Origin of the sequence: Streptomyces sp. NPDC053069 (assembly GCF_044546895.1) — a bacterium.
Lineage (GTDB): Bacteria > Actinomycetota > Actinomycetes > Streptomycetales > Streptomycetaceae > Streptomyces.
Genome location: NZ_JBITZN010000013.1, coordinates 112,978 through 170,059, shown reverse-complemented (window position 1 = coordinate 170,059; position 57,082 = coordinate 112,978). Strand labels below are relative to the sequence as shown.

At 72.2% G+C, this 57,082-nt stretch carries 48 protein-coding genes and 3 pseudogenes (2 of these 51 running past the window's edge); 31 read left to right on the top strand and 20 right to left on the bottom strand.

The features are described 5' to 3' along the window. Positions 1-275, top strand: the end of a protein-coding gene (locus ACIGXP_RS28180; RefSeq protein ID WP_399772876.1) for a TetR/AcrR family transcriptional regulator. Its footprint begins 340 nt before the window's first position; the window shows 275 of its 615 coding nt (coding positions 341-615); the start codon falls outside the window, past its left edge; it ends in the stop codon at positions 273-275. On the opposite strand, the gene ACIGXP_RS28175 is transcribed toward ACIGXP_RS28180, so the two are convergent. The 10 genes from ACIGXP_RS28175 to ACIGXP_RS28130 form a co-directional block, all read right to left on the bottom strand. Then, entirely contained in the window at positions 272-772 is a 501-nt protein-coding gene (locus ACIGXP_RS28175; protein WP_399772873.1) for a methylated-DNA--[protein]-cysteine S-methyltransferase, read from the bottom strand. The two genes, ACIGXP_RS28180 and ACIGXP_RS28175, sit on opposite strands and share 4 nt — an antisense overlap. Beyond that, positions 769-2,181, bottom strand: a complete 1,413-nt coding sequence (locus ACIGXP_RS28170; protein ID WP_399773074.1) for a bifunctional transcriptional activator/DNA repair enzyme AdaA — start codon at positions 2,179-2,181, stop codon at positions 769-771. The genes ACIGXP_RS28175 and ACIGXP_RS28170 overlap by 4 nt, the downstream gene beginning before the upstream one ends. 126 nt (positions 2,182-2,307) lie before the next feature. After that, positions 2,308-2,688, bottom strand: a complete 381-nt coding sequence (locus ACIGXP_RS28165) for a VOC family protein (RefSeq protein WP_363217640.1) — start codon at positions 2,686-2,688, stop codon at positions 2,308-2,310. Positions 2,689-2,844: 156 nt separating this feature from the next. Further along, complete coding sequence (gene rsgA / locus ACIGXP_RS28160) at positions 2,845-3,957, bottom strand: ribosome small subunit-dependent GTPase A (RefSeq protein ID WP_399772869.1); 1,113 nt, start codon at positions 3,955-3,957, stop codon at positions 2,845-2,847. A gap of 310 nt (positions 3,958-4,267) precedes the next feature. Further along, positions 4,268-6,358 carry a PQQ-binding-like beta-propeller repeat protein gene (locus ACIGXP_RS28155; protein ID WP_399772866.1) on the bottom strand — a complete coding sequence of 697 codons (2,091 nt, stop codon included), beginning with the start codon at positions 6,356-6,358 and terminating at the stop codon, positions 4,268-4,270. A gap of 35 nt (positions 6,359-6,393) precedes the next feature. Beyond that, on the bottom strand, positions 6,394-8,565 hold the full coding sequence (locus ACIGXP_RS28150; protein ID WP_399772863.1) for a protein kinase: 2,172 nt from the start codon (positions 8,563-8,565) through the stop codon (positions 6,394-6,396). A 4-nt stretch (positions 8,566-8,569) separates the two neighbouring features. Then, the gene (locus ACIGXP_RS28145; protein ID WP_399772860.1) at positions 8,570-9,442 is read right to left on the bottom strand and encodes a serine/threonine protein kinase; all 873 of its coding nucleotides are present in this window, start codon (positions 9,440-9,442) and stop codon (positions 8,570-8,572) included. A gap of 273 nt (positions 9,443-9,715) precedes the next feature. Then, on the bottom strand, positions 9,716-11,212 hold the full coding sequence (locus tag ACIGXP_RS28140; RefSeq protein WP_399772857.1) for a cellulose binding domain-containing protein: 1,497 nt from the start codon (positions 11,210-11,212) through the stop codon (positions 9,716-9,718). Between the two features lie 238 nt (positions 11,213-11,450). Beyond that, positions 11,451-12,794: a radical SAM protein gene (locus ACIGXP_RS28135; RefSeq protein WP_363217646.1), complete on the bottom strand. Its 1,344-nt coding sequence runs from the start codon at positions 12,792-12,794 to the stop codon at positions 11,451-11,453. A 58-nt stretch (positions 12,795-12,852) separates the two neighbouring features. Then, entirely contained in the window at positions 12,853-13,527 is a 675-nt protein-coding gene (locus tag ACIGXP_RS28130) for a pyridoxamine 5'-phosphate oxidase family protein (protein ID WP_399772854.1), read from the bottom strand. A 341-nt stretch (positions 13,528-13,868) separates the two neighbouring features. On the opposite strand from ACIGXP_RS28130, the gene ACIGXP_RS28125 reads away from it, so the two are divergent. From ACIGXP_RS28125 to ACIGXP_RS28115, 3 genes and pseudogenes are all read left to right on the top strand, one after another. Further along, positions 13,869-15,131, top strand: a complete 1,263-nt coding sequence (locus tag ACIGXP_RS28125) for an ROK family transcriptional regulator (RefSeq protein ID WP_399772851.1) — start codon at positions 13,869-13,871, stop codon at positions 15,129-15,131. A 303-nt stretch (positions 15,132-15,434) separates the two neighbouring features. Beyond that, positions 15,435-15,772 (top strand): annotated as a pseudogene (locus ACIGXP_RS28120) (ABC transporter permease subunit); the annotation flags it as partial. Between the two features lie 21 nt (positions 15,773-15,793). After that, on the top strand, positions 15,794-18,676 hold the full coding sequence (locus ACIGXP_RS28115) for a glycoside hydrolase family 2 TIM barrel-domain containing protein (RefSeq protein WP_399773072.1): 2,883 nt from the start codon (positions 15,794-15,796) through the stop codon (positions 18,674-18,676). A 185-nt stretch (positions 18,677-18,861) separates the two neighbouring features. Here ACIGXP_RS28115 and ACIGXP_RS28110 read toward each other — a convergent pair whose 3' ends face one another. Beyond that, positions 18,862-20,118 carry an MFS transporter gene (locus tag ACIGXP_RS28110; protein WP_399772848.1) on the bottom strand — a complete coding sequence of 419 codons (1,257 nt, stop codon included), beginning with the start codon at positions 20,116-20,118 and terminating at the stop codon, positions 18,862-18,864. A 144-nt stretch (positions 20,119-20,262) separates the two neighbouring features. On the opposite strand from ACIGXP_RS28110, the gene ACIGXP_RS28105 reads away from it, so the two are divergent. Further along, entirely contained in the window at positions 20,263-20,856 is a 594-nt protein-coding gene (locus ACIGXP_RS28105; RefSeq protein ID WP_399772845.1) for a TetR/AcrR family transcriptional regulator, read from the top strand. Then, complete coding sequence (locus ACIGXP_RS28100; protein ID WP_399772841.1) at positions 20,853-21,674, top strand: alpha/beta fold hydrolase; 822 nt, start codon at positions 20,853-20,855, stop codon at positions 21,672-21,674. Before ACIGXP_RS28105 ends, ACIGXP_RS28100 begins: the two co-directional genes overlap by 4 nt. 66 nt (positions 21,675-21,740) lie before the next feature. Here ACIGXP_RS28100 and ACIGXP_RS28095 read toward each other — a convergent pair whose 3' ends face one another. Then, complete coding sequence (locus ACIGXP_RS28095; RefSeq protein WP_399773070.1) at positions 21,741-23,504, bottom strand: DUF2264 domain-containing protein; 1,764 nt, start codon at positions 23,502-23,504, stop codon at positions 21,741-21,743. A gap of 437 nt (positions 23,505-23,941) precedes the next feature. Here ACIGXP_RS28095 and ACIGXP_RS28090 point away from each other — a divergent pair, with 437 nt between their 5' ends. The 7 genes and pseudogenes from ACIGXP_RS28090 (at position 23,942) to mmuM (ending at position 30,587) form a co-directional block, all read left to right on the top strand. Beyond that, positions 23,942-24,898, top strand: coding sequence for a hypothetical protein (locus ACIGXP_RS28090; protein WP_399772839.1), 957 nt, complete (start codon positions 23,942-23,944; stop codon positions 24,896-24,898). Next, positions 24,895-25,941: an NAD(P)/FAD-dependent oxidoreductase gene (locus tag ACIGXP_RS28085; RefSeq protein WP_399772836.1), complete on the top strand. Its 1,047-nt coding sequence runs from the start codon at positions 24,895-24,897 to the stop codon at positions 25,939-25,941. Before ACIGXP_RS28090 ends, ACIGXP_RS28085 begins: the two co-directional genes overlap by 4 nt. Positions 25,942-25,965: 24 nt before the next feature. Further along, positions 25,966-27,765, top strand: coding sequence for a carbamoyltransferase (locus ACIGXP_RS28080; protein ID WP_399772833.1), 1,800 nt, complete (start codon positions 25,966-25,968; stop codon positions 27,763-27,765). A 148-nt stretch (positions 27,766-27,913) separates the two neighbouring features. Beyond that, a complete protein-coding gene (locus ACIGXP_RS28075) occupies positions 27,914-28,417 on the top strand; it encodes a nucleoside deaminase (protein WP_363217656.1) in 504 nt (167 codons plus the stop codon). A 21-nt stretch (positions 28,418-28,438) separates the two neighbouring features. Next, positions 28,439-28,909 (top strand): SRPBCC family protein, encoded by a 471-nt coding sequence (locus ACIGXP_RS28070; protein ID WP_363217657.1) that lies wholly within the window; start codon positions 28,439-28,441, stop codon positions 28,907-28,909. A 49-nt stretch (positions 28,910-28,958) separates the two neighbouring features. Beyond that, positions 28,959-29,597, top strand: a pseudogene (locus ACIGXP_RS28065) (histidine phosphatase family protein); the annotation flags it as partial. Between the two features lie 63 nt (positions 29,598-29,660). Beyond that, on the top strand, positions 29,661-30,587 hold the full coding sequence (gene mmuM, locus ACIGXP_RS28060) for a homocysteine S-methyltransferase (protein WP_399772831.1): 927 nt from the start codon (positions 29,661-29,663) through the stop codon (positions 30,585-30,587). A gap of 131 nt (positions 30,588-30,718) precedes the next feature. Here the strand turns inward: mmuM and ACIGXP_RS28055 are convergent, their stop codons facing one another. Beyond that, positions 30,719-32,314, bottom strand: a complete 1,596-nt coding sequence (locus tag ACIGXP_RS28055; RefSeq protein ID WP_399773068.1) for a carboxylesterase/lipase family protein — start codon at positions 32,312-32,314, stop codon at positions 30,719-30,721. Between the two features lie 368 nt (positions 32,315-32,682). Between ACIGXP_RS28055 and ACIGXP_RS28050 the strand changes: the two genes are divergently transcribed. Continuing rightward, positions 32,683-33,696, top strand: coding sequence for a hydroxyacid dehydrogenase (locus tag ACIGXP_RS28050; RefSeq protein ID WP_399772828.1), 1,014 nt, complete (start codon positions 32,683-32,685; stop codon positions 33,694-33,696). A gap of 211 nt (positions 33,697-33,907) precedes the next feature. On the opposite strand, the gene ACIGXP_RS28045 is transcribed toward ACIGXP_RS28050, so the two are convergent. Together ACIGXP_RS28045 and ACIGXP_RS28040 are read right to left on the bottom strand one after the other, a co-directional pair. Next, complete coding sequence (locus ACIGXP_RS28045; protein WP_363218541.1) at positions 33,908-34,171, bottom strand: hypothetical protein; 264 nt, start codon at positions 34,169-34,171, stop codon at positions 33,908-33,910. After that, positions 34,168-35,031, bottom strand: coding sequence for an isocitrate lyase/PEP mutase family protein (locus ACIGXP_RS28040; protein ID WP_363218540.1), 864 nt, complete (start codon positions 35,029-35,031; stop codon positions 34,168-34,170). Before ACIGXP_RS28040 ends, ACIGXP_RS28045 begins: the two co-directional genes overlap by 4 nt. Positions 35,032-35,291: 260 nt before the next feature. On the opposite strand from ACIGXP_RS28040, the pseudogene ACIGXP_RS28035 reads away from it, so the two are divergent. Continuing rightward, a pseudogene (locus ACIGXP_RS28035) lies at positions 35,292-35,856 on the top strand (VOC family protein). A gap of 63 nt (positions 35,857-35,919) precedes the next feature. Here ACIGXP_RS28035 and ACIGXP_RS28030 read toward each other — a convergent pair. Continuing rightward, positions 35,920-37,029 carry a hypothetical protein gene (locus tag ACIGXP_RS28030; protein ID WP_399772824.1) on the bottom strand — a complete coding sequence of 370 codons (1,110 nt, stop codon included), beginning with the start codon at positions 37,027-37,029 and terminating at the stop codon, positions 35,920-35,922. Positions 37,030-37,125: 96 nt separating this feature from the next. On the opposite strand from ACIGXP_RS28030, the gene ACIGXP_RS28025 reads away from it, so the two are divergent. Beyond that, complete coding sequence (locus ACIGXP_RS28025; RefSeq protein WP_399772821.1) at positions 37,126-37,527, top strand: VOC family protein; 402 nt, start codon at positions 37,126-37,128, stop codon at positions 37,525-37,527. Here the strand turns inward: ACIGXP_RS28025 and ACIGXP_RS28020 are convergent. From ACIGXP_RS28020 to ACIGXP_RS28010, 3 genes are all read right to left on the bottom strand, one after another. Beyond that, complete coding sequence (locus ACIGXP_RS28020; protein ID WP_399772819.1) at positions 37,510-38,196, bottom strand: helix-turn-helix domain-containing protein; 687 nt, start codon at positions 38,194-38,196, stop codon at positions 37,510-37,512. The genes ACIGXP_RS28025 and ACIGXP_RS28020 overlap by 18 nt on opposite strands. 58 nt (positions 38,197-38,254) lie before the next feature. After that, positions 38,255-39,106, bottom strand: coding sequence for a VC0807 family protein (locus tag ACIGXP_RS28015; protein WP_399772816.1), 852 nt, complete (start codon positions 39,104-39,106; stop codon positions 38,255-38,257). A 187-nt stretch (positions 39,107-39,293) separates the two neighbouring features. After that, a complete protein-coding gene (locus ACIGXP_RS28010; RefSeq protein WP_399772813.1) occupies positions 39,294-40,244 on the bottom strand; it encodes a cupin domain-containing protein in 951 nt (316 codons plus the stop codon). Between the two features lie 81 nt (positions 40,245-40,325). On the opposite strand from ACIGXP_RS28010, the gene ACIGXP_RS28005 reads away from it, so the two are divergent. After that, a complete protein-coding gene (locus ACIGXP_RS28005; RefSeq protein ID WP_399772811.1) occupies positions 40,326-41,291 on the top strand; it encodes an SDR family oxidoreductase in 966 nt (321 codons plus the stop codon). A gap of 159 nt (positions 41,292-41,450) precedes the next feature. Here the strand turns inward: ACIGXP_RS28005 and ACIGXP_RS28000 are convergent, their stop codons facing one another. Next, on the bottom strand, positions 41,451-42,650 hold the full coding sequence (locus ACIGXP_RS28000; RefSeq protein WP_399772809.1) for a YihY/virulence factor BrkB family protein: 1,200 nt from the start codon (positions 42,648-42,650) through the stop codon (positions 41,451-41,453). 131 nt (positions 42,651-42,781) lie between these two features. Between ACIGXP_RS28000 and ACIGXP_RS27995 the strand changes: the two genes are divergently transcribed. The 14 genes from ACIGXP_RS27995 to ACIGXP_RS27930 all read left to right on the top strand — a co-directional run. After that, positions 42,782-44,419: an acyl-CoA dehydrogenase family protein gene (locus ACIGXP_RS27995; protein WP_399772806.1), complete on the top strand. Its 1,638-nt coding sequence runs from the start codon at positions 42,782-42,784 to the stop codon at positions 44,417-44,419. A 340-nt stretch (positions 44,420-44,759) separates the two neighbouring features. Next, positions 44,760-46,046, top strand: coding sequence for a GAF domain-containing protein (locus tag ACIGXP_RS27990; RefSeq protein ID WP_399773066.1), 1,287 nt, complete (start codon positions 44,760-44,762; stop codon positions 46,044-46,046). Positions 46,047-46,221: 175 nt separating this feature from the next. After that, the gene (locus tag ACIGXP_RS27985) at positions 46,222-47,556 is read left to right on the top strand and encodes a hypothetical protein (RefSeq protein WP_399772803.1); all 1,335 of its coding nucleotides are present in this window, start codon (positions 46,222-46,224) and stop codon (positions 47,554-47,556) included. A 161-nt stretch (positions 47,557-47,717) separates the two neighbouring features. Beyond that, positions 47,718-48,290, top strand: a complete 573-nt coding sequence (locus tag ACIGXP_RS27980; RefSeq protein WP_363218530.1) for a GNAT family N-acetyltransferase — start codon at positions 47,718-47,720, stop codon at positions 48,288-48,290. Between the two features lie 139 nt (positions 48,291-48,429). Then, positions 48,430-48,513, top strand: a complete 84-nt coding sequence (locus ACIGXP_RS27975) for a putative leader peptide (protein ID WP_309486338.1) — start codon at positions 48,430-48,432, stop codon at positions 48,511-48,513. A 125-nt stretch (positions 48,514-48,638) separates the two neighbouring features. Next, the gene (locus tag ACIGXP_RS27970; RefSeq protein WP_363218529.1) at positions 48,639-50,339 is read left to right on the top strand and encodes a nitrite/sulfite reductase; all 1,701 of its coding nucleotides are present in this window, start codon (positions 48,639-48,641) and stop codon (positions 50,337-50,339) included. Beyond that, positions 50,336-50,527: a hypothetical protein gene (locus ACIGXP_RS27965; RefSeq protein ID WP_363218528.1), complete on the top strand. Its 192-nt coding sequence runs from the start codon at positions 50,336-50,338 to the stop codon at positions 50,525-50,527. Before ACIGXP_RS27970 ends, ACIGXP_RS27965 begins: the two co-directional genes overlap by 4 nt. Then, positions 50,524-51,237: a phosphoadenylyl-sulfate reductase gene (locus ACIGXP_RS27960; protein WP_363218527.1), complete on the top strand. Its 714-nt coding sequence runs from the start codon at positions 50,524-50,526 to the stop codon at positions 51,235-51,237. Before ACIGXP_RS27965 ends, ACIGXP_RS27960 begins: the two co-directional genes overlap by 4 nt. Before the next feature lie 26 nt (positions 51,238-51,263). Next, positions 51,264-51,800, top strand: coding sequence for an adenylyl-sulfate kinase (gene cysC, locus ACIGXP_RS27955; protein ID WP_363218526.1), 537 nt, complete (start codon positions 51,264-51,266; stop codon positions 51,798-51,800). Continuing rightward, a complete protein-coding gene (cysD, locus tag ACIGXP_RS27950) occupies positions 51,797-52,741 on the top strand; it encodes a sulfate adenylyltransferase subunit CysD (protein ID WP_363218525.1) in 945 nt (314 codons plus the stop codon). Before cysC ends, cysD begins: the two co-directional genes overlap by 4 nt. 2 nt (positions 52,742-52,743) lie before the next feature. Next, positions 52,744-54,078 carry a GTP-binding protein gene (locus ACIGXP_RS27945; protein WP_363218524.1) on the top strand — a complete coding sequence of 445 codons (1,335 nt, stop codon included), beginning with the start codon at positions 52,744-52,746 and terminating at the stop codon, positions 54,076-54,078. Between the two features lie 238 nt (positions 54,079-54,316). Next, positions 54,317-55,426: an aliphatic sulfonate ABC transporter substrate-binding protein gene (locus ACIGXP_RS27940; RefSeq protein ID WP_399772796.1), complete on the top strand. Its 1,110-nt coding sequence runs from the start codon at positions 54,317-54,319 to the stop codon at positions 55,424-55,426. A gap of 12 nt (positions 55,427-55,438) precedes the next feature. After that, complete coding sequence (locus tag ACIGXP_RS27935; RefSeq protein ID WP_363218522.1) at positions 55,439-56,242, top strand: ABC transporter ATP-binding protein; 804 nt, start codon at positions 55,439-55,441, stop codon at positions 56,240-56,242. Then, positions 56,229-57,082 carry the 5' portion of an ABC transporter permease gene (locus ACIGXP_RS27930; protein WP_399772795.1) on the top strand. 37 nt of this gene lie beyond the right edge of the window, so only the first 854 of its 891 coding nucleotides appear in the window; its start codon is at positions 56,229-56,231; its stop codon lies beyond the right edge, outside the window. The genes ACIGXP_RS27935 and ACIGXP_RS27930 overlap by 14 nt, the downstream gene beginning before the upstream one ends.

Genomic DNA, 57,082 nt, shown 5'->3' with positions numbered 1-57,082 from the left:
CCGTCCTCTCCGTGACCGACGAGGCCCTCGCCGCCCAGCCGTTCATCAAGGAGCCGGACGCCGCCGAGGCCACCGTGACCGGGCTGCTGCAGCAGGCGGCGGACGCCGGGCTGCTGCGGCCCGGGGTGGACCCCCGCACCGAGGCGGCCGGGCTGCTGGCCATGTCCGCGGGGCTCGGCACCGGCGTCCTGGTCGGCCAGCGGGACGCGGACTCCGCCACCGCCGTCCTCACCTACCACCTGGACCGGATCTTCCGCGCCACGGAGGGGAGTTAGGGCGTACCGGCGGCGAGCGCCCCCTCCAGGGTCAGCAGCCACACCTTGCGTTCGACGCCGCCCGCGTACCCGGTCATCGCCCCGTTCGCACCGATGACCCGGTGGCAGGGGCGAACGATCAGCAGGGGGTTGGCGCCGATCGCTCCGCCGACGGCGCGAACCGCCGCGCGCGGTGCGCCGATCCGCGCGGCGATCTCGCCGTAGGTGACCGTGGCGCCGTACGGCACCTCGTCCAGCGCGGCCCACACCCGCTGCCGGAACTCGCTGCCGTGGGCGCTCAACGGCAGCCCGAACTCCGTCGGTTCACCGGCGAAGTAGGCGGCGAGCTGGTCCGCGGCGGCGCGGAACGGACCGGTGTCGTGCCGCCAGCCGTCCCGCACCGTCCGCCCGCCCTTCTGCCCGGGCACGGACAGCGAAGTGAGCGCCCCGTCCGCGTCCGCGGTGAGCAGCAACGGGCCCACGGGAGCGTCCAGTCGGTCCCAGTACACGGTCGTCATCGGCGCCACTCCCCTGCCACGCGCAGATGCTGCACGGCGTACGAGCGCCACGGCCGCCAGTCGTCGGGCACCCGCGCGCCGGGCGGGGCGACGTCCGGATCGCCGAGGGCGCGCACGCGGAGGGCGGCGACGGTCGCCGGATCCATGCCGGGCAGGGCGAGCAGGGCCTGCTGCGCATCGTCCCGGTCGGCTCCCGGATCCAGCCGTACGGTGCCGTCGGCGACGGCGGCGGCCAGCGCGCCGAGCGGGCCGCCGGGTTCGGCCCCGGCGAGGGCGGCGGGCTCGGGGAAGAGATGGGTGAGGCTGCCGCAGGGCGCGTCGAGCACCTTGCCGTACCGGCGCACCAGCTCCTCGGCGCCCTCCCGCCCGGCCAGGGCGCGGACCGCCGGCTCCAGCGGGTCCACGGTGCCGGGCGAACGCAGTCCGGGCCGGGCGGCGACCAGCGGGCCCAGCCGCGGGTCGGCGCCGAGCCGCTCGTCGACGGCGTACGGGTCGGCGTCGAGGTCGAACAGGCGCCGCAGCCGCTGTACGGCGGTGGTGAGGTCCCTGGGGTCGGTGAGATGCAGCCGCGCGTCGAGCCAGCCGCCCGGACGGGTGCCGGTCCCGGTCCTCGGCGCCCCGGTGCGCTCCTCGACGGCGACGATCGCGGTGCCGTACGGCAGCCGCAGCGTGCGCCGGTAGGTCCGGTCGCCCGGCGCGCCGGAAACCTCCTCGACACCGGTTACCGCCTCGTCGGCGAGCTGGTCGAAGACGGCGCCCGCCTGGTACGGCCCGCGGTGGGCGAGCCGCAGCGGTATCCCGGCGCCCGGCGTGGGCCTGCGCACGCCCCGGCCCCGCGCACCGCCCCGGCCGCGGTGGGCGGCGGCCCGCAGCTCGGTCGGTGTCGAGGCGTACACCTCCCGGACGGTGTCGTTGAACTGCCGCACGCTGGCGAACCCGGACGCGAACGCGATCTCGGTGACCGGCAGGCCGGTGGTCTGCAGCAGCACCCGCGCCGTGTGCGCCCGCTGCGCCCGCGCGAGCGCGACGGGCCCGGCGCCGAGCTCTGCGGTGAGCTGCCGCTGGACCTGCCGGGCGCTGTACCCGAGCCGTGCGGCGAGCCCGGCGACGCCCTCGCGGTCCACGACACCGTCGGCGATCAGCCGCACGGCCCGTCCCACGACGTCCGCCCGGACATCCCACTCCGCCGACCCCGGCACCGCGTCCGGCCGGCACCGCCGGCAGGCCCGGAACCCCGAGCCCTGCGCGGCGGCGGCCGTCGGGAAGAACCGCACGTTGCGGCGCTTCGGCGTCACCGCCGGACAGCTGGGCCGGCAGTAGATCCCGGTGGTCTCGACGGCGAAGAAGAAGACCCCGTCAAACCGCCCGTCCCGGCTCCGCACCGCCTCGTACCTGGTGTCTTCGTCCATCACGTGTCCCAGTGTGGGTCGGGGAGGAAGACGGGGCCAGCGGGATTCGGACGTCGCGATGGGGGCTTCGGGGGCGCGCCGCCGGACCATGCACCGTCGCCGGCCCCTACGGCGCGCTCCACACCGTCAGAGCGGGTTGAGGCGGGCCTTGAGCAGGCAGAACTCATTGCCCTCGGGGTCGGCGAGAACATGCCACTGCTCCTCGCCGGTCTGGCCGATGTCGGCCGGGCGCGCCCCGAGCTTCAGGAGGCGTTCGAGCTCGGCGTCCTGATCGCGGTCGGTGGCGTTGACGTCGATGTGCAGCCGGGACTTGCCCGGCTCCGGCTCGTCCCTGCGGCTGAGGAAGATCGTCGGCTGCGCGCCGCCGAAGCCTTCGCGCGGCCCGATCTCGATACTGCCGTCGTCTTCGCGACCGAGCACGACGAAGTCCAGGACCTCGCACCAGAACCGCGCCAGCACCTCGGGGTCGTGGCAACCGAGCACGAGTTCACTGATACGACATGCCATGGACGAACCTGCTCTCAGCGTCGGGATTCCCGGGCGTCCGTGCGCGAAGCCGTCGAGCTCTTCGCCGCCGGAACACGCACCGTACCGGGCGGGGCGAGCGGGTGCGAAGGGTTTTCGGGGTCCCCGCCTCGCCCGCCCGGGCCGCCGGGCGGGAACCTAACGGAGACGGCCTCGCTTGATCTCCATCGCGGCCCTGCCTGCGGCCCCCTTCCGCTTCCAGTCCCGCCGAAGCTCCGCCCGCACCCGCGCATCCGTCTTCGCCACGATCCACTGGTTCTCCCGCACCAGCTTCCGGTAGCTCTCCAGCCGCCGCACCGCGAGCTCCCCGCGCTCCACCGCGGAGCGCACCGCGCAGTCCGGCTCGCTGTCGTGCGCGCAGTCGTGGAAACGGCACCGCTCGGCCAGTTTCTCGATCTCGGCGAACACCTGGCCGACGCCGCTCTCGGCGTCGTACAGGCCGACGCCCCGCAGTCCGGGCGTGTCGATGAGGACCCCGCCGGAGGGCAGGACGAGCAGGTTGCGGGTGGTCGTGGTGTGCCGGCCCTTGCCGTCGACGTCCCGTGCCGCCCGCACGTCCATGACGTCCGCACCGACGAGCACGTTGGCCAGCGTCGACTTGCCCGCGCCGGACTGGCCGAGCAGCACGGACGTACCGGAACCGGCCAGCGCGACGAGGACATCGAGCCCCTCGCCGTGCAGGGCGCTGACGGTGACCACCGGCACACCGGGCGCGCTCGTCTCGACGTCCTGCACCAGGTGGGCCAGGGTGACCGGGTCGGGCACCAGATCGGCCTTGGTGAGCACCACGACGGGCTGGGCACCGGACTCCCAGGCGAGGGCGAGGAAGCGTTCGATGCGGCCGAGGTCGAGGTCGACGGCGAGCGACACGGCGACGACGGCGTGGTCGACGTTGGCGGCGAGGATCTGCCCGTCGGACCGCTTGGAGGAGGTGGAGCGCACGAAGGCGGTGCGGCGTGGCAGATACGCCCGCACGTACCGCGGGTCGCCGTCCGGGTCGACGGCGACCCAGTCGCCCGTGCACACGACCTTCATCGGGTCGCGGGGCACGACGAACTCGGTGTCGGCGCGGACGACCCCGCCGGCGGTGACGATGTCGCACTGGCCGCGGTCGACCCGTACGACACGGCCGGGCAGGAGGCCCTGCTCGGCATGGGGAGCGAACTCGGCTTCCCAGCCCTCGTCCCAGCCGTACGGGGCGAGAGGATGCGAGGAAGGCGAGGACGAGCCCGCGAGAGAGGAGAAAGACAAGGGAGGACCCTTCACAAGGGTGGCCTCGGCGCCGCGCTCACGGGCGCGGGAGAAGAGTGAGGTCAGCCGGAGGCCACGGAGGTGGAGTGGATGAACTTCTGGTTGCGGGCAGCGCCCGTCACAGAGACAGCCATCGGTCACACCTCCTGTTCCTCACTCGGTCGACAGCAGCGGCCGTCAGCCGCTGCCCGAAGCGATCCCCACCCTAGATGCGCGCACACTCGGACGCCACCGAATTTCCGGCAGGGTCACCGGCCGTGCTGGTCGCGGTCCTCAACGAGCGGCTGTGACCGGCACGTTCCGATCAGACCTAGTACACCGGCAGCGCCAGCAGCGTCGCGTGATTGAGGACGAAGACGCGGTTGCCGTCGGCGGCGAGGGAGCGGGGCAGGCCACCGGCGAGGGCGTACGTCTGGGGGTCACCCTCTCCGGAGCGCGGCAGGCCGCTCACCCCGGTCTCCTCGCTCTCCACGATCCAGACGCTGTTGCCCTGGACGGCCGGCGGCTGCCACGGCGGGGCCACGCCGGCGACGATCACCGGGTCGGCGGCCTGGCTGCCGTCGGCGCGCAGCGGGCGCAGTGCTGCGCAGTCCAGCGCGTAGACCACGCCGCCGGCCACCACGGGCGGGCCCCACCCGTCGACGCCGTTCCTGGGCGGCCGCAGCGGGTTCCGGGACCACAACTGGCGGCCCGTGCCGACCTCCACCGCCGCCAGGGTGCGGCCGCCGAGATAGACGGTTCCGCCGTCGATGGCGGGCCGTAGCGGTCCGGCGGCCTGCCCCTTGCGGATCCAGGCGCGGGTGCCGTCCTCGGCGCGGACCGCGGCCACGTCGCCCGTCTGTGTGCAGAACACCAGGTGGCCGGCGCCGAGGGCCGCGGCGGGGCGGCCGCCCGAGAGCGGCACCGGCGGCCGCTTCGTCCACCGCACCTTTCCGTCGGTCCCCACGCAGCGCAGTCGGCCGTCGGTGGTCTGCAGGTAGACGGCGTGGGCGTCCGCGGCCAGCAGGACACCCACCTGCGCGTCCACCGTCCAGCGGGGTGATCCGGTGGCGGCGACCCAGGTGCGCAGGGTTCCCTCGCCGTCGGCGGTGGCCACCAGGCGGTCCCCGATCGAGAGGTAGCCGGCGCTCGTCTTCGCGGCGTCGATCCGCCACCGTTCCCGGCCGTCGGTGACCTGGCGCGCCGCGACGCCGCCGCCGGCGGCCGCGAACACCACCACGTCGCGCACCGGCAGCGGTGGCGGCGACCCGGCGTCGGCCACGTCCTGCAAGGGGCCCCACAGCGGCTTCGGGGAGCCGTCGGCGGAGCCGAGCGGCGCGGCCTGCACCTTTGCCGGCGGCGGGATGTCGAAGGGGTCGGACGGGGCGTCAGCACGGCTGAGCCACCAGGCGGTGCCGCCGCCCGCCGCGGCCAGCAGTACGCCGCCGCCGGCGGCGCTCAGCAGCCGGCGCCGGGTGAGGCGGGGAGCACCGCCGGCCGTACCGTCCTGCGGGGTGGGCGAGGAGCCGGCCGTACGGGCCGTCAGGCGGCGGGCCGCCTCCTCCCGTTGCCGGATCTCCGCCCCCAACGGCCCGGACTTCCACAGCCGTCCGGGCCGAGGGGGCGGTGCCGCCGCGGCCTCGGCGACCTGGGCGGGCAGCGGCCGTGCCGCCGGGTCCTTGGCGAAGCAGGGCGCGACCAGGTACCGCAGGCCTTCGGGAACGGCCCCCAGATCGGGATTGCCGTGCACGACCTCGTACAGGACGGCCGTGATCTCCGCACCGGTGTAGGCCGGCCGGCCGCCCGCGGCGAAGGCGAGGACGGCGCCGAGGGAGAAGACGTCGGCTGCGGGTCCGACGCGCTGTCCCAGCACCTGTTCCGGCGCGCCGTAGCCGGGGGTGACCGGGATCTGTCCGGTGCGGGTGAGGGTCAGGCCGTGTTCGGGTCGGGCGATGCCGAAGTCGATCAGGCGGGGGCCGCGCGAGGTGAGGACGACGTTGGGGGGTTTCACGTCCCGGTGGACGAGTCCTGTGGCGTGCACGTCCTGGAGTGTGCGGGCCAGTGACCGGGCCAGCTCCCGCACGGCCGTGTCGTCGAGCGGCCCGAAGCACGCGACGGCGTCGTCCAGCGTCGGTCCTGCCAGGAACTCAGTGGCGATCCACGGCCTGCCGCCCTCCAGTTCGGCGGCGAGTACACGCGCCACGCCCTCGCTGGTGACGGCCTGCGCGGTGCGCGCCTCCCGGAGGAACCGCTCGGTCAGGTGTCCGTCGTGGGCGAGTTCCGGCAGCAGGACCTTGACCGCGGCGGGACGTCCGGAGAAGTCCGCTCCGAAGTACACCTTGCCCATGCCGCCTTCGCCGAGGACGCCGTGGAGGCGGTAGGGGCCCAGGCGCAGCGGGTCTCCCTGGCCGAGGGGTTTCACGGGTGGTCGTCTCCTGGATCGTGACGGGCGGGTGCTCAGGCGAGTGGGAGGGCGATGGTCCGCTTCTGCTGGCGGACGTAGAGACGGCCGCCCTTGGGGTCGGCGGTCAGGACGACGGGCTCGGCCTCGTACGTCCAGACGGCCTGGCGGGCCCGCAGGTCGACGGCGCGTACGCCCTTGTCGTCGGCGCAGTAGGCGTACCGCTTGCCGATCGCCGGGGCCACGTCCCGCAGGCTCTTCCGGCCGGACAGTCCCTTCTCCTGCCAGTTCATGGTGCCGGAGAGCGCGTCGACGGCGATCAGTCCCCGGTCGCCGTCGGTGCAGTAGACGACGCCGTCCTGGACGACGGGCGCGCCGTACCGTCGCTCCCCGCTCCCGCTGTCGCCGCCGGCCTGCCCCATGCCCACGACCCACTCCAGCTCGCCGTCGGACAGCCTGCGGGCGGTGAGGGCGTCCGCGCCCAGGTAGAGGTTCCGGTCGTCGGTGACCAGACGGGACGGCGGGGTGCCCGCGTACGTCTCGGAGAACTCCCACAGTCGACGGCCGCTGCCCTTGTCGTGCACGGAGAGGCCGATGAACTTGGAGTCCGTCGCCGGGCTCCCGCACAGCACCACCCGCGACCCCACCACGGTGCCGCACAGCGCGGGTGGGGCTCCCTGGGCCTGCGGCCCGTCCACCGGGCTGCGCCAGCGTTCCCTGCCGGTGCCCAGGTCGGCCGCGACCAGGTACCAGCGCCCGCCGGAAGCGGCCTTGGCCACCAGGTAGGCGACGCCGCCGTCCACGCACAGCAGCTGGTTGTACTGCTCCTTGCCGGCGAACGCGGAGAGCTCCACCAGGGGCTTGCCCAGTTGGCCGTCGGTCTGCGCCACCTCGCACACCGCCAGCGCCGCCGCGTCCTGGTAACGCCGCAGGGCGTAGACGCGGGTTCCGTCGGTGGCCGACCGCCAGATGTCCTCGATGCTCGCCTGCCAGGTCCCCTTGCCCGACTCGGCGTTGACGCCGCACAGCACGATCCCCGCGCGCATCGCCAGGTTCCGGCCGACCGCCATCACCTCGCCGCCGGAGTCCGGGCACCACAGCGCGGTACTCCAGAGCGCCGCCGGAGGCTTGGGCCGGTCGACGGCGTCCTTCTTCTTGCCGCTGTCGTCCCCGAAGCCCCCGAGCAGGGCCCAGCCTCCGCCGCCGAGAATGCCGCCGCCCAGGAGAGCGCCCCCGGCCACGGCCAGCAGCCGGCGTCGCGAGACGCCCGGTGCAGGGGCCGGCTCGGCCCCCGGCGCCTCGGCGGGCACCGGTGGCGGCAGGCGGTGCGGCGGCTCGCGCCACACCTCGTCGCTGCGCCGGGCGATCTCCCGCAGCACCGCGTCGGGCAGCAGGTCCGCGAAGCCGCGGTGGTCGCCCGGGACGCCGTCGGCAGCAAGCGCGGTTCGCAGCTCGGTGGTGGACGGGCGCTGGGAGGGATCCTTGGCCAGACAGCGGGCGAGCAGCGGGCGCAGCGGTTGGGGGACCCTGCCGAGGTCCGGCTCGCCGAACCGGACGCGGTACAGCAGGTCGGTGGGGGCCCCGCCGCCGAACGGGCCGATGCCGGTGGCGGCGAAGACCAGCACCCCTGCCAGGGCGAACACATCCCCCGCCGCCGTGTGTTCGAGGCCTGCCGCCTGTTCCGGCGACATGAACGCCGGCGTTCCCATGGCGCTGCCGACGTTCGTCAGGTGCTCGTCGCCGAAGGCCCGGGCGATGCCGAAGTCGATGATCCGCGGTCCTTGCGCCGTCACCAGGACGTTGGAGGGCTTCAGGTCGCGGTGCACCACCTCCGACCGGTGCAGCTGCTCCAGCCCGGCGGCGAGGGCCGCGCCGAGGGCGCGCACGGCCGGCTCCGGCAGTGGTCCGCTCCCCTCCACGGCTGCGTCCAGCGGCGGACCGAGGACGTACTCCGTCGCCAGCCAGGGGGTCGGTGCCTGGGGGTCGGCATCGACGACCGCCGCGCCGTGCTCGGAGCCGATGACGCGTGCCGCGTCCGTCTCCAGCCGGAAACGCGTCCGGAGCGTGGTGTCCGCGGCGAGGCGGGTGTGCAGGGTCTTCACCGCGACCGTGCGGCCGCCCGTCGAACGGGCCAGGTAGACGGTGCCCATGCCGCCTCCGCCGAGGCGGGCGAGGATCCGGAACGGGCCGACGGTGTGCGGGTCGTCGTGCAGAAGAGGGGAGATCATGCCTTCAGTGCCCTTGGGTGGGAAGTGCGGCGGCGAGGACCGCCGCCGACTGACGGGACAACGCCTCGACGACGCGGCCGGGCAGGGACACCGGCTCGGTGCCGCCGGCCAGCCCGCCGTACGCCGCGCCCGGCAGCAACTCCGCCAGTACCCTCGCCGGTTCGGGTCGGCTCTGCGGGTCGCGTGAGCGGCAGGCCATCACGATGTCCCGCAGGCCGACGGGGACCTCCTGCCGCTCGGGCACGGTGTACCCGGTCGCCGCGTAGGCCAGCACGGCGCCCAGGGCGTAGACGTCCCCGGTCCGGTCCACGGGACCGCCCGCCGCCACCTCGGGGGCCAGGCAGCCGGTCTCCAGGGTGGCTGCCTGCGCGGCGGGGCTTTCCGCCGGTGAATTCGCGCGGGTCGCGCCGAAGCAGCTCAGGAGCGGTCCGCAGGCGGTCAGCAGCACGCCCGCCGGACACACCCCGCCGTGCACGATGCCCAGGACATGGGCCGAGGCCAGGGCCTCGGCCAGGGTGCCGCCGAGCGTGCGGACCAACGGCTCCGGCAGCGGGCCGCCGTACGCGGCCAGGACGGCCGGCAGCGGCAGTGCCGGCCGGTAGGGGGACGCGTACCAGGGGAAAGCCGGCGTCCCCCCGAGCCGGCCGACCGGCCAGAACCCGGGCTGGGTCAGCCGGGCCGCCTGCTGCGCCTCGGCCGCCCACCGCGCCGGGTCACCGCCGGGCGGCGGCAGGCACGCCAGGACCGTGTGGCCGCCGTCTGCGCTGCGGGCCAGATAGCGGCGTTCGGGCACGCCCCGGCTGCCGTCGCCGTCGAGACGCGCCAACGTCACAAAGTCGCCGATCCGCCCCGGATCGTCCTGTCGCAGCTTCTCCACTCGGCCTCTTCTCCCCCGTCCCTTGCCGTCAGGACCCGTTCTCCGCCCGCCAGGCTCGTTTGCGGGCGTGAGCTTATATTCGGCCTGGACAGGGAGGGAAAGCGGGGCCCTGTCCGGGGGGGAGGACGGATGCCGCCCGGCATCCGCACCGCGGACGCCCAGCGGTGAGGGGCGGACACCCAGGGGAGCGCACCGCCTCCGTTGTGCCGGGGTTTCCCGCCAGGCCCGAGGCGTTGCGGCACGAGACGTTGCGACATGATCCGCTCCGCTTGCTCAGCCGCCCGCGCAGGCCGCCCCGTTGAGCGTGAAACCGTAGGGAGGCCGATTTCTGTCGTGCCAGGTGCCGAGGAACCCGAAGGACAGCGTGCCGTGCGCGGCGACGGTCCTGTTGTAGTCGGCGGCGGTGGCGGTGACACGGGAGCCGCTCTGGCGGGCGGTGGCGTCCCACATCTGGCCGACCTGCTGGCCGTCACGGAAGGCCCAGGACACGCTCCAGCCGTCGAGGGACCGGCCGGTGGTGACGGTGACGGTGGCCTGGAAACCGTCGGGCCACTGGTCGACCAGGTTGTAGGCGACCCGGCAGGTCGTCGCTGGTGCGGTGGTCCGGGGGCTGGGGGCGGGCCGGTGCGTGGCGGAGGAGGCGCCCTGCGGTTCGGGGTCGGGCTGCGTGCGGTGGGAACCGGCGGTCGTACGCGGCGCGGAGGGGGTGGTGGCGGGTGCCGGCGTCGCCGTGGCCGGGGTGGTGCTGCGGGAGACGCCGGGGTCGGCGACCGGCTGCCGGTCGTCGCGGGCGGCCGCGGTGTCGTCGCGGGCTACGGCGGTGTCGTCGCCGGAGCCGCCGAACGGCATCATCGACACGCCGAGCGCCAGCGCCGACAGCAGCACGGCCGCGGCGAGCAGGCTGCCGCGCAGGATGCGGCTGCGCCCGGTGCCCTCCTCCGGATCGCCGCCCGTGGGGTCGGCGCCGGGGTGGCCCGCGCCAAGGCGGACCTCGGCGGCACGGCGGCGGCGTTCCAGGTAGGCGAGGCCGCCCCAGCCGATGACCCCGCCGGCCAGCGCGGCGGGCAGTCCGCCGCCGTGCAGCCGCAGACAGGCGGCGGCCTCGGCGCACCGCATGCAGGTCGCGAGGTGCCGGGAGAGATCGTCGGGGGTGTCGGCGGACGGCGAGCGGGTGACCGCGTCCAGCAGGCGGGCGTAGGAGCGGCACAGCGCGTCCATCGGGGTGTCCAGGTGGGCGCGGTGGCAGCGGTCCCGGAACAGGGTGCGGACCTGGTCGAGTTCGTCGGCGACGGTGGTCTGGTCGAGGCCGAGCCGGCGCGCGACGGCGGGCAGGGGCAGCGCCTCCACCTCGGCCAGCCACAGCAGCGAGGCGTCGGCCTCCTGCATGTCCCTGAGGCCGCGCAGCGCGACCGGGCGTTCCAGCGGCGGGCCCGAGAAGCGGACGGCCTTGTCGGAGTTGAGCCACAGCCGCAGGTCGGGGTCGAGCTTGTGCCCCTGGCCGCCCGCCTCCCAGGCGGCCGCCGTGTCGCGTACGGCGGTGAGCAGGGCCGGGATCGTGGGCAGCCGCGCGGTACGGCGGCCCGCGCCGCGCACATGGGTGCGCGCGGCGGCGCGGACCTCGCGCATGCCGAGCGTGAACGCCTCCGTTGCCAGCTGATGGGCCGTCAGAGAACCGGAGGTGCACAGGTCCGCGTAACTGAGCACCGCGTCCCAGCCCTCCGAGAACAGCGCGGACTCGGTGGCGTCCTGGGGGGTCGGCAGGTCGGGCATGGGACTCCTGCATCCACGAGCGAGGTCAACTCACCACAGGCAAAAGGGAGTTGCAGGAAACCTCGCGGCAGGCACAGAGCCTTTCACGTCCTCGACACAACTGACAAGCGGCCTGTTCACATGCGGTTACCGATGGTGGCGGGGCGGACGCGCGACGCGACGAGCCCGCAACTCCGGCCTCTTGTACGGATGCGGGCGCCGCCGTGCTCACTGCCGGGCTGCCGGGCTGCCGGGCTGATCACACCCCGGTCCGCTCCTCCATGGGTTCGGCGGCGGGTTCGTCCGCCGGCAGGCTGTCCATGAACGAGCTGACGGAGAAGACCGCGCGGCCGGGTCCGGGCGGGCCGTAGCCGGGCGGGGAGGAGAGCCCGAAGTCCTCCATCGTCTGGCGGTATGCCTGCAGCAGCCGGATGTGGTACTCCAGCGGCGCGCCCTGCGGGTTGGCCTTGCCGAGCGGGGTGGTGGGCTCCGGGCACCAGGTGGTGAAGCGGGGCGTGATGCCGTGCGACATGAAGAAGCGCAGGCCCTCGGTCGTGGAGGCGATCGCCTCGTCGACGGTGGTGAAGCCGAACGGCTCGGCCATCTCCACGCCCGCCACGAAGTTGGGGATCACGTTGCGTGCACCGAAGACCTCGGCGGAGTCCAGGATGCGCCGGTGCCACTCGTCACGGCCGACGTACCGCTCCTTGCCGGGGCAGTACAGCTCGAACAGCCGGCGGTCCCACACCTCGAAGTTGGGGTGGTAGATCTGCACGCCGTAGTCCTTGAACCGCTGGACGTCCGCCTTGGGCAGCGCCTGGGCGACGACCTTGCCGATCCAGCGGCCCGGGAAGCGTTCCTCGATGGCCTTGGCGTAGTGGCCGTAGAAGTCGGCCTCGTCCCGCCCGGCAACCGTTTTCGTGATGGCTCCGCCGGTCAGCGTGTAGGCGGTGGAGGCCTTCTGGGTGTCGTACCGGTCGATGATCTCCAGGGCCTCCAGCACCTCCTCGACGTCCTTCACGCCGGTGTACGGCCGCCCGGCCGCCTTGTGCTGGCGCCAGTTGTGGTTGATGTCGCAGTACTGGCACTCCTCCTTGGCGCCGAAGTACTGGCAGACCCGGAAAACCGTGAGATAGATCAGGTAACCCCACTGGATGGTCGGGGCCACCTCCATCACGGACTTCCCGTTGGAGAGGGTGTGCCGGTAGTACTCCGGCATGGGCGGCACGCCGACGTCGGCGATGCGCTTTCCGTCGAGGTAGAGCCCGAGCAGCCCCTCGTCGTCGGCGGCCACCCGGTACGGCGAGGCCGGGTTCACCCGTACGGAGACCACCGTACGCCTCAGGTCGTACGGACCACCGGTGAGGATGATCTCCTCCGGCGGGCGCCGGAGCGCCGCCTCGCCGAGCTCGGGCAGGGTGCCGTGGTCGAAGGAGAAGATGAAGTACGACTTCGGCTTGACCTCGCCGCTCTCGTTGTCGCTGAGGGCGGACGGATCGAAGGCGACGCCCCCGCGGAGCAGGTCCTCCTTGAAGACGGCTTCCCGTGGCACGTGCGGGAACCGCTCCATCAGATCCTCGACCAGCGCGGTACGACTGCCCATCCGTCTGTCTCCTCCCGGTTCAGGCGTACGTCTGACACCGTATGCCCCCGCCTGCGGCTCAGCCGTGCCGGGTCCCCGCACGGCGGGCGATGTGCTGCGGCACGGCGGTCCCGGGCGGCAGCACCGGGTCGGGCTGCGGGGTGCCCCAGACCGCGGTCAGCGGCAGGACCCCGGCCCACAGGCCGAGGGCCGCGTCGGGTCCGTCGCCGTCGTCCGGGGCGCCGGTGCGGATCTTGACGGAGGCCTCCTGGAGCGAGAGGGCGAGAAGGGTGGTGGCGGCCAGCTCCTTGCGGCTGGGGCTGCGGGCGTACGACCACTGGCCCGGCGCCGAGTGCTCGGTGAGCCGGCGCAGGCCGTCGAGCTTCTCCTCGGGGTCGGTGACCCTGCGCGCCGTGCCGTGGATCATCGCGCTGCGGTAGTTGACGCCGTGCTCGAAGACGGACCGGGCGAGCACGAGCCCGTCCACGTGCGTGACGGTCACGCACACGGGCGTGTCCGCGGCGAGACTGCGGCCGGCCACGGACCCGTGCAGATACAGCCACCGCTCGTCCCGCCCGTACACGGTGGGCACGACGACCGGCCGCCCGTCGATCAGCACGCCGAGATGACAGACGAACCCGGCGTCGAGGATGGCGTCGAGCTCCGCGCGCTCCAGACTGCCCTGCTCGCGCAGGCGCCGGTGTCGGGTGCGGTCGGTGACGGGCAGCCGGGCGGGAAGGGGTTGCTGAGTCATGGAGGGGAAGGTACCGATTTCGCATGTGAACAGCCAGCTTAATTCTGCATACATCCGTCCAGAGTCCCCATGACGACGAAATCCGTAGACCACTTCCCTGACCCCCTTCCCGGGCGTGACGGATGAGAGGGTCGGCCCACACGGACTCTCCGGGAGGAACGCCACCGTGACAGGGACGGCCGAGAGCGCCGGGACGGTCACCAACCGGGCGCACGCCGCCTCCGCCGGACTTCCTACAGCCCCTTTCCAAAGCCCTTGTCGAAAGGAACTCGCAGCCCATAGCCTGCGCTCGTGCCGGTGCCGCTGCGGCCCGGCCCGGACTGGACGGAGGGGCACCCCGCGTGAAGCGCACATCACGTGACATCCGCACCGCGAACCGCTACGAGGTGTTGCGCCAGATCATCGCCGAGTCTCCCACCTCCCGGCAGGAGCTGGCCGCCGCCACCGGCCTGAGCCTGGCCACGGTGGCCACCCTGGTCGGCGAGTTGCTGGACCTGCGCATGATCACCGAGGTCGGCTTCGAGGACTCGGCCGGCGGCCGGCCCCGGGGCCTGGTGGCCGTCAACGCGTCGGGGGGCGCGTTGATCGGCGTCGACATCGCGGAGACGTACGTCCATGTCGAGCTGTTCGACCTGGCACTGAACGTACTGGCCCGCGCCGACGAGGACATGCGGCCCGGCGAGAGCCGCCCGGAGCAGGTGGTCGGCCAGGTGGCCGCCGCCGTCGGCTCGGTGGTGGCGCAGGCCGGGGTCGAGGCGGCCCGGGTCCTCGGGGTCGGGGTGAGCGTGCCGGGCCAGGTGGACCGGGACACCGGCGTCGCCGAGTACGCGCCCAACTGGGACTGGCACGACGTGCCGTTGCTCGACCTGCTCGCCGAACACATCGCGTATCCGCTGCACCTGGACAATCCGCTGCGCGCGTGCACGGTGGCCGAGCTGTGGTTCGGTGCCGCGCGGGGCCGCGGCGACGCCGTCGTCGTCAACCTGGGCACGGGAGTCGGTGCCGGTCTGGCGCTCGGCGGCGGGCTGCACCGGGGCGTGAGCAACAGCGCCGGTGAGTGGGGCCACACCACACTCGTGCTGGACGGGCGGCTGTGCCACTGCGGCAACCACGGCTGCGTGGAAACGTACGTCGGCGCGCCCGGCATCATGCAGAACCTGCGTGAACTCAGCCCGGGGTCCGCCCTGTTGCACCCGGAGGACCAGACGGCCACCATCGACGCGCTGGCCCACGCGGTCGCCGCGCAGGACCCGGTGGCGCTCAAGGTCGTCCGGGACACCGCCCGCTACCTGGGCGCGGGCATCTCCGACCTGATCAATCTGCTCAACCCCGAAGTGGTCGTGCTCAGCAGCTGGGTCGCCGCCCGGCTGGGCGAGCCGCTGCTCGGCGAGGTCCGCCAGGCCGTCGCCCGGCATGCGCTGCGCCGGCCGCTGGCCGCCACCGAGATCGTCCTCTCCCCGATCCCCACCGACCCGGTTTCCCTCGGCGCGGCCACGTTCGCCCTGGAAGGGGCGCTGCAGTCCGCCGGACAGAGGACCGGCACCACCAAAACCGCCACCAAGCGCACCGCCTACGCAAGGAGCCGTACCGCACCGCATTCATGACGACGGAAGGGATGCACGTGTCTCACCCCGCAAGAGATCCCTGCTGCTGACAGCCTCCGCGACGGAACCGTTTCCGCAACTCTCGCCGCCCGCTCGATCAGCCCGGCGATGGCTGCTGAACCCGAACGGCCGGATCGTGAACGAGGCGTCGGGCATGCGCCTCGATGCCGACGGTAACGCCGTCCGCCCACCGGCCGAGGGCCGTCGGCCACTGCCCTGACCCCATGGCCACAGACTTCATCCAACCCCTTGCCGAATCATTAGCCGAAGGGACGTCAGCATGTCGGCACTGAGCCACAGCAACTGGGAGCGCCGTTCGGCTGGGTGGACAGCTACCGGGGTCTGATCATCCCGGGCCTCTTCAGCGGTTTCACCTGCTTCCTGTTCCGGCAGTACTTCCTGGGGTTCCCCAAGGAACTGGAGGAGGCGGCACGCGTGGACGGGCTCGGCCACTGGGGCGCGTACTGGCGGATCGTCGTACCGAACTCGCTCAACTTCTTCGCGGCGATGGCCACCTGGTCATCGGCCAGGACCCAGCGCCTGGACGGTCCAGGTCGCGCTGTCGTCGTATGACCAACCAGACCGTCAACCACCACCTGATCTTCATGACCACCGCCGTTTCCATCCTGCCGCTGCTGTTCAAGGGCCGAGCGAGGAGACCGATGTCCTTCCGCAACCACACCGTCACCGATTACGTCGAGGACGTCTCGCCGGGCTCCGGGGCGCTGCCACCTCGTACCTGGTATGCCTCCTCGGACGCCAAGGCTCTGTCATTGAACGGCAGTTGGCGGTTCCGGCTGTCGCCGACGGCCGACGCCGAGGACGACTCCTTCGCCGAGGAGGGGTACGACGCCGGTGCCTGGGCGGAGATCCGGGTCCCCGGCCACTGGGTCCTCCAGGGCCACGGATCCCCGATCTACACCAACCACCTCTACCCTTTCCCCGTCGACCCGCCGCGCGTGCCGACCGAGAACCCGACCGGCGACCATCTGCGGGTCTTCGACCTGCCGGAGGACTGGCCGGACCTCGCCGAGGGCGGAGCGGTGCTGCGCTTCGACGGCGTGGAGTCCTGTGGCCGGGTATGGCTGAACGGCACGGACCTCGGCGCATTCAAGGGATCGCGGCTGCCGCACGAGTTCGCGGTCGGCCATCTGCTGAAGACTGTGGACAATGTACTGGCGGTCCGGGTCCACCAGTGGTCGGCCGGCTCCTATCTGGAGGACCAGGACCAGTGGTGGCTGCCGGGCATCTTCCGTGACGTCACCCTGCTGCACCGACCGGCGGGTGCGGCCCTCGACTTCTTCGTGCATGCCTCCTACGACCATCGCGCCGGCACCGGCACCCTGCGCGTCGACTCCGACGTGGACGGCCGGGTAACCGTTTCCGAACTCGGCATCGACATCGCGACCGGCGACAGCGTGACCGTGCCGGTCGAGCCGTGGTCGGCGGAGACGCCGCGGCGGTACGCGGGTGAGCTGGCCACCGAAGGCGAGCGGATCCCGCTGCGCATCGGTTTCCGCACGGTGGAGCTGTCGGACGGTCTGATCAAGGTCAACGGCAGGCCGGTGCTCTTCAAGGGCGTCAACCGGCACGAGTGGCACCCGGAGCAGGGACGCGCGCTGGACCGGGCGACCATGCGCGAGGACGTGCTGCTGATGAAACGGCACAACATCAACGCCGTCCGCACCTCCCACTACCCGCCGCACCCGGCCTTCCTGGACCTGTGCGACGAGTACGGCCTGTGGGTGATCGACGAGTGCGACCTCGAAACGCACGGCTTCACCGAGCAGGCCTGGCGGGACAACCCCGTCGACGACGACCGCTGGACCCCGGCCCTGCTGGACCGTGCCGCCCGCATGGTCGAACGGGACAAGAACCATCCCTCGGTCGTCGTCTGGTCCCTCGGCAACGAGGCCGGCACCGGCCGCGGCCTGACCGCGATGGCCCAGTGGATCAAGGGCCGCGACCCCTCCCGGCTCGTGCACTACGAGGGCGACCTCACCTGCCGGGACACGGATGTCTACGCACGGATGTACGCCGACCACGCCGAGGTCGAGCGCATCGGACGCCGCCTGGACGGCGGTCCGCACAGGCGGCGTGAACTCCCCTTCATCCTCTGCGAGTACGCCCACGCCATGGGCAACGGCCCCGGCGGACTCGCCGACTACCAGCGGCTGTTCGAGTCGTACGACCGACTCCAGGGCGCGTTCGTCTGGGAGTGGATCGACCACGGCATCGCGCATCCCGAGCTGGGCTACGCCTACGGCGGCGACTTCGGCGAGGAACTGCACGACGGCAACTTCGTCTGCGACGGCCTGCTCTTCCCGGACCGGGAGCCCTCTCCCGGGCTGATCGAGTACAAGAAGGTGATCGAGCCGGTCGCCATCGAAGGGGATGCCGCCGACGGCACCGTCCGCATCACCAACAAGTACGACTTCGCGGACCTGTCGGCGCTGGCGTTCACCTGGGCGTACCAGGTCAACGGCGAGACGGTCGAGTCCGGCACCCTGTCGGTGCCCGCGCTGGCACCCGGCGAGTCGGCCGAGGTGAAGCTGCCCGAGCCGCCGGTCGCCACCGCGGCCGGCGAGGCCCACTGGACGGTACGGGCCCTGCTCGCCGACGACACCCCCTGGGCACCGAAGGACCACGTCGTCGCCTGGGGCCAGTTCGCCGTGTCCGCACGCCGGCTGCCGTCGGTCCCGGCGACCGGGCGCCCGGTGCCCGGTGACGGCCGGATCACCCTGGGTCCGGCCGTCTTCGACGCCCGCACCGGTGCCCTGCGGGCGGTCGGCGGGGTGGAGGTGACCGGTCTGCGGCTGGACGTGTGGCGGGCCACCACCGACAACGACGACGGCGCCGCCTGGCAGACCGACATCCGCCACGGCCTGCTGTGGCGCAAGCTCGGCCTGCACCGCATGCGGCACCGGCTGGACGCGGTGGAGCCGGGCGACGAGGCGCTGACGGTCCGTACCCGAGTGGCGGCGGCGGCCTGTGAGACGGGCCTGTCGACCGTATACCGCTGGACGTCGGACGGAGATCGTCTACAGCTGACGGTGTCCGTGACGCCGGAGGGCGACTGGACGGTACCGCTTCCCCGGCTCGGCGTCCGCTTCGGATTGTCCGCAGCCGACCGTGTGCAGTGGTACGGCGGCGGCCCGGGTGAGGCGTATCCAGACAGCAGGATGGCGTCCGCAGTCGGCCGTTGGCAGTCGACTGTAGACGATCTGCAGACGCCGTACGTCCGCCCGCAGGAGAACGGCGCCCGCGCCGACGTCCGCTGGGCGGAGCTCGGCGGCCTGCGCATCGAGGGCGTCCCGGAGTTCTTCTTCACCGCCCGCCGCTGGACCACCGAGCAACTGGACGCGGCCGCGCACCGCACGGACCTCACCCCCCAAGACACGGTGTGGGTCAACCTCGACCACGGCCAGCACGGCCTCGGCTCCCAGTCCTGCGGCCCGGGCCCGCTCCCCCGGTATCACCTGCAGGCCGAGCCCGCCGAGTTCTCCTTCGTGTTCTCCACCACCCTCGCCCCGGAGACCAGCTGACCATCACCGGTCCTGAGGCCCACCTGGACGATGCCGACGGGCCCTGTGGTGGGACTGGCCGGCCGGGACGGCGGGTCTGCGGACCGCGCTGCTCGCGCTGGTGGCGGCGGGCTTGGGGCCGCGCTGCCCGCAGGCCGCACGGGAGCTCCGGCCGCCCGAGCCGCGGCGCACCCCGGTTCCGCCGATCAGGCCCTGCGGATCGGGGTGGTGAGGGCCGTGACAGCGAGCAGGACGCAGGTGGCGCCTGCGGTCAGGGCGGCCGGTGTGGTGCCCCAGTGTTCGGCGGCCCAGGTGAGCAGGGCCGCCCCGGCGGGGGCGGCGGAGTACTGGAGGGTCCAGTAGGCGGAGGTGACGCGGCCGAGCAGGTGCTCGGGGGTGACCTCCTGGCGCAGGGACATCGAGCAGGTGCCCGCGATGCCGACGCCGGCCAGGAAGGCGGCGGCGAGGACGGCGACCGCGGGCACGGTGCGCACCCAGCCGAGGCCGGCGCAGGCCAGCCCGCACAGCGCGGTCGCGCCGGTCCAGGCGGTGCCGAAGCCGAGCAGCCGGCGGATGCGGGCGACGAGCAGGGACCCGGCGATGGTGCCGAGCGCACCGGCGCCGAGGACGGTGCCGACCGTGCCGTCGTCGTGGCCGAGGTCGTGCTTGAGGTGGTAGATGACCAGGTCGTTCAGTCCGAGGGTGAGGAAGCTGAAGCCGAACAGCAGGACCGTGAGCGAGCGCAGCAGGGGGTGCCGGTACAGGAAGGCGACTCCGGTGCGCAGGTCCTGGCGCACGGTGCTGCGGCCGGGGGCGGGCGTGTCGTCACCGGCCCGGGCGCGCAGGCGTACCCAGCGCAGACACGCGGCGGAGGCGGCGAAGCTGGCCGCGTCGACGGCGATGGCGGCGGCCGGTCCGGTCCAGGCGGCGACGAGTCCCGCGCACGGCGGTCCGAGCACCCCGGCCGCCGCGGCGGTGGCGTTCAGCAGGCCGTTGGCCTCGGTGAGGCGCCCGGTGCCGACGAGGCCGCGGACGACGGTGACGTAGCCGACGGAGAAGAACATGCCGACGGCCTCGCAGACCGGCAGCACCGTGTAGAGCAGCCAGGTGTGCGGGCGGAAGGTCCAGACGAGCGGGATGAGGCCGTACAGCGCCATGCGCACGAGGTCGCAGGCGATGAGGAGCCGGCGCCGGTCGACGCGGTCCACCACGGTGCCGGCGAACACGGCCGCGAGGACGGCGGCGGCTCCGCCGGCGGCGGTGAGCAGCCCCATCCGGGCCACCGATCCGGTGGCCTCCAGGACCAGCAGCGGCAGGGCGATCAACGCGAAGGAGTCACCGAGGACGGAGAGCGTCTGCGCACCCCAGAAGACGGTGAAGTCCCTTTGCCGCCAGAGAGGTTGCGTGTTCTCGTGCGCCTCGCCGGCCCTGCGTCCGTTCCCCTTGCGTGTCTCGCGCCCCACAGGCTCCCCTCCCGCCGTTCGTTCAGCCTACGGAGTCGAGTACTCCCATGAGCCGCATGCGACCCATGGGACGACCCCTCGCGACACCCCCTGGAACCTAGGTATCCTAGGATTATCCCTAGCTACCCAAGGAGGAGGTGTCGGATGGCTCGAGCCGGTCTCACCGTCGACCGTGTCGTCGCGGCCGCCGCCGAACTCGCCGACGAGGCGGGCTTCGCGAACGTCACCCTGTCCGCGCTGGCCCGCCGCTTCGGCGTGAAGGACGCGAGCCTGTACTCGCATGTCCGGGGTCTGGACGACCTGCGTACCCGGCTCGCGCTGTACGCCGGCGGCGAACTGATCGACCGCATCGCGCCGGCCGTGGCGGGCCGCGCGGGCAAGGAGGCGCTGGCCGCCTTCGCCGGCGCCTACCGGGCCTACGCCCTGGAGCACCCCGGCCGGTACGCGGCCACGCAGATCCGTATCGACCAGTCCCTGATCGCCGGCTCCCCCGCGATGCGCCGCACCGCAGAGATCACCTACGGCATGCTGCGCGCCTACGGCCTGGACGAGCCCGACCTGACCGACGCCGTACGCCTGCTGCGGAGCACCTTCCACGGCTACTGCGCCCTGGAGTCGGCCGGCGGCTTCGGCGCCGACCGGGACGTAGAGGCCTCCTGGGACAAGGCGGTGCAGGCCCTGCACCTGGCACTGGAGCACTGGCCGCGCGAGACTCCAACGGGAGAAAACGGTTCATGACCGGGGAACTTCACTACGACGTGACGGGCAGCGGTCCCGTGCTGCTCGTCCTGCCGGGCGGTGCCGGGCATCCGATGGGGCTCGGGCCGCTGACCGAGCGGCTGGCGGCACGCTTCACCGTGGTCACCTACGACCCGCTCGGCCTCGCCCATGGGCGGCTGGGCCGGCCGGTGGCCGAGCAGCGGGTGACGGACTGGAGCGAGGGTGCGCACCGGGTGCTGGAGGCGGTGCTTCCGGCCGGCGGGTCCGCGTACGTGTTCGGGATGAGCTCCGGTGGTATCGCCGCCCTGGACCTGCTCGCCCGGCACCCGGAACGGCTCGCGCACGTGGTCGCGCACGAACCGCCCGTCGTGGGGGTCCTCGCGGACGCGGCCCGGCAGCGGGCGATGTTCGTGGAGGTGGCCGACACGTTTCGGGCCGCCGGTCTGCGGGCGGCCGGGGCCAGGCTGGCCGCCGTGCTCGACGGCGGACCCGTGCCCGCCCCGGAGGACGCCGATGCCCAACCACCCGCGCCCGGCGAGGAGTTGGCCGGCCCCATGGGTGTCTTCCTCACCCGGGTCCTGCACCCGTTCACCGCGTACGTGCCGGACGTGCCCGCCCTGCGGTCCGTTGCCGCACGTCTCACCCTGGCCGCGGGCAGCGGCTCCCGTGGCCGGCTGCTGCACCGTACGGCCACGACGGCGGCCGAGTCGGCCGGTGCCCGTTTCACCGAGTTCCCCGGCGGCCACGTCGGCGTGCTGGAGCACCCGGAGGAGTCCGCACGGTGTCTCGTGGACACCCTGTGGGCCGGCCGCTCCCCGTACCCGGCCGCGCTGTAATGCGCCGCTCGTCGGGGGCAACCCTTGCGGGAACGGCAGCCACCGTGAGGCATGGCACGCCGGGCGTCACCGACCACTGCGTGCCTCGGGGTCGGTCGTCCGAAGGCGTGAGACCCGCCCGTCGGAAGCGGTGAAGACGAAGGCGCTCCGAGCGCCGGAGGCCCAGCGGACGCGCAGTCCGTGATCCCCCTCGTGCTCCTCCGTCACGTTGACGGACACCAGGTCCCTGAGGGGCCGGGGGTCCGGTTCGCCGGTGAGCCGGGCGAGCGCGACGAACAGCGTGGCCCCACCCGTCCCGGTCTTCCCGGTCCTCCCGGTCTTCCCGGTCAGCCCCTCCGGCTCCGCCGACAGGCCCGAGACGGGCAGCAGATCGGCCCGGAGTCCGTCCGACGCCGGCCACCCGGTGACCCGCACCGGTGTCCCGGGCTCGGCGCCGACCACGAGATGGGCGCGCACCTCCACCGCCCCCTCGGCGAGCACGAGGCTGGTGACGGTGATCCCGTCGCGCACGGTGTGCCGGGAGGCGATCCACCCCTCGCCGGTGCCGAGCGGCTCGATCCGGGTGCGGCTCGGTTCACCGCCGACGATCACGCTGTTGTCGTACGACACCGCGGGCACGGTCGCGGTCGAGTAGGCGAGCCGGGTGTAGCAGGGGTCGTAGCGGACGTCCTCGCTGCCGTGGTTGTGCAGCCGTACCAGTCCGTCCGAACGGGTCGACTGCAGCAGCCAGTTGGGGACGGGCAGCGGGCACACCTCGTCCGCGCGGTCCGCCGGGGCCGGTTCCTCGGGCGCCGTCCATACTTCGTGCTCCGGTGGCAGCAGCAGGCCGAGAAAGCCTTTGCCGGCCCAGTACGGGGAGGCCGGGCCGGAATAGCTCTGTACGAGCGTCTCGTCGGGGCCGAGCCAGCCCAGCGGGAGCAGACCGCGCTCGTCGACCGCACCGCCGTCGAGGAAGTACCGCAGCGCACCGGAGGCCAGGCGCCGCGTCTCGCCGGGAGCCAGGGGGGTGTGGCCGGTCAGGGCGCCGAGCCAGAGCGGCGCCGTCGTCGCGAAGCGGTAGGTGAGGGAGCGGCCCTGCTGCAGGGGGGCGCCGTCGCTGCCGAAGAAGCGGGCGTGGTCGGCGAGGTGGCGTGACAACCGTCGACCGTATGCAGAAAGCAGTTCACTGTCGTCCGCCAGCCATGCGTGGACGACTGTATACAGATGCATGGCCCAGCCGTTGTAGTAGTCGAACTTCCGGCCGTCGCCGTCGGTGTACCAGCCGTCGCCGAGATACCAGCCCTCGATCCGCTCCAGGCCCCGGCCGATCGCCTTGCGGGCCGCCTCCGGCCGGTGACCGATCTCCTGCAGGAAGCCGCCGACGGTGACCGGGAACAACTCCCAGTTGCACGGCCAGGGTTCGGCGGTCAGCGCGTCCGCCAGCCAGTCGGCGGTGCGCTGCCGCACGGAGTCGTCCAGCCGGTCCCACAGCAGCGGCCGGGTCAGCCGCAGGGCGAGGGCGACGGACGCGGCCTCGACGAGTGGCTGGCTGCGGTCCTCGATGCGCGGCCAGACCCCGCCGGGACCGGTCGCGAGTCCGTCGGCGTAGCGGCCGAGCGCCGTCTCGTCGCGGCGGAAGGCGGCCAGCAGCAGCGTACGGGCGTATCCCTCCAGGCCGTCGGAGAGGTGGCCGGCGTGGCTCACATGGTCGCCGGGGAGGTGGTAGAGGGCACGGTCGGGGGTGGCGTAGGGCTCGACGGCGGCCAGCAGGGCGTCGGCGGCGGCCTCCCAGTGGGCGCGGGTGTAACCGGTGTACGGACTGGACGCGCGGTCATCCGCGGGCAGTTCGATCACGGCGGCGGCTTTCCTTCCTGGCACGGCCTGGGGCGCCCCGGTTCCGGTCGGGGCGTCCCAGGGCTTCGTCCCACCCGCACGGCGCCCTCGGGCACCAGATGCAGGGCGAGAAGCTCGTCGCGGAGGTCGTAGAAGTCCTTGGACGCCTCCGGTCCGAGGGACCGCCGCGCCGCGGGAGTATTGGGGGTTTCCTCAAACCCCCGGCCTGACTGGTTCATGTAGGAATCTACGAAGACCCGGTCTCGACCTGCGGAAGCTTTCATGTCTTCCGCTCCTGGCCGGCTTCCCCCGGTTGGCTGTGTACTCCTCACACAAGTTGCAACGGGGACAAGGCGAGTTGTGACGAAGCAAGGGATGAGTGCCGTGGGGCGTTCCGGCCCCGCTCGACCATCCTGACATCTTGCCGAACTAGGGGGAAAGCCTTGACTGAAACGTTGTCCGGTCGACATGTCGAGATTGCCTGGCCTGATCTGGGCATCACCGTTACCGCTGAACTCGACGATCGCAACACCGTGCTGGCCGATGCGCTGTGGGAGGCGTTGCCCTACCAGAGCCTGCAAGGGCACGCACTGGTGGCGGGACAGCATCTGTACCACGTGGCACCGATCCATTCGCTGCTGCATCTGTCCGCGACGTACCGGCTTGCCGACCGGCGCGAGGCACCCGACGGAACGGTCTTCTGTTCCGCTCTGCAGCACCTGGGGATCAAGTACGGCACATTGACCGAACCGATGCCGGCGTCGCCGGTGGGCCAGGTCCGGCCGCAGGACATGCCGGCTCTGCGAGAGGTCGGGCGCGCGGTGTGGGATGCGGTGTATTCGACGAAGAAGCCGCTCCTGGTGGAAGTGCGCAGGGCAGGCATGGCAGGCGGCCACCGCATCCCCCGTCTGACGGCCGCCGACCCCGACGCGGACCTCCTGCTCCGCGACGTACACGCCGAGACCGAGCGGATCTGGCTGTCCGAGCCGGCCGAGCTCGGTGATCTGCACCGGGGGTGGATACCGTCCGGGGCCGGCACCTTCGAGACGGTTCTGCCCACCCTCCTGTTCGTCAACGGTGAGACGCGTCCACTGGGGTATGCGAGCTACGGCGGTCTGGTCCGGGCCGTGGTCGGTGGCATGCCGATGGACTCCCTGCGCCAGATGACACGCCTGTTGGTCGGTGTCCCTGCCGAGTTCCTGGGCTACTGCGGCCTGGAGAAGCTGTGGGCCTTCACGCAGCGTTTCCTGTCCTGCCTCGACCGCCTCGAACGCGACGACTTCCTGGCCGTGGTGAGCCAGATGGCCCTCTACGTCAACTGCCTGGGCGGCTGGAACCTGCATCTGTTCCCGTGGGACGCCGGAGACCACCTGCGCCAGCTGCCCCTCACCGAAGCGGGTCAGCGGTCATGAGCCCTCTGCCCGAGCGTACGGACGTCGTCGTCATCGGCGGAGGGGTTGTCGGGACCTCCGTAGCGTGCCATCTCGCCGAGACCGGCATCCGCACCGTCCTGCTGGAGCGCGGCACGCTGGGATCGGGAGCGTCCGGGGCCACGGCGGGCGTGCTGCGGACCTACTTTCCCGGCGATCCCCAGACCGGCGGCCTTGCCGTCCGCAGTTTGGCGGCCTATCAGTCCTTCACCGAGCGGACCGGAACTCCCCTCGGCCTGCAGCGGGTCGGCTTCCTGGTGGTGTTCACCGAAGAGCACCAGGTGGAGGAGTTCCGACGCACCCGGGCCGCCCAGCATGCCGCGGGAGTGGACGTCGAACTGGTGACCGCATCCGAAGCGGTGCGGCTCAACCCGCTGCTCGGCGAGCGCGGCGTCCTCGCGGCAGCCTGGGCGCCCGAGGCCTACGCCTGCGACCCCGCCGCCATCGTGCGCGGCTACGCCGCAGCCGCCCAGGAGGCGGGCGCCGACCTGCGTACGGAAACACCCGTCACCGGCATCGGCCCCGACGGCCAGGTCCACACCCCCAGGGGCAGCATCCTCGCGGAAACCGTCGTCTGCGCGGCCGGCCCCTGGTCACGGACGGTCGCCTCCATGGCCGGTGTCGACCTCCCCGTGACCACGTACCCCATCGAACTGCTCCTCACCGACGCACCCGCCGCCCCGCTCAGCACCCTGCCGATGACCCTGCACGCCTCCTCCGGCCTGCGGATCCGGGCATGGAAGGACCGCATCCTCGTCGGTATGGGCCGCCCCGGCCCGGACGAATCCCGGCAGGCGTGGCTCCAGCGGCTGTCCCGTCAGCTCGGCACCACCTACCCGGTCCTCGACGGCATCCGCCTGTACCGCGGGTGGAGCGGAGCCTTCGACGGCAGCCCGAACGGGAGCGGCTTCATCGGCCGGGCTCCCTCCCGCCCCTTCCTCTACGCGGCGGGATTCTCCGGCCAGGGACTGTGCCAGGCACCCGCAGCCGGGGAGATCGTCCGTGACCTCGTGGCCGGCAAGTAGCCCCGGACGAAGAAGGGAATTGTCATGATTGTCTTGGGGTGCAACGGCTTCACTCACGTTTCGGGAATCTTCGCCGAACACTTCGGCGCGGTCGGCACCGAAAGGCACTACCTCCTCGGGCACGACGCGGGTGCGTCACTCCTGGTGGACGGCGAGCTGGTCGCCGCCGTGGAGGAAGAGCGGCTGAACCGCGAGAAGAAGACCTCCGACTTTCCGGTCAACGCGGTGCAGTGGTGCCTTGAATCGGCGGGACTGGAGTTCTCCGACGTCGACCTCATCGCCGTCCCCTGGGACTTCTCCGCGGAGGTCCTGGACGGAATGCTGTCCGACATCACATCCGCGCCCATGGCGCCCTCGGCGAAGCTGGATCTCGTCAGGGACATCGGCGAGCTGTTCACCGGGGCCGTCGGCCATGACGCGATCCTCGCCGACTTCGCCGCGCGCACCGGCTTCACGCCCGATCCGGACAAGGTGGTGTTCGTACCGCACCACCTCGCCCACGCGATGACCGGCTATTACCTGGCGGGCATGAAGGACGCCGCGTTCCTCGTCAGTGACGGCCGCGCCGAACGATTCTCGTCGCTGACCGGAGAAATCCGCGACGGCCGGATCCGTGTCTTCGACGAGTCGACCATCGGCGCGGAATACTCGATGGGGCTCCTGTTCGCCGCGATCACGCGCTACCTGGGCTTCGTGCCCAACAATGACGAGTACAAGATCATGGGCCTGGCCGGATTCGGCAAGCCCCCCGCACCGAACCCGTTCCTGGAGCACATCGTCGAACTGCAGGAGGACGGGCGCTACACCTTCTGCAGGCCCCTGGAGACGGACAACCCGCGCGGTTTCGACCCCCTCTTCGAGCAGCACTTCGGCCCTGTGCAGGACACCCTTGAGTACAAGGCCCGGGTGGCTGCCGCGGCTCAGGAGATGCTCACCGTCGTCACGAACCACCAGCTCCGCGCGCTGGAAGGAAAGACGGATCTGAACCGCCTGCTGTTCGAAGGCGGCGTGGCGCTGAACTGCCTGAACAACACCCCGCTGTTCGAGGCGTCGCGGTTCGACGACATGGACGTGAGTTTCGGCGCCAGCGACACCGGCATCACCATCGGCGCCGCGGTCCACGCCTGGCTCCATCACTCTGACCACGCCGGCAGAAACAAGTCCGCGCCGCCGGTCACTCCGTACCTCGGACCGGAATACGACGACTCGACGATCGAGCAGGCCCTGCGGGAGTCCGCCGGTCGAGTGGTGTGGAAGAGGCTGGACGACGACGAGGTCGTCGCCCAGGTGGCGGAACTTCTCACCGAGAAGGTCGTCATCGGCTGGTACGAGGGCCGGATCGAGCACGGCCCTCGGGCATTGGGGCATCGCAGTATTCTCGCGAACCCCAAGTTCCCGGACATCAAGGACATCATCAATACCCGGGTGAAACACCGTGAACCGTTCCGCCCGTTCGCACCGCTCGTCCTTGAGTCGGACGCGCCGAAGGTCTTCGACATGGGGCGCAAAGCGCGTTCGCCGTACATGACGTTCGTCTTCCCGGTGCGGCCTGAATTCCGCGACGTGATTCCCGGTGCGACCCACGTCGACGGCACCTCCAGGGTGCAGACGATCACCGGCCGGGACACGCCGCGGCTGGCGGCCCTGCTGGGCCGGTTCACCGAACTCACCGACGTGCCCTGCCTGATCAACACCTCGTTCAACGTCGCCGGCGAACCGATCGTCTGCACCCCCGCCGACGCCCTGAACTGCTTCCTCGGAACGGAGATCGACCACCTCGTGCTCGGCAACTATCTCGTCACCAAGCCGGAGACCGCCCGATGACCACCCGGACGTCGCCGGCCCGCACCCCCCGGGATCTCAGCAGCGCGGCGTTCACGCGGTGCTTACCCGCCAGGACGTCTCCGGCGAGAGCGTCCAACGCCCTCTCCGCCCTGTCCGCCCCCTCCACCCTCTCCCCGAAGGACTCACCATGACCATCCACACCCAGGAAACGACCGTCCAGGAGTTCGAGCGCGCCTGGATGCACAAGGCGATCACGTTGGCCACCGACAGCGTGGCGAACGGCGGCGGTCCGTTCGGCGCGCTGGTCGCCAAGGACGGCGAGGTCGTCGCGACCGGGAACAACCAGGTCACCTCGACCCTGGACCCGGTCGCACACGCCGAGGTGAGCGCGATGCGCGCCGCCTGCAAGAAGCTGAACACCTTCTCGCTCGAGGGGTGTGTCCTGATCACGTCCTGTGAGCCGTGCCCTATGTGTCTGGCCGCCTCACTGTGGGCGCGCGTCGACCGGCTCGTCTACTCCGCCGACCGGCACGACGCCGCGGTGGCCGGCTTCGACGACCGCACCTTCTACGACCTGTTCGAGAAGAGGCCCCAGTCGATGTGGCCGATGTCGGTGGAGCACCTGGACCTGCCGAACCGCACGGCGCCGTTCGACGCGTGGCTGGCCAAAGCCGACCGCATCGCCTACTGACATCACTGACGAGGAGTTCCCGTGACGATCACGCGTAAGCACACGATGCACCACTCGACGATCGTCGACGCCGATCCGGACACCGTCTGGGCGGAGGTCCGCGACCCCATGAAGCTGGTGAAGATCGTGTCCGGACCTGCGGTGAAGGACGTGAGCTGGGCCGAGGACGGCGCGCTGGAACGGGTTCCGGCACGGTACGACTTCACGCTGGTGTTCAACGAAGGCCTGGTCCAGCAGGAGGTCGCCGGACGCAACGAGGTGGAGCGGTCCTCCACCTACCGAGCCGTCGCGCCGACCTCGGGCGTCTCCAGCTATCTCGCCACCCTTCGGGTCCGTCCGATCACCAACGATCCGGACCGCAGCTACTTCGAGTGGTCGCGAGAGCTGACGATCGCCGACGGCGCCGACCCCGAAGTCATCGAGGGCATCATCGCCATGATGGAGCGACAGACGAACTCGGTGCGCGATCACTTCGCACCGTCGGCGAACTAGGGGGTGTCGTGTGGCCGCCCCGGTCACCCCCGGCAGGCCGGCCGGCCGGGGCACGGCGACGACACTCGTGCTGCTGCGGCACGGTGAGACGCCACTGACGCCAGAGAAACGGTTGTCCGGCAGTGGCGGCCCGGATCCGTCGCTGTCGGAGACCGGGCGGCGGCAGGCCGAGGCGACCGCCGCACTGCTGGCCGCCCGCGGCGTCGTACAGGCGATCGTCTCCTCACCGCTGCGGCGCTGCCGGGAGACGGCTGAGGCGGTAGCCGGGCAGCTGGGCCTTCCCGTACACGTCGAGAAGGACCTGCGGGAGGCGGACTTCGGCGCCTGGGAAGGGCTGACCTTCGCGGAGGTGCGCGAGCACTACCCGGATGACCTGACGGCGTGGCTGAAGTCCGCGGCGGCGGCACCCTCGGGCGGCGGCGAATCGCTCGACGCGGTGGCACGGCGGGTGGCGGCGGCACGGGACGCGCTGCTGACCCGGCATGCCGGGGGAACGGTGCTGGTCGTCTCGCACGTCGTGCCGCTCAGGACGCTGGTGCGGCTGGCGCTGGGTGCGCCGCCGCAGTCGCTGTTCCGGATGGAACTGGCGGCGGCGTCACTGTCGGCGGTGGCGTACTTCGCGGACGGGGAGGCGTCGGTGCAGCTGCTCAATGACACGGGGCACCTTCGGCAGGCGGGGGCACCGTAAGCTCCGGTCCCGAGCGGCCCTCACCCCCTGGTGCATCGCGGAACAAATCCTTAGCGTCATGACATGATCAGCAACACCTCCCCCAGCCTCGCCGACGCGCTCGCCGCCGGGACGGTCGTGCTCGACGGCGGCATGTCCAACCAGCTGGAGTCCGCCGGGTACGACCTGAGCGACGAGCTGTGGTCGGCGCGGCTGCTCGCCGAGCGGCCGGAAGCGGTTGCGGAAGCCCATCTCGCGTACTTCCGCGCGGGCGCCGACGTGGCCATCACCGCCGGGTACCAGGCCACCTTCGAAGGCTTCGCGCGACGCGGTATCGGTCATGACGACGCAGCGCGCCTGCTCATGCTGAGCGTGGACCTCGCCCGGGACGCCGCCCGGCAGGCCGGGGACGAGGGCGTCGAACGGCCTCTGTGGGTGGCGGCCTCGGTCGGGCCGTACGGCGCGATGCTCGCGGACGGATCCGAGTACCGGGGCCGTTACGGGCTGAGCGTGGCAGAGCTGGAGCGGTTCCACCGGCCGCGCATGGAGGTGCTGGCCGCCGCCGCGCCGGACGTCCTCGCGCTGGAGACCGTGCCGGACGCCGACGAGGGTGCCGCGCTGATGCGGGCGGTACGCGGACTCGGAGTGCCGGCCTGGCTGTCGTACACCGTCGACGGCCGGCGAACGCGTGCCGGACAGCCCCTGGAGGAAGCGTTCGGCCTCGCCGCCGACGTGGAAGAGGTGATCGCGGTCGGAGTGAACTGCTGCGCGCCCGACGACGTGGAACCCGCGGTGGAGATCGCGGCGCGGGTCACCGGCAGGCCGGTCGTCGTCTATCCGAACAGCGGGGAGACCTGGGATGCCGAGGCACGCGCCTGGACGGGGCGTACGCGATTCGGCGCCGGGCAGGTCGGGACGTGGCGGGACGCGGGCGCACGGCTCATCGGGGGATGCTGCCGGGTGGGGCCGGAGGCGATCACTTCGATCGCGCGGGCGCTGGGCAGGGCCTGAGCCGCTCGTCCGGCGCCGAGGCACCTGCCCGTGTCCCTACGGCGCAGCTCGTACGGCACCTGGCCCGCAGGCCCCCGGGGCGCCGGCTGTCGACCGTCGGCCGTCGGCCGTCGACTGTCGGCCGTCGGCTGTCAGCGGCGTCGGCTCCCGGCCGACCGTCGCAACCGCCGTACCGCCGCCGCCAGTTCCGCTCCGGGGGCCCTGATGTCGTCGGCAGGGTCGGGGGACGGGGTCGTGGGGGAGGTCTGCCAGAGCGTGCATGCTGCATCCCGTGGACCGTATGCGATATGCGGTTCACCGTCGCCGAAGATCCGCACCGGATGGGATGCGTCCCAGGCCTGCCAGCCGGGATTCCCGGTCGTCGCGAAGCGCACCCAGGCTCCGTGCATCGCGTCGCACAGTTCCTGCGGGGCGCCCTCGCCGGCCAGTTTCTTCGATTCGGGTATGTCACCGCTGTCGAAGACGAATCCCAGCTCAAGGGCATGGCATGCACCGAGGCCGGGAAGCCGGGACGGCCAGGCGAACTCGTACAGGTAGGAGGTGCCCGGGCGGGCGTCGGCGAGACGGTGCAGCGGAACGCGCAGCAGGTGGTCGGTGACCATCTGGCCGACGATCTCGGCGGTGCCGGCGTCGGGGTGCAGGGTGCGGTAGCCGCGCGGTACCTCGTGGCCGGCGTGGCAGCGGGCCATGGCCCCCGCGAGGGCGACGGGGCCGAGCCGGTCGACGCGCTCCAGCAGCCCGCCGGGCACCAGCCAGAGCCGGTACTCGTCGCGGGTCCAGCCCAGGAGCAGCTCGACGCCGGGGGCGGCGTCACCGTCGATCAGGGCCTTGAGCGGGTCGCGGGGCACGAGGTCGCCGTCCACGACGATGCCGAACTGCGGTCCGCCCAGGACGGGGCTGCTGAGCCGGCCGGCCTCGGCCTGGGCGCGCAGCAGCAGGTCGCGGTCGACGGCGGCGAAGGCCGCCGCGGTGGCGGGGATCTTCAGCCGGGTGGCCATGCGGCGCACCATGCGCCGTACCTTGTCGCGCTCGGAGACCTCGGGCGGGCCGCTCTGCAGCACCGCCCGGCGGATCAGGCCGCGGGTGTGGGGTGCGGCGAGCAGAACACCGGCGCTGATGGCGCCGGCCGACTGGCCGCACAGGGTGATCCGGTCCGGGTCGCCGCCGAAGGCCGCGATGGCGTCGTGCACCCAGCACAGGGCGGCCAGCTGGTCGCGCAGGCCGGGGTTCGGGGGTGCGTCCGGGAACAGTCCGTAGCCCTCGACGCCGAGCCGGTAGTTGACCGAGACGCAGACCACGCCGTCCCGGGCGAAGGTGGCCCCGTTGTACACGGGCACGGCCGAGGATCCCCTCGTGAGGGCGCCGCCGTGCAGCCAGACGAGGACCGGGAGCCGGGCTCCGTGACCGGGGTCCGGGGTCCATACGTTGATGTTGAGGCAGTCGTCGCCGGGGATTTCCGGGTCGGAGAGATACTGCGCGAACGCCTCGGAGTACGGCGGTTTCGGCGCGGTCGGCCCGAAGGCCCCGGCGTCGCGCACGCCGTACCAGGGCTCGGGCGGCTCGGGCGGGCGGAACCGGCGGGGCCCGAAGGGCGGGGCGGCGTACGGGATGCCCCGGAACACCGCGATGCCGTGCTCGTACCGGCCGCGTACGGCCCCGTACGGCGTCCGGACCACAGGGTCCGCCCGGTCTGTTCCGGCCGCGGGGTTCGCCTGGTCTGCCGTCATCGCCCACCAGCCCTTCGCCGCGCACTCGTGCACGCGCACTTGTGCACTGTGCAACAACAGAGCACCACAAGAGCGTCCCGTATTCCGGCGCACGGGCGCGCGGGAGGGCCGTTCGGGTTACGGAGGGGCGGTGCGTGCGGGGTCGGTCACTTGGCGGGAAGCTGTTGGCCCGCCGGCGCAGGGCGTTCCGGTAGGCGGCGGCACACCGGCTCCGCGTCCCCACCCTGCACTGTCCGAACCGCCTGCACCACCGGGACCGCCCCGGCCAAATCGGGCCCCGCCCCCACCGATTGACCGGCCATTCCCGGCAGACATACGGTAGAACGCGCTTTCTGAAGCGTTACTACTGCCGTTTCGTCAGGAGAGTCATGCCCAGCCCCCCGCCGCCACGGGCCGTGTTCGCGATGGATCCGGTGCACCTCCCGCTGCTCTTCCCCCCGCCGCTCATGGCCCGGCTGAGGCGGACGGCCGACGTCGACCCGGCGCTCGTCGTACGGGACTTCGCCGATCCGGCGGTGGCCGGCGCCCTGGCCGGGGCCGAGGTCCTGCTCACCGGCTGGGGCTGCCCGCACCTGGACGCCGGTGTCCTCGCCGCCGCACCGAGGCTGCGTGCCGTCCTGCACGCCGCGGGCTCGGTCCGTTCACTGGTCGGCGAGGCCGTGTGGAAACAGGGCGTCACCGTGTCCAGCGCGGTCACGGGCAACGCGCTGCCGGTGGCGGAGTACACGCTGGCGATGATCCTGCTCCTGGGCAAGGACGCCTTCGAGCACCGTGAGCGCTACCGCCGCACCCACGCCCGGCCGACCCTCGCCGAAACCGCTTCCACCGGCAACCTCGGGCGCCGCGTCGGGGTCATCGGAGCCTCGCGTGTGGGCCGTCGACTCATGGAGCTGCTGCGGCCGTTCGACCTCACGGTCCTGCTGCACGACCCCTGTGTGAGCTCCGCCGAGGCCGCCGCCCTGGGGGCGGAACCGCTGCCGCTGGAGGAGTTGCTGCGGCACAGCGACATCGTCAGCCTGCACGCTCCCGACATCCCCGAGACCCGCCACATGCTGGACCGGGCCCGGCTCGCGCTCATCCCGGACGGGGGCGCGTTGATCAACACGGCGCGCGGTGCACTGGTCGACCAGGACGCGCTGACAAAGGAGCTGGTCTCGGGGCGCCTGCGCGCGGTCCTCGACGTCACCGAGCCCGAGCCGCTGCCCGCCGGCTCCCCGCTGTACGAGCTGCCCAACGTCTTCCTGACCCCGCACATCGCGGGTTCGCTCGGCAATGAGCTGGAGCGGCTGGGTCTGATCGTCGTGGAGGAGCTGGAGCGGCTGGCCGAGGGCGTGCCGCCGCGGCACGAGGTGCGGCACGCGGACCTGGCCCGGGTCGCCTGATGCGCGCGGCCGGGACCGTTGTCCACAGGTGTACCGCGCGCGAGCACGGCCGCGCCGCCCGGGGAGCGGCCCACCGCGTGATGCCGGCAGGGCCGACGCCCGGGCGCCGCCCTACGGGGTGCCCGGCCGTCGTCGTCAACGACCGGGCGTCGGCGATCGGTTGCCGTCGGGCGATCGGTTGCCGCCGGGCGACCGGTCGTCTCCCGGTCGCTCAGTCCCAGACCTCCCTGCGCTGGTGGCCGGATCCGGCGAGCGCCTCGATCGCGTCCACGGCGCTGCCGTCGTGGTCGCTGCCTGCGGTGCCCTTGCCGGTCTGGACGTTGGCCGTGCGGTCGACCTCCAGCCAGGAGTCGGCGTGGGAGTTGTCGACCACGGTGATCAGGCTGCCGGAGGCGGCTGCCGGTGCCGCACCGGCCGCGAGCACCGCGACGGCGACCGCCGCCGCCATCCCGAGCCGGGGTACGACGCCGGTCACACGCCCACGCCCTCGGGGGTGAGCCGCTCGCGGGCGATGTTGCGTTCGAGCAGGCTGGTGGCGGCCTTCACCCCGATCCCGCTCGTCGGATCCACCTCCGGCAGCCGGCCGTCGGCCGCCTTCAGTTCGGTGAGCGCGCAGTCCATCGCCTCGTGCGCGGCGAACAGGCACGGGGTGCTGTAGATCGCGACATCGACGCCGAGGTCGGACAGTTCACCGAGGGAGAGGCGGGGGGACTTGCCGCCGGCGATCTGGTTGAACAGCAGCGGCTTGCTTCCGACGACCTCACGGATGCGCTTGATCCACTCGACGCTGCGCACGCCGTCCACCAGGACCACATCGGCGTCGGTCGCGGCCAGCCGCTCGGCGCGGTGCAGGATGTCGTGCTCGTCGGTGGCGTCCGTACGGGCGACGACGACCAGGTCTCTCCGGGTCTCGAGTACCTTGTGCAGCTTCTCCAGGTACTCCTCCAGCGGCAGCACCTGTTTGCCGTCGGCGTGGCCGCAGCGGCGGGGCCGTTTCTGATCCTCCAGGATCACCCCGGAGGCGCCGATGCGCTCCAGCCCCTCGACGACGTGGCAGGCGACCTCGGGGTCGACGTACCCGTCGTCGATGTCGACCAGCAGGTGATGGTGCGGGAACGCGCCCCGCAGCCGCTGGACGAAGGCCACCATGTCGGGCCAGGCGATGAAACCGATGTCCGGCAGCCCGTAGTACGAGGCCGCGAACCCGAAGCCCGAGACGAACATCCCGTCATAGTGCTTGGCGGCGATCGACGCCGAGTACATGTCGTACACGCCGATCAGCGGTGTGGTCCCGGGTCCGGCGATCCGCTCGCGCAGCTTCTTACCGTAAGTCAAGGTCCGGCTCCTCCTGTGGGTGGGTGACGCGGGGCCGGATGGACCACCGCGCCTCGAAGCCCTTTGCCAAGACAAGAGCATCTCTAGATACTCACATGACCATCCACGTAAGCGAGCTTTACTCACTCCAATGGCGGAACCGGTTCACCGCAGAAACGTCACGCAGGGAGCCGTCCCGACCAGTCGCTGCTCGCTCCAGCCCCCTTGAAGCGCTCCAACCCCCTTGAGGCACAGGTGCGGTGATCGTAGCGTCGCCCGGCATGAACGCCGTTCCTCCGTTCCTGGACCATCTCGTGCTCGCCACACCCGACGTGGCGGCGACGGTCGCCGACTTCGCGCGGCTGACCGGGGTGACGCCCGTGCCCGGCGGTGTGCATCCCGGCCTCGGCACGCGCAACCATCTGGCCGCGGCCGTTCGGGGTCGACCTGCCGGCCGGGCCGCGCACGCTGACCTGGGCGATCAGCCCGCCCGACCTGGACACGGCGATCACGGCGGCCCGCGCGCGGGGCCACGACCCCGGTCCGGTGCGCACGATGAGCCGCCGTACGCCGGACGGCACCGTGCTGCGGTGGCGGCTGACCGACGGCGGCCGTGCGCATCCCTCCGGTCTGGTCCCGTTCCTGATCGACTGGGGCGACACCCGCCACCCGGCTGCCACGGGCCTGCCGGTCACCCCGCTGCTGGAGGTGTCCGCCACGGCGCCGGACCCTGAGGAGGTGCGCGGCGCGCTGGCCGCCCTCGGCACCGGGCTGGCGCTCACCGTAGGACCGGCCGCTCTCACCTTCACCGTGGACACCCCCGAGGGACCGGTCACCTTCGGCTGAGCGGTCACCTCCGGCTGAAGCCGGTCAGGCGCGCAGGCGGGTCGGAGGTCCGGGCGCCGGTCGCTAGAACAGACCGGGGGACCACGGCAGTTCGCAGACCCGGTCGTGGATGCGGCGCAGCCAGGGCCGGCGCACCTCGGGCAGCCGGGCGAGCGTGTGCAGGAGCAGGCTCCGGTCGAAGCCGAACGGGCGCCACGGGCGGAGCGGCAGCGGGTCGTCGCGCTGGACGTCCCGGGGCAGACCGCCGGTGACGGGCAGCCGCGACCGGTCGTGCGGGAAGGCCAGGCCCGACCAGACGCCGACCGGCAGCGGCACGGCCGGGGTGCCGCCGTCCGGCTGCCACACCTCACCGGTCTGGGGGTGCACCGGCACCAGGGCGATGCCGGGAGCGGACAGGACCGGGAGACCCGGGCCGGCCAGGGACAGCGTCCGCTGCGGCACGCCGGACGGCAGCAGGCGGGCCAGCGCGCGGCCGAACACGTCCGTGACGAGCCCGCCGGGCAGCGCCACCGGCTCACCCTCCGACGCCGCCAGCAGATGGGCCAGGGCGACGCTCGCGCCCGCCTCCCAGAGCGGGCTCCACATGCCGCCCGGTTCGACCGGAGGTGTGCTCCGCTCCCCGTGCTCCGTGAGCTCCCGGACGACGGTGTCCCAGTCGGCGGCGGGGCGAGCGGGGCCGGCGAGGCGGTGTACGGCGGCCGGGTGGAGTCTGACCGTCTGCCAGTAGCAGCAGTCGTCGATACGGGTCGCCACGGGCCGGCCGCAGTCGGCGCAGGCCAGATTGGGGCCGCCGCTGCCGTCCAGACCCAGGCAGCCGTCGCCGCACCGTTCGGGAACGAGCACCGTGCCCCGGACGTCGCCCGGCGCGAGGACCACCGAGCCCGGCGGACCGAAGGACAGGGCGGGCACCGGCGCGAACACGCCGCGGTCCGCCGCCTCCTGGGCGCCGAGGTCCTCCCACCGCCGCCAGGGCGCACCCCAGGGCTGCGGGTCGACGGCGTACGTCCCCGACTCCATCAGGGCGGGGAGCATCTCATGCCCGACGCTCTGCCGGGCCCCCACCGGCAGCGCGACCCGCGCCAGGGGAACCGTCAGCTCCGCACCGCACCCCGCACAGACGAACACGTCCCCCAACAGCCACTCCCCCACCTCGGCACCGATCAGCGGGATCATCCCGGCCGGAACGGCCGCCGGGCAACGTCTTTTCCCGGGCCTCCGGTGTCCGATTCCTTCAAGACCGGCCGGTCCACCCCTGCCTACGGTGGCCGCATGACTGCACAATTCGCCCTGATCGGCGTGGTGACCTCCGACATGGGAGCCTCGCTCGCCTTCTACCGTCGCCTCGGACTCGCCTTCCCCGAGGGAGCCGAGGAGCAGCCGCACGTCCATGCCGAACTGCCCGGGGGACTGAACTTCGCCCTGGACACCGAGGAGACCGTCCGTTCCTTCCACCCCGGCTGGCGGCCGCCCGAGGGCGGTGGGCGCATGGGGCTCGCCTTCCGGTGCGGCTCGCCCGCCGAGGTCGACGCCCTGTACGAGGACCTGGTGGCCGCCGGATACCACGGGGAGCTGAAGCCGTGGGACGCGTTCTGGGGACAGCGGTACGCCACCGTGCACGACCCCGACGGCAACGGCGTCGACCTGTTCGCTCCGCTACCCGCCGCCGAGTAGCTCCCCGAGCGGCATACCCGTCAAGTTCCGCACCTCGCGGGCGAGGTGAGGCTGGTCGGCATACCCAGCGCGGACGGCCGTCTCGGCGTACGGCGTCCCGGAGCGGGCCAGCGCCAGCGCCCGCTGCAGGCGCAGGATGCGGGCCAGCGTCTTGGGGCCGTAGCCGAACGCGGCCAGGCTGCGGCGGTGCAACGTGCGGGTGCCGAGGCCGAGTTCCGCGGCTGTGGCGGACACCGGGCGGCCCTCGTCCAGGCGCTTCACCAGCCGGTGCAGCAGCGGGTCGGGGGCCGTGGTCCGCTCGGCCTGTTCCAGGGCGATGTCCTCCAGTGCCGTCGCCGGGTCGGGCGCCGCCTCGACGCGGTCGCGCAGCCACCGGACCCGGGCGGCGGGCCAGAGGTCGGCCAACTCGACCCGCACATCGCGCAGTTCGTGCGCGGGCACGCCGAGCAGGGCGGGCGCGGTACCGGGGAAGAAACGGATGCCTGCCCAGCGGCGGGGCCGGCCCTCGGGGACGTGGGGGCGGGTGTCGGGGCCCGCGACCAGCAGCCGGCCCTCGCTCCACAGCAGGTCCATGCAGCCGTCGGGCAGCACGGGTTTGCCACCCGGCCCCTCCGGGGTGCTCGTCCACACGACCGCGCCGGTCAGCCGGGACGCCCGCTCCGCGTACACGGGGCCAGCCTACGTCGCCGGCGACGCTCGCCGCCGGGCGTGCGACCCGATCGCCGGCTCAACTCGGGCGCCGGGCCGGGGGTGGTGGGGACGCCGGGGTGTGTATCGCGCCGTTCGCCGCAGCGTGCCGTCCCTCGGTCGGATCTCCGGCGCCGCCCCCGGTGTCGCGGGCTCCGAACAGCGGAAGACCGTGCCGGGTGCGGAAACGGCGGGCGTAGGCGGCGGTGACCGCGGCGGCCAGGGCGAACAGCAGGAACGAGACGACGCGGCCGAGCAGCGGCACCACGTCGGTCGGCAGCGTGGCGGCGGCGAGTGTGCCGATGCCCCCGTCGAGCAGCTGCTCGACGCCCCAGACCACGGTCAGGACACGCAGGCCCCGGCGGAACTCGGCGGAGTCCTGCCACATCCTCGCCCGTATCCGGACCGCCGTGCCTCGATGCAGGCGCTGTCCCAGCTGGAAGGCCAGCGGCCTGCCGGTGAACCCGGTGCCGAGCACCCAGCCGCCGACGACGAGCGACAGCGCCGCGTCCTTGAAGAGCAGGATCCGGGTGCTGCCGCCGATCAGAGTGGTCAGCGCGGCGGCGGCCAGCAGCACGGTGACGAACAGGTCCATGCCGTCGATGCGGCGCTGCCGGACCGCGCCGGTCACCAGGCGCAGGGCGGGTGGCGCGCCGCTGAGCAGCAGGGCCGGGCCCTGTCCGGCACCGAGGGCGCGGGCCGCGTAGTAGACGAGGAGCGGCAGGGCGAGGTCGGCGGCGATCGCCGGCAGCGCGCTGCGGGCCGGCCCGCCCCTACCTGCCTTGGTGCTCGCCCGCGTACCCGCCTTCGTGCTCACCCGCGTGCTCGCCCCCGCACCGGGTTCCGTGCGTGACCGTCGCTCCCGGCTCGTCATGTCCGCAACGTCCACCATGTCGTCCGCCTCCTCGTCCCGCGCCATGTCCGCTGCCGGACAGCACCGGCCTGCGGAAAACGCTAGGTGAGGGGCCATGCAGGGTGGATCGGAGCAGGGGTGGAGAGACGGGTGGAAGATGGGTGGAACACCCCATCACCCACCGGGTGGAGAGACTGCCTCGTCGCGCCCCCTCAGCGCCGAGCTCTCAGGGCCGGCCCCCGCCGCGGCCGGCCCGGTGTTCCTGCGGGCTCACGCCGTACACGCGCTTGAAGGCGGTGGAGAGGGCGAACGCTCCGCCGTAGCCGACCTGGCGGGCGATGGCGTCGAGGGTGAGGTCGGTGTCGCGCAGCCGGTCGGCGGCGAGGGCGAGCCGCCAGCCGGTCAGGTAGGACATGGGGGGTTCGCCCACGAGGCCGGTGAAACGGCGGGCGAGGGCCGCGCGGGAGACGCCGGCCTTCGTGGCGAGCGCGGCCACCGTCCACGGGTGCGCCGGGTCGTCCTGCAGCAGGCGCAGCGCGCGGCCGACGACCGGGTCGGCCAGCGCCCGGTACCAGGCGGGGGCCGCCGCCTCCGGGCGGGAGAACCAGGCCCGCAGGGCGCTGATGAGCAACAGGTCCAGGAGCCGGTCCAGGACCACCTCCTGGCCGGGTTCGTCGCGGACGATCTCCTCGGCGAGCAGGGGCGTGAGCGGGCAGTCCCACACCTCGGCGGGGAGGGTCAGCAGGGGCGGCAGGGCGGCGAGCAGGCGCCCGCTGATCTCGCCGCGCATCAGGTAGGTGCCGATCAGCATCACCGTGCCCGCGTCGGGGCGGTCGCCCCAGGTGCGCACCCCGAGGTCCATGGAACCGCTCAGGGAGGTGCCGTCGGGGTAGCGGCACTCGCCGCCGGGCAGGATCAGCGCCTGCGGTGCGGTGTCCGGCCGGTCGCCACAGGTGTACGGGTCCGGGCCGCGGGCGATCGCCAGGTCTCCGGGGCCGAGCCGCACCGGCTCCCCGTCCGTGTCGGGGGTGATGCAGGCGGTGCCGCGTGCCATGACCATCACGGTCAGCGGCGCCTCGTCCTGCACGCGCACGGCCCAGGGCGGGTCGAAACAGGCCCGGATCATGAAGGCGCCGTGCGCGCGTGGACCGTCCAGCAGGCCCGCGAGTGCGTCCATGGGGGCAGCGTAGACGCACGCACATGGGGGCGAGCGGTTCAACGATGTCCCCGGGCCCGGCACGGCAGTTGACTTGCAGCCATGACGCAGAAAACGGAGAACACGCAGAACACGGAGAACACGGAGAACAAGCGGACTACGCGGATCACGAAGAGCTCCGCGCAGAGCGCACGTGAGGCGCGGACGCCGAAGAACGCGGGAGCCGCGCCGCGCACGCCGGACGCGGAGGTGTCGACGGTGGTCGTGACCGGTGCCTCCGGCCGTACCGGCAGCCGGGTCGCGGCGGCGGCACGCGCTGCGGGCCTGACGGTCCGCGCCGCGTCCCGCACGTGGGGTTTCGATGTGCAGGACCCGTCGACCTGGGAGCCGGTGCTGCGCGGCGCCGACGCGGCCTACCTCGTCCATCCGTTCGACGTGGGCGCGCCGGATGCCCCGGCGACGGTCGGCCGGCTCGCGCGTGCGGCGGTGGGACTCGGGGTACGGCGGCTGGTGCTGCTGTCGGCCCGCGGCGAGGAGCAGGCCCTGCCGACGGAGGAGGCGCTCGCGGAGTCGGGGGCTCGGTGGACGGTCGTACGGGCCGCGTGGTTCGCGCAGAACTTCAGCGAGGGGCCACTGCTCGCGGAGCTGCGGGAGGGCGGGGAGCTGGTGTTCCCGGGCGGGGCGGTGCGGGAGCCGTTCGTCGATGTGCGGGATGTCGCCGATGTGGTGGTGGCGGCGCTGACCGGCGGCGACCGGTATGTGCGGCGGACGCTTGAGGTGTCCGGGCCGCGGTTGCTGACCTTCGGCGAGGCGGTCGCCGAGATCGCCGCGGCGGCCGGGCGGGAGCAGGCGTACCGGGCGGTGTCCCCGCGGGATTACGGTGAGCGGCTGGCCGGGTTCGGGGTGCCGCCGATGGAGGTGGAGTACCTGGTCGGGCTGTTCGCGTCCCTGCTCGACGGGCGGAACGGGCATGTCTGCGACGGCGTACGGCAGGTACTGGGCCGGGCGCCGCGGGACTTCGCCGACTTCGCCCGGGAGGCGGCGGCGGCCGGAACCTGGACGCCCTGACACCGGCGCGGGCCGATGTCCGGAACCTGGACGGTCTGACACCAGCACAGCACGGAGCCCAGAACCCCGACGCCCCGACGCCCCGGCACCAGCACGGAGCCGTTCACCGGTCCCGTACAGCGCCCGTGGGACCCGCAGCGGGGCCCCCGGCACGTCCCGTCACTTCTGCGGCTCCGCCGTCCCCCCCGTCCCCCCCGTCCCCCCGTCGCCGGGCTCGTGCGGATGCCGGCCGCTCGCCCTGTGGGCGTGGTGGGCGTGCTTGGCGTGGGCGCGCAGGCGGGAGGTGACGTCCTCCGGGGGCAGGAAGCGGGACCAGCGCTCGGGGAACTCGGAGGGCATGTCGGGGTCGTCGGGGTCGCTGTCGCGGGCCGACGCGGCCCAGGCGGCGTACTCGGCGGCCTGGGCCTCGCGGATCCGCTCGTTGGCCGCGCGGGCGGCGGCCGTGGCGGCGGCGGGCCAGACCCGGTCGATCGCGGCGTTCACGGCCGCGCCGACGAGGACGGCGAAGGCCGCCACACCGATCCACAGGAGTACGGCGACGGAGGCGGCCAGGGAGCCGTAGATGGTGGCGCCCTCGATGGTGTGCACGAGGTAGATCCGCAGCAGGAAGCTGCCGAGGACCCACATGGCCAGGGCGACCAGGGCGCCGGGGACGTCCTCGATCCACGGGGAGCGGACCGGCACGGAGACGTGGTACAGGGTCGTCAGGAAGGCGATGGACAGGACGATGACGACCGGCCAGTACAGGACCTGCACCACCGTCTCCGACCAGGGCACCACCCGCACCACCGCGTCGGGGCCGGCCACCATCAGCGGCAGTGCCACCGAGCCGATCAGCAGCGCCACGATGAACAGCAGGAACGACATCATCCGGGTCTTGACGATGCCCCGGACGCCGTCGAGGCCGTACATGACGGTGATGGTGTCGATGAAGACGTTCACGGCGCGGGAGCCGGACCACAGGGCGAAGACGAAGCCGATGGAGATGACGTCGGGCCGGCCGCCCTTCATCACGTCGTGCAGGATCGGCTGGGTGATCTCCTTCACGCCCTTGTCGGACAGGACCGTCCGCGAGGCGTCGAGGATGTTGGTCTCCAGGCTGCGGATGGTGTGGGCGCCGGTCCAGGTGTCGACGTAGGCGAGCAGCCCGATGAGGCAGAGCAGCAGCGGCGGCACGGACAGCAGCGTGAAGAACGCGGCCTCGGCCGCCAGGCCCAGGATGCGGTACTCCATGCAGGAGTTGACGGTGTCCTTGAGCAACAGCCAGGCGGTCCTGCGCTTGGAGACGTTCCGGTAGAGGGCTCTGGCCCGGTGGAGGCGACCGGCGGGCCGCTCGGGGGGTTCACTTGCCTGCTGCACGACCCAAAGGTATCCGCAGCACGGGACCGCCCTCATCTTCCGGGCCGGGTGACCGCATCCGGCGCGCCCGGCGGCGCCGCTGTGCCACTCTGGAGGCCATCACCGCCGCCGTCCCGGGTAGGTTCCCCATCATGGCAGGCCTCTCCACCCACACCGTGACGAACCAGCCGCCCCCGCTGATCGGCTACGACGTCTTCACCGCCGACCGGGCCCTCGTGGCGGCCGTCGAGCGGCACACCGGTCCGGACGTGCTGGACGAGGTGCGCGCGGAGCTGTCCGCGCTGGGCCGCGCGGCGGGCTCGGCGCAGGTGCAGGAGTGGGGGACGCAGGCGAACGAGCACCCGCCCCGGCTGCGCACCCACGACCGGTACGGCCACCGGATCGACGAGGTCGACTTCCACCCGGCCTGGCACCGGCTGCTCGGCAAGGGCGTCTCGGCGGGCCTGACCGGAGCCTGGATCCGGCCGTCGGGGCACGTCCGCCGGGCCGCCGGGTTCCTGGTGTGGACGCAGGCCGAGGCGGGCAACTGCTGCCCGCTGTCGATGACGCACGCGGCCGTGCCCGCGCTGCGCACCGATCCGGCGCTCGCCGCCGTGTGGGAGCCGCGGCTGACGTCCACGGTCTACGACCGGGAGCTGCGGCCCGCCGAGCAGAAGGCCGGCGTGCTTTTCGGTATGGGCATGACCGAGAAGCAGGGCGGCAGCGACGTCCGCGCGAACACCACCGGGGCCCGGCCGCTCTCCGAGGCCGGCGCGTACACGCTGACCGGGCACAAGTGGTTCTGCTCGGCGCCGATGTCGGACGCGTTCCTGGTGCTCGCCCAGGCCCCCGAGGGCCTCACCTGTTTCCTGGTGCCGCGCGTGCTGCCCGACGGCAGCCGCAACGTCTTCCTCGTCCAGCGGCTGAAGGACAAGCTGGGCAACCGTTCGAACGCCTCCGCCGAGGTGGAGTTCGCCGGCACCTGGGCCCGCCGGGTGGGTGACGAGGGCCGCGGGGTGCGGACGATCATCGAGATGGTCGCGGCGACGAGGCTGGACTGCGCGCTGGGCTCGGCGGGCCTGATGCGGCAGGCGGTGGCGCAGGCGATCCACCACTGCACCCACCGGGAGGCCTTCGGCGGCCGGCTGCTCGACAAGCCGCTGATGCGCAATGTCCTCGCCGACCTCGCGCTGGAGTCCGAGGCCGCGACCACGCTCGCACTCCGGCTCGCGGCCGCGTACGACGACGGCGGCGAGCAGGAGCGTGCCTTCCTGCGGCTGGCGGTACCGGCCGCCAAGTACTGGATCACCAAGCGCTGTGCGCCCGTCGTGGTGGAGGCCGCGGAGTGCCTGGGCGGAAACGGTTACGTCGAGGAATCGGGTCTGCCCCGGCTGGTACGGGAATCGCCGCTGAACTCCGTCTGGGAGGGCGCCGGAAACGTTCAGGCGCTGGACGTGCTCCGGGCGCTGCAGCGGGAGCCGGGCGCGCTGGACGCCTGCCTGACCGAGATCGGCCGGGCACACGGCGCCGACCACCGCCTCGACCGCGCGGTGAAGGACCTGTTCACCGAACTCGCCGACCTGAGCGACATCGAGGGCCGCGCCCGCCGCCTGGTGGAACGCCTCGCCCTGGCCCTCCAGGGCTCCCTGCTGGTCCGCTTCGCGCCACCGGAGGTAGCAGACGCTTTCTGCGCCTCACGGTTGGGCGGCGAGCACGGCGCATCGTTCGGCACTCTGCCAACGAGCCTGGATCTGGAAACCGTTGTGGAACGGGCACGCCCGATTTCTTGAGACGGGCTGCGCTGTCCTCCCCCAAGGGGCGCCCACCAGGCACCCCGTGCCGCGAGAGCCGGCCAGGCCCCCGGCAGGGGTGGTGCTGCGCCGACACGGCACCACCCCCACCACCTGGGCCCGTTGAGCCCGCGGACACGACAAGTCTCGGCCACCCTCCGACCGTCCACCAGGGTTGCAAGGGGTTGCAACTTGTCGGGGCACGTGCGCGGAGTGTGTGCCTCCGGCCTGTCCGGAACGGCAGTATGAGAGGCACAGCCGGACCGGAAACCGCTGTCCGGACGGCTTGACAACTCTGTTCGACGCCCTTTCCGGGAGGACCCCCGTGGCGAACCCGCCGATGAACGTGGCGCGCCTGGCCGCCGTGGACGCGACACAGGCGGCGCGGCTGCTGAGCGAGGTGCGCGACGCCACGCTTGCCGGCCGACGTGCGAGGGTCGCGCCCCGGCCGGTGATCGAGCAGTCCTGGGGACGGATGCTGCGCAGCGGTGTCGATCCCGACCGCGACTTCAGATCCGGTCTGCTGCCCTTGGAGGAAGTGCGGCGGCGGCGCGAGGAGTCACCGCTCAGGCATGTCCTGCCGGTGCTGCGTGAGGGTCTGCTTTCGGTCGCCGATGTGGCCCAGCACATCATGGTCGTCGCGGACGCCGACGGGCGGGTGCTGTGGCGGGAGGGAGCCCCGCCGGTGCTGCGCAAGGCGGACGGCCTCGGCTTCGAACTCGGCGCGGACTGGCGGGAAGACGTCGTCGGCACCAACGGGGTGGGCACTCCGGCGGTCGTCAGGCGGCCCGTACAGGTTTTCGCCGCCGAGCACTTCGTCCGCTCGCACACCTCGTGGACCTGCACGGGCGCGCCGATCACCGACCCCAGGGACGGGCGGCTGATCGGTGTCGTGGACGTCAGCGGTCCGCTGGAGACGATGCATCCGGCGACTCTCGCCTGGGTGGACTCGGTGGCCAAGCTGGCCGAGGCGCGGCTGCGGGAGCTGCATGTGAACGCGCTGGAGCGGCTGCGGTCGGTGGCGGCTCCGGTGCTGGCCCGGCTGGACGGGCGGGCGCTGGTGGTGGACCGGGACGGCTGGACGGCGGCCGTGTCGGGGATGCCGTACGTGCGGCGCGTCGCGCTGCCCAAGTCGCTGGTGCCGGGCCGCCGGTGGCTGCCGTCACTGGGTTCGTGCGCGGTGGAGCCGCTGGCCGGGGGCTGGTTGCTGCGGGCGGCCGAGGAACCGCTCGGCACGACCACGCGGATCGTGCTGGACCTGGCCGGGCCGGGCCGCAGTACGCTGACGGTCTCCGGGTCCGCGGGGTCGTGGTCGCGTGAACTCAGTCCGCGGCACGCCGAGTTGCTGTATCTGCTCGCCGCCCACCGGTCCGGCCGCGGTGCGGCGGCGCTGGCCGGCGATCTGTTCGGGGATCCCTCACGCACGGTGACGGTACGGGCTGAGATGTCCCGGATCCGGCGGTATTTCGGGGAGCTTCTCCAGCACCGGCCGTATCGTTTTCGCGAGGACGCGGAGATCGAGGTGCTGCTCCCCGACGACCCATGTGACCTGCTGCCTTCCTCCACGGCACCGGCGATCACGCGGAGGCGGACGGCCGCGCGGGGCGGCGGGCCCGCGGCTCGATGAGCGTGTCTTCCACCGATGTGCGGGGTCTTCGCCCTGCGCGGGCTGTTACTGCCGTAGCATCCCCTAGGGGCCTCCCCGGTCGGCCACGGCGCCAACGTACGGATGATCAGGCGCAGTTGGATCGCCGGCGGCCGACGCGCACCGGCGGCGAAGGAGCCCTGGAAGAGGGGACGAGATGAAGCATCGCGGCAGACATCGCCGGCACAGACGGGGCGCTGCGCTGCGCGCGGTCCTGACCGGGACCGCGCTGGCGCTCACCGCGGCCGCCACTCTGATCAGCGTCTCCCAGGCGGACGTCACCGACAGCCCCGGAGCGCTCAGGCCGCTCTCCTCCCCCGCTCAGACCGGCGGGCTGCGGCTCCAGGAGCGGCTGGTGCCCGCCCGCGCACTGAACCGGCTCTCCGCCGCGATGGGCGCTCCGGTGGGGGTGGACGCCGTCCTGGCGAGCGCCGACCACAGGATGCGTGAGTCCGCCGACTGCTCCTCCGCCGACCGCGCGTCCCTGCCCGTCGCCCCGGCCGCCACGCGCTCCTACTGCTGGGACCCTGCCGACTCTGCCGGCACGGCCTGGCGGCCGGCGTCGGTGACCACCTCCGGGGACGCGGACGACGACGGTGTCTGGGGCGCCCACCGGGTCGTCCTCGCCGGCTGGACCCACAGCGCGGCCACCGACCGAACCGACGAGCGGGGTCTGGCCAGGGTCGCGTTCGTGAACGCCGACGACCCCGCCCGGCTCGCCTACCGCTGGGTGCTGCTGGTGGTGCCGGTCGACGGCGGCCGTGACTACCGGGGGCTCGACTCCGGGATCTCCGGGATGGTCTGGTATCAGGACAAGCTGCTGGTCACCGCCAGGACCGGCAGCGCCGAGGCACTGTACGTCTACGACCTCGGCCGGATCCAGCGCACCAGCGTGGACGGGCCCGTGATCGGCCGGGTGCCCGGCGGCTGGTCCGCCGACGGTTACCGGTATGTGATGCCCGCGGTCGGCTCGTACCACTTCGTCGCGGGCCGCTGCGCCCGCTCCGGGCCGCCCTGTCCCGGAGCGCTCGCCCTCGACCGGGGCACGGTGCCCGACAGCCTGGTCGCCGCGGAGTGGACCGCGCCGGACGGGGACCGGAACGCGCGGCTGTGGCGGTACGCGTTCAGCACGGATCCCGCGCGCGGCGGCCTGCTCGCCGCGGATGCCGCGGGGCGGGTGCAGGCGGTGGAGGCGTACCGGACGCGGGCGGCCGGGATCCGGGGCGTGCTGTCGTACCGGCAGCCCGGGGCGGAACAGCCGTCCTGGTATGTGGGACATCTGCCCGGCTCAGGGGACGGGCACGGCGGCCTGTGGCGGCAGGACTCCAGGGGAGCGAAGGCCGCGCACTGCGGCGCGGACGCCTCACACCGCTGCTGGGCGCAGTCGGCCGGGTCGCTGTCCTACTGGCAGGAGACCGGCGAGGTGTGGTCCCTGTCGGACCGCATGCTCTTCGCCATACCTCTGCCAGACCTTGACCGCGCCCTGAGCTGACCGGACCGTCGCCGACCGGGTCCGGCCACCGGACCGCCCCGGCCACCGCTTTGCCGGTTCAGCCGCCCCGGCCTCCGCTGAGCCGGGACGGCCGCCGCGGCCGTCCGGGGCCCGGGCCGGCCGATCGACAGACCGGCTGTCGGGATGATTCCCTGGCCCGCATGAGCAGTGTTCCTGTCACCACGTGGTCCCTGGCGCAGACCTCGCCGGACGATCTGCTGGCCGCCGCCGCGCCCGAGGGCGACGTCCGGGTCGTCCGTGCCGAGGTGCCCTCCCCCGAGTTCAGCCGCTTCCTGTACACGTCGGTCGGTGGCGACCTGCGCTGGACCGACCGGCTGGGGTGGACGTACGCCCGGTGGCAGGAGCATCTGGACCGGCCCGGCGTGGAGACCTGGGTGGCCTACGACCGGGAAACCCCGGCCGGCTTCGTGGAACTGGACCCGCAGGACGAAGGTGTCGTCGAGATCGTCTACTTCGGTCTGCTGCCTGCCTTCCGGGGCCGGCGCATCGGCGGGCATCTGCTGTCGTACGGAACGGCCCGCGCCTGGGACCTGGCCGAGCGGTGGCCGCAGCGGACGCCGACGAAGCGGGTGTGGCTGCACACGTGCAGTCTCGACGGCGAGTTCGCCATGGACAACTACCTGCGGCGCGGCTTCAAGCTGTTCGACACCAAGGTCGAGCTGGAGCCCGACGTGGCGGCGCCGGGGCCGTGGCCCGGGGCGCACCCCGCCTGATAGCCCGTCCGACCTGGCGGGACAAGCCCTCCCGCAGCGTATGTGAGCGACGACACCCTTGTTCCACATTCCGGGACAAGGGTGTCCGCATTTTGGATAAAGCTGGACTGTGTCCAGATCGCCGTGACACGCTTCCGTCATGTCTGGAACTGGAATTGCCTTGGTGAGTCGGCGGCACGTCGACCTCGGCCGCATGTCCAGCGCCATCTGTCCGGCGAGCTGAGCCCCCAGCACCGCCGCGAACCCCCGTACCTGATTCTCCTTGCGCAAGGACGCGCACGCCTGCCCGCGTGCGCGCATCTGTGCAGGTCAGAGCTGATTCCCACCGGTCCCGAAGGACGTAGAACCATGGCCGCCACTCCACCGAACCCCGCCGCCTCCGCGCCCCGCCGCAAGGTGAGCCGTCACCGTGGTGAGGGTCAGTGGGCCGTGGGGCACTTCACCCCGCTCAACGGCAACGAGCAGGTCAAGAAGGACGATGACGGTCTCAATGTGCGGACACGCATTGAGACGATCTACTCCAAGCGCGGCTTCGACTCGATCGACCCCAGCGACCTGCGCGGCCGGATGCGCTGGTGGGGGCTGTACACCCAGCGCAAGCCCGGGATCGACGGCGGCAAGACCGCGGTCCTGGAGCCGGAGGAGCTGGACGACCGCTACTTCATGCTGCGGGTCCGCATCGACGGCGGTGCGCTCACCACACAGCAGCTGCGGGTCATCGGCGAGATCTCCCAGGAGTTCGCGCGCGGCACCGCGGACATCACCGACCGGCAGAACGTCCAGTACCACTGGATCCGGATCGAGGACGTGCCCGAGATCTGGGACCGGCTGGAAGGCGTCGGCCTGTCGACCGTCACCGCCTGCGGTGACACCCCGCGTGTGATGATCGGCTCTCCGGTGGCGGGCATCGCCGAGGACGAGATCATCGACGGCACACCGGCGCTGGAGGAGATGAAGCGCCGCGTCCTGAACAACAAGGCGTACTCGAACCTCCCGCGCAAGTTCAAGACGGCCATCTCGGGTTCGCCGCTGCTGGACGTGGTGCACGAGATCAACGACGTGGCGTTCGTCGGCGTACGGCACCCCGAGCACGGGCCGGGCTTCGACGTGTGGGTGGGCGGCGGCCTGTCCACCAACCCCAAGCTGGGCGTGCGGCTCGGCGCCTGGGTGCCGATCGACGAGGTCCCGGACGTCTACGAGGGCGTCGTCTCGATCTTCCGTGACTACGGCTACCGCCGGCTGCGCAACCGCGCCCGGCTGAAGTTCCTCGTCGCCGACTGGGGCGCGGAGAAGTTCCGGCAGGTGCTGGAGGACGAGTACCTGGGCGGACGCAAGCTGATCGACGGGCCCGCCCCCGAGCAGCCGGTCCAGCAGTGGCGCGACCACATCGGTGTGCACCGGCAGAAGGACGGCCGGTTCTACGTCGGTTTCGCGCCGCGCGTCGGCCGCGTCGACGGCGCCACGCTGACGAAGATCGCCGATCTCGCGGAGGCGCACGGCTCGGGCCGGGTGCGGACCACCGTCGAGCAGAAGATGATCGTCCTCGACGTCGAGCAGGACAAGGTCGACTCGCTGGTCGAGGGGCTGGAGGCACTGGACCTCACCGCCCGGCCGTCCTCCTTCCGGCGCGGCACCATGGCCTGCACCGGCATCGAGTTCTGCAAGCTCGCGATCGTCGAGACCAAGCAGCGCGGCGCCACGCTGATCGACGAACTGGAGCGCCGCCTGCCGGACTTCGACGAGCCGATCACCATCAACCTCAACGGCTGCCCCAACGCCTGCGCCCGTATCCAGGTCGCGGACATCGGTCTCAAGGGCCAGCTGGTCCTCGACGACCGGGGCGAGCAGGTCGAGGGCTACCAGGTGCACCTCGGCGGCGCGCTCGGCCTGGAGCCGGGCTTCGGCCGCAAGGTGCGCGGTCTGAAGGTCACCGCGGACGAACTGCCCGACTACATCGAGCGGGTGCTCAAGCGGTTCCAGGCGGAGCGCGAGGACGGCGAGCGGTTCGCCGCCTGGGCTTCTCGCGCTTCAGAGGAGGCACTGTCGTGAGCGAGCGGGCCGCACCTTTCTACTGCCCCTACTGCGGCGACGAGGACCTCCGGCCGAGCGAGGCTCTGGAAGGCGGCCACGGCGCCTGGGAATGCGCGGCATGCAACCGCGCCTTCCAGCTGAAGTTCCTCGGGCTGCTCGCCCGGGGCCTTCAGCGAGCCGACAACGGAGGGGACGAGCGGATATGACGACGGCTGAGGAACAGCAGCGTACGGCCGGGGAGTTGAAGGCACTCGCCGAGCAGGCGGGCCGTGACCTGGAGGACGCCTCCGCGCTGGAGATCCTGCAGTGGGCGGTCGACACCTTCGGCGCGAAGTTCTGCGTCACCTCGTCCATGGAGGACGCCGTGGTCGCCCATCTCGCCTCGCGCGTGCTCAAGGGCGTGGACGTCGTCTTCCTCGACACCGGCTACCACTTCCCGGAGACCATCGGGACCCGCGACGCCGTCGAGGCCGTGATGGACGTCAACGTCATCACCCTCACGCCGAAGCAGACGGTCGCCGAACAGGACGCGGAGTACGGCCCGAAGCTGCACGACCGCGACCCGGACCTGTGCTGCAGGTTGCGCAAGGTACAGCCCCTGGAAGAGGGGCTGAAGGGCTACCAGGCGTGGGCGACGGGCCTGCGCCGCGACGAGTCCCCGACCCGGGCGAACACCCCGGTCGTCGGCTGGGACGAGAAGCGGCAGAAGGTCAAGGTCTCCCCGATCGCCCGCTGGACCCAGGACGACGTGGACGCCTACGTCGCCGAACACGGCGTCCTCACCAACCCGTTGCTGATGGACGGCTACGCCTCGATCGGCTGCGCCCCGTGCACACGCAGGGTCCTGGAGGGCGAGGACGCGCGCGCCGGCCGCTGGGCCGGGCGGGCCAAGACCGAGTGCGGGCTGCACGGATGACGACCGATCAGATTCAGGAGAACGACGTGACCACCGGAGCCACCGTCTGGCTCACGGGTCTGCCGAGCGCCGGCAAGACCACCATCGCGTACGAGCTGGCCGGCCGGCTGCGCGCCGAGGGCCACCGCGTCGAGGTGCTCGACGGCGACGAGATCCGCGAGTTCATCTCGGCGGGCCTCGGCTTTTCGCGCGAGGACCGGCACACCAACGTGCAGCGCATCGGCTTCGTCGCCGAACTGCTGGCCCGCAACGGGGTCAAGGCGCTGGTACCGGTGATCGCGCCGTACGCGGACAGCCGGGACGCGGTGCGGAAGCGGCACGCGGAGAACGGGACGTCGTACCTGGAGATCCATGTCGCGACCCCCGTCGAGGTCTGCAGCGTGCGCGATGTGAAGGGGCTGTACGCCAAGCAGGCCGCGGGCGACCTCAAAGGGCTCACCGGGGTCGACGACCCGTACGAGGAGCCCGAGACGCCGGATCTGCGGATCGAGTCGCAGCACCAGACCGTGCAGGAGTCCGCGGCGTCGGTGTACGCCCTGCTGAGCGAGAGGGGACTGGCATGACGACCGTCGCCAAGGCCGCGACGGGCGGCGAGGGCACGGAGAGCCCGTACGCCCTGTCGCACCTGGACGCGCTGGAGTCCGAGGCGGTGCACATCTTCCGCGAGGTGGCGGGCGAGTTCGAGAACCCGGTGATCCTGTTCTCCGGCGGCAAGGACTCGATCGTCATGCTGCACCTGGCGCTGAAGGCCTTCGCCCCGGCTGCCGTGCCGTTCTCGCTGCTTCATGTGGACACGGGACACAACTTCCCGGAGGTCCTTGAGTACCGGGACCGTGTGGTCGCCGCACATGGGCTGCGCCTCCATGTGGCGTCCGTCCAGGACTACATCGACCGGGGTGTGCTCAAGGAACGTCCCGACGGCACCCGTAACCCGCTGCAGACCCTTCCCCTGACGGAGAAGATCCAGAGCGAGCGGTTCGACGCGGTCTTCGGCGGCGGCCGCCGGGACGAGGAGAAGGCCCGCGCCAAGGAGCGGGTGTTCTCGCTGCGCGACGAGTTCTCCCAGTGGGACCCGCGCCGCCAGCGCCCCGAGCTGTGGAACCTGTACAACGGCCGGCACGCCCCCGGCGAGCACGTCCGGGTCTTCCCGCTGTCCAACTGGACCGAGCTGGACGTGTGGCAGTACATCGACCGTGAGGGCATCGAGCTGCCGCAGATCTACTTCGCGCACGAGCGCGAGGTGTTCCAGCGGGGCGGCATGTGGCTGACGGCCGGCGAGTGGGGCGGCCCCAAGGACGGCGAGCGTGTCGAGAAGCGGCTCGTGCGCTACCGCACGGTCGGTGACATGTCCTGCACGGGCGCCGTCGACTCCGACGCCACCACGCTGGACGCCGTGATCGCCGAGATCGCCGCCTCCCGGCTCACCGAGCGCGGTGCGACCCGCGCCGACGACAAGCTGTCCGAGGCCGCGATGGAAGACCGCAAGCGCGAGGGGTACTTCTAAGCATGAGCACGACCACGACCGAGGCACTCTCGGCCACCACCCTGCTGCGGTTCGCCACCGCCGGCTCCGTCGACGACGGCAAGTCCACGCTCGTCGGGCGGCTGCTGCACGACTCCAAGTCGGTTCTCGCCGACCAGCTGGAGGCCGTGGAACGGGCCTCCGCGAGCCGCGGCCAGGACGCCCCGGACCTCGCGCTGCTCACCGACGGCCTGCGCGCCGAGCGGGAGCAGGGCATCACCATCGACGTGGCGTACCGCTACTTCGCCACGCCCCGGCGCCGGTTCATCCTGGCCGACACGCCCGGCCATGTGCAGTACACCCGCAACATGGTCACCGGTGCCTCGACGGCCGAGCTGACCGTGATCCTCGTCGACGCCCGCAACGGCGTGGTGGAGCAGACCCGTCGGCACGCGGCGATCGCGGCCCTGCTGCGGGTCCCGCACGTCGTGCTCGCGGTCAACAAGATGGACCTCGTCGGGTACGAGGAGCACGTCTTCGCCGCGATCGCCGAGGAGTTCACGGCGTACGCGATCGAGCTGGGCGTCCCCGAGGTCACCGCGATCCCGATCTCGGCGCTGGCCGGTGACAACGTGGTGGAGCCGTCCGCGAACATGGACTGGTACGGCGGCCCGACCGTCCTGGAACACCTGGAAACCGTTCCCGTCAGCCATGATCTGGCGCACTGCCACGCCCGGCTGCCCGTGCAGTACGTGATCCGGCCGCAGACCGCCGAGCACCCGGACTACCGGGGCTACGCGGGCCAGATCGCAGCCGGCACCTTCCGGGTCGGCGACGAGGTCACGGTCCTGCCGTCCGGGCGGACCACGCGGATCTCGGGCATCGACCTGCTGGGCGAGCCGGTGGACGTGGCATGGACGACGCAGTCGGTGACGCTGCTGCTGCAGGACGACATCGACGTCTCGCGCGGTGACCTGATCGTGCCGACGAAGGACGCGCCGGCGACCACACAGGACGTGGAGGCGACCGTCTGCCATGTGGCCGACGAGCCGCTGACCGTCGGCCACCGGGTGCTGCTCAAGCACGGCACCCGCACGGTCAAGGCGATCGTCAAGGACATCCCGTCCCGGCTGACGCTGGACGACCTGTCCCTGCACCCGCACCCGGGCCGGCTCGTGGCCAACGACATCGGCCGCGTGAAGATCCGTACCGCCGAGCCGCTGCCGGTCGACTCCTACGCCGACTCGCGCCGCACCGGTTCCTTCATCCTGATCGACCCGAGCGACGGCACCACGCTGACCGCGGGCATGGTCGGCGAGTCGTTCGCCTCCCCCGAGCCGGTCAAGGACGAGTCCGAAGACGACGGCTGGGACTTCTGAGCATGAAGACGACCGACGTCTACTCGACGTTCGCGAAGGAGGGCGGCCGCATCGGCAGCGGCGCCCTCGGCAGCGGGCAGGGCGGAGTGGCGCGATGTGTGCGGTGACGTACGCGCACCGCTTGCGCGCCCCGTCCCCCCACCCGGTGTCGTCCCGGAAACGACGAAGACCCCCTGCCGAACTCCCGGCCACGACCTGAGAGACCGTGACCGCCGGGCCAACGAGAGGAAACCCTCCCGTGCCTGCCAACCGCTCCAAGCTGTTCCGCCGCGGCATCGCCGCGCTCGCCGCACTCCCCCTGCTCACTCTTGCAGCCTGCGGCTACGGGTCCGAGTCCAAGAACGACGACACCGCCAAGATCGCCGCCGGGGCCAAGAAGATCGACGGACTCGACTCCGTCAAGATCGGTTACTTCGGCAACCTGACGCACGCCACCGCCCTGATCGGCAACCAGAAGGGCTTCTTCCAGAAGGAACTGGGCGCCACCGAGGCCAAGTACCAGCTCTTCAACGCCGGCCCGTCCGAGATCGAGGCCCTGAACTCGGGCTCCCTCGACATCGGCTGGATCGGCCCCTCCCCGGCGATCAACGGCTACACCAAGTCCGACGGCAAGAGCCTGCGCATCATCGGCGGTTCGGCGTCCGGTGGGGTCAAGCTGGTCGTCGACCCGAAGAAGATCAAGTCCCTGAAGGACGTCAAGGGCAAGAAGATCGCCACCCCACAGCTCGGCAACACGCAGGACGTGGCGTTCCTCAACTGGGTGGCCTCGCAGGGCTGGAAGGTCGACGCGCAGAGCGGCAAGGGTGACGTGTCGGTCGTCCGCACGGACAACAAGGTGACCCCGGACGCCTTCAAGTCCGGCTCCATCGACGGCGCCTGGGTGCCGGAGCCGACCGCGTCCAAGCTGGTCGCCGAGGGCGGCAAGGTGCTGCTGGACGAGTCGTCGCTGTGGCCGGACAAGAAGTTCGTGATCACGAACATCGTCGTGCGGCAGGCGTTCCTCAAGGAGCACCCGAAGGCGGTCGAGGCCGTGCTGAAGGCCTCCGTCGAGGCCAACAAGTGGATCAACGCCAACCCGGACCAGGCGAAGGCGGCGGCCAACAAGCAGCTGGAGGCGGACTCCGGCAAGGCGCTGCCGGCGAAGGTCCTGGACCCGGCGTGGAAGTCCATCCAGTTCACGAACGACCCGCTGGCGGCCACCCTCGACAGCGAGGCGCAGCATGCCGTGAAGGCCGGCCTGCTGGAGAACCCGAAGCTGGACGGGATCTACGACCTCACGCTCCTGAACAAGGTCCTCAAGGCCGAGGGCGGCAGCAGCGTCAGCGACGCCGGGCTCGGCGTCAAGTAACCCCCGTAGCCGATGAGTTCCCAGGAGGTGACGACCATGGCCACGACCTTCGCCAAGGCCGCCGAGTCGGTCGAGCACGCGGCGCGCATCGAGCACGTCTCGAAGTCCTTCGCGGTACCCGGTGGACAGCAGCTCGTCCTGGACGACATCAGCCTCGATGTCGCTCCGGGCGAGTTCGTCACCCTCCTGGGGGCCTCGGGCTGCGGCAAGTCGACGCTGCTGAACCTGGTGGCCGGGCTGGACCAGCCCTCCGCCGGCAGCATCACGACCGACGGGCGTCCGGCCCTGATGTTCCAGGAGCACGCCCTGTTCCCGTGGCTGACCGCGGGCAAGAACATAGAACTCGCCCTGAAACTCGGCGGCGTCGCGAAGAACGAGCGGCGCGACCGGGCCGAGGAACTGCTCGAACTCGTGCGGCTCCAGGGCGCGTACGGCAAGCGGGTGCACGAGCTGTCCGGTGGGATGCGCCAGCGGGTCGCCATGGCCCGGGCGCTGGCCCAGGACAGCCGGCTGCTGCTGATGGACGAGCCGTTCGCGGCGCTGGACGCGATCACCCGTGACCTGCTGCACGACGAGCTGACCCGGATCTGGGCGGAGACGGGCCTGTCCGTCCTGTTCGTGACGCACAACGTCCGCGAGGCGGTGCGGCTCGCGCAGCGTGTCGTACTGCTGTCCTCCCGCCCGGGCCGGGTGGCACGGGAGTGGCAGGTGGACATTCCGCAGCCGCGGCGCATCGAGGACGCGCCGGTCGCCGAACTGTCCCTTGAGATCACCGAAGTCCTGCGTGGGGAGATCCGCCGCCATGGCCAGCACTGACACGACCAAGGCCGTCCTGCAGGACGCCGCGAGCGTCGAGGCGGGCCTGGACGCCCTGGAGTCCGGTGTCGTCGGGCGGACCCCGTTCCGGCAGACGTTCGGCAACAAGATCCTGCCTCCCCTCGTCGCCACCCTGGTGGTGCTGGTGGTGTGGCAGGCGCTGATCTCCTTCAAGATCGTCGACGATCCGACGAAGCTGCCCTCCCCCGCCGACGTGGGCAACGAGTTCAAGGACGCCTGGCTGCAGGGCAAGCTGCTCGGCTACATCTGGACCAGCGTTTCCCGGGGCCTGCTGGGCTTCCTGTTCGCGCTGGCCATCGGCACTCCGCTGGGGCTGCTGGTGGCCCGGGTGAAGTTCGTGCGCGCCGCGATCGGCCCGGTGCTGTCCGGTCTGCAGTCGCTGCCGTCGGTGGCGTGGGTGCCGCCGGCCGTGATCTGGCTGGGCCTGGACAACTCGATGATGTACGCGGTGATCCTGCTCGGCGCCGTCCCCTCCATCGCCAACGGCCTGGTGTCCGGCATCGACCAGGTGCCGCCGCTGTTCCTGCGCGCCGGCCGCACGATGGGGGCGACGGGGCTGAAGGGCGCCTGGCACATCGTCCTGCCGGCCGCGCTGCCGGGCTATCTGGCGGGTCTGAAGCAGGGCTGGGCCTTCTCCTGGCGTTCGCTGATGGCCGCGGAGATCATCGCCTCCTCGCCCGACCTGGGCATCGGCCTGGGCGCGCTGCTGGAGAACGGCCGCAACGCCAGCTCCATGTCCATGGTGTTCGAGGCGATCTTCCTGATCCTGTTCGTCGGCATCGCCATCGACCTGCTGATCTTCAGCCCGCTGGAGCGGTG

Coding starts and splice junctions, on each gene's coding strand:
- ACIGXP_RS28175 (WP_399772873.1), bottom strand. CDS start 772: ATGACGACCGTGTACTGGGACCGACTGGACGCTCCCGTGGGCCCGTTG.
- ACIGXP_RS28170 (WP_399773074.1), bottom strand. CDS start 2,181: ATGGACGAAGACACCAGGTACGAGGCGGTGCGGAGCCGGGACGGGCGG.
- ACIGXP_RS28165 (WP_363217640.1), bottom strand. CDS start 2,688: ATGGCATGTCGTATCAGTGAACTCGTGCTCGGTTGCCACGACCCCGAG.
- ACIGXP_RS28150 (WP_399772863.1), bottom strand. CDS start 8,565: ATGATCTCCCCTCTTCTGCACGACGACCCGCACACCGTCGGCCCGTTC.
- ACIGXP_RS28140 (WP_399772857.1), bottom strand. CDS start 11,212: ATGCCCGACCTGCCGACCCCCCAGGACGCCACCGAGTCCGCGCTGTTC.
- ACIGXP_RS28135 (WP_363217646.1), bottom strand. CDS start 12,794: ATGGGCAGTCGTACCGCGCTGGTCGAGGATCTGATGGAGCGGTTCCCG.
- ACIGXP_RS28130 (WP_399772854.1), bottom strand. CDS start 13,527: ATGACTCAGCAACCCCTTCCCGCCCGGCTGCCCGTCACCGACCGCACC.
- ACIGXP_RS28115 (WP_399773072.1), top strand. CDS start 15,794: ATGTCCTTCCGCAACCACACCGTCACCGATTACGTCGAGGACGTCTCG.
- ACIGXP_RS28105 (WP_399772845.1), top strand. CDS start 20,263: ATGGCTCGAGCCGGTCTCACCGTCGACCGTGTCGTCGCGGCCGCCGCC.
- ACIGXP_RS28100 (WP_399772841.1), top strand. CDS start 20,853: ATGACCGGGGAACTTCACTACGACGTGACGGGCAGCGGTCCCGTGCTG.
- ACIGXP_RS28085 (WP_399772836.1), top strand. CDS start 24,895: ATGAGCCCTCTGCCCGAGCGTACGGACGTCGTCGTCATCGGCGGAGGG.
- ACIGXP_RS28080 (WP_399772833.1), top strand. CDS start 25,966: ATGATTGTCTTGGGGTGCAACGGCTTCACTCACGTTTCGGGAATCTTC.
- ACIGXP_RS28075 (WP_363217656.1), top strand. CDS start 27,914: ATGACCATCCACACCCAGGAAACGACCGTCCAGGAGTTCGAGCGCGCC.
- mmuM (WP_399772831.1), top strand. CDS start 29,661: ATGATCAGCAACACCTCCCCCAGCCTCGCCGACGCGCTCGCCGCCGGG.
- ACIGXP_RS28055 (WP_399773068.1), bottom strand. CDS start 32,314: ATGACGGCAGACCAGGCGAACCCCGCGGCCGGAACAGACCGGGCGGAC.
- ACIGXP_RS28050 (WP_399772828.1), top strand. CDS start 32,683: ATGCCCAGCCCCCCGCCGCCACGGGCCGTGTTCGCGATGGATCCGGTG.
- ACIGXP_RS28030 (WP_399772824.1), bottom strand. CDS start 37,029: ATGATCCCGCTGATCGGTGCCGAGGTGGGGGAGTGGCTGTTGGGGGAC.
- ACIGXP_RS28025 (WP_399772821.1), top strand. CDS start 37,126: ATGACTGCACAATTCGCCCTGATCGGCGTGGTGACCTCCGACATGGGA.
- ACIGXP_RS28015 (WP_399772816.1), bottom strand. CDS start 39,106: ATGGTGGACGTTGCGGACATGACGAGCCGGGAGCGACGGTCACGCACG.
- ACIGXP_RS28010 (WP_399772813.1), bottom strand. CDS start 40,244: ATGGACGCACTCGCGGGCCTGCTGGACGGTCCACGCGCGCACGGCGCC.
- ACIGXP_RS28005 (WP_399772811.1), top strand. CDS start 40,326: ATGACGCAGAAAACGGAGAACACGCAGAACACGGAGAACACGGAGAAC.
- ACIGXP_RS27995 (WP_399772806.1), top strand. CDS start 42,782: ATGGCAGGCCTCTCCACCCACACCGTGACGAACCAGCCGCCCCCGCTG.
- ACIGXP_RS27990 (WP_399773066.1), top strand. CDS start 44,760: ATGAACGTGGCGCGCCTGGCCGCCGTGGACGCGACACAGGCGGCGCGG.
- ACIGXP_RS27985 (WP_399772803.1), top strand. CDS start 46,222: ATGAAGCATCGCGGCAGACATCGCCGGCACAGACGGGGCGCTGCGCTG.
- ACIGXP_RS27980 (WP_363218530.1), top strand. CDS start 47,718: ATGAGCAGTGTTCCTGTCACCACGTGGTCCCTGGCGCAGACCTCGCCG.
- ACIGXP_RS27975 (WP_309486338.1), top strand. CDS start 48,430: ATGTCTGGAACTGGAATTGCCTTGGTGAGTCGGCGGCACGTCGACCTC.
- ACIGXP_RS27970 (WP_363218529.1), top strand. CDS start 48,639: ATGGCCGCCACTCCACCGAACCCCGCCGCCTCCGCGCCCCGCCGCAAG.
- ACIGXP_RS27960 (WP_363218527.1), top strand. CDS start 50,524: ATGACGACGGCTGAGGAACAGCAGCGTACGGCCGGGGAGTTGAAGGCA.
- cysD (WP_363218525.1), top strand. CDS start 51,797: ATGACGACCGTCGCCAAGGCCGCGACGGGCGGCGAGGGCACGGAGAGC.
- ACIGXP_RS27945 (WP_363218524.1), top strand. CDS start 52,744: ATGAGCACGACCACGACCGAGGCACTCTCGGCCACCACCCTGCTGCGG.
- ACIGXP_RS27935 (WP_363218522.1), top strand. CDS start 55,439: ATGAGTTCCCAGGAGGTGACGACCATGGCCACGACCTTCGCCAAGGCC.